We start from the raw sequence: 55783 nt of genomic DNA, 5'->3' as shown, positions 1-55783 counted from the left end.
GGATGACCGTGCTGTTGCAGTTCGAAAGCGTGCGCTGGACCTTGTGGCTGGGCGGTTCGGCGCTGCTGGTGTGGTTTGCGGTGAAGATGCTGCTGGCCGCGTGGCGCGGCGGGCACATGGAGGCGCGGGCAGACGTGGTGGTGGAGTCCGGTTGGCGCGAGTTTTTGCGTGGGATCTTTTTGGCCATGTCGTCACCCACCGCGATTTTGTGGTTCGCGGCTGTCGGTGGGGTGCTGATTTCACGCTCCGGCGGTGGCAGTTTGCTGGATGCCGGGTTGTTCCTTAGCGGCTTTTTTGCTGCTGGGTTGGTCTGGTGTCTGAGCCTGTGTGGTATTGCCAGCCATGGCGGGCGCTTGCTTGGCGACCGGCTGCTGACCTGGTCGTACCTGTTGTCGGCGGCGATCTTCTGCTATTTCGCGGTTTATGTGATTGTTTCGGGGTATCGTGAATTTATTCTCGCCAGTTCGGCAGTGTAGGCAGGGGTGCATGCCTATTTAAGGGCTGCCATGTATATGCCTGCATTGACCGCAGTGCGCTGCGACCCTTATGCAAAAGCCTTTTACGAGTCGCTGATCAGCAGGGGCAAGAAGAAAATGCAGGCTATTGCTGCTGTCATGCGCAAGTACCTGACTGGCATCTGGGCGTGCATGCACGGGGATGAGCCATTTCATACGGCCAAGCTTTTCAGCTCTGAACACCTCAGAAAAGCTTGACCGCTAACAGAGTATCTACATTTGTTTCGGGCCAGTTATTCCTGAGGCATTGGCGCGCGGCCCCTTGGTGCCCGTCTCAATATCGCGTCGGACCAACAAGGCGGTCGCGCGCAAATGCCACAGGCCTCACTGGCCCGAAACAGATGTGGGAGCGGGCTTGCCCCGCGAAGCGCCGCGCGGGCGGCGCTCGATCTCATGGGCGCTACACAACTCCAGGCATGCACCTGCCGGCCCAACCCTCTCTTTCCGGCAACAAAAATAATTTCACACCCTGTCGATTCCCCCAGCTCCCGTTCGACCAGAGTTGAAGGCCCAGCCCAAATCTGTGCCAAAACCTCAAACGATCGGAGCACCCCGATGAGCACCTCAGCCGAAAACGAAATCCGCCAACTGATCGACCGCTGGATGCAAGCCGTGCGCGACCGCGACATCCAGGCCATCACCGCCCCCTATGCCGACGACATCGTCGCCTTCGATGCCATCAAGGCACTGCAATTCAAAGGCAAAGCCACCTACCAGGCCCACTGGGAAATGTGCATGGGCTTTTGCACCGGCCCGATGGTCTTCGAACTGGCCGAACTCACCGTGTACGCCGACGGCGACCTGGGCCTGGCCCATTGGCTGAACCGCTGCGGCCCGTCCGATGACGAGAGCCAGTGTGGCTTCATGCGCGTCACGGTCGGCTATCGCCGCCAAGGCGGGCAATGGCAGGTGATCCACGAACACTGGTCGGCACCCTTCGACATGGAAACCCAGAAAGCCCTGTTCGATCTCAAGCCCTGAGCCGATATCGCCAAACGCACTGTGCCAATGCCCTGGAGGCGACCATGAAATACCTGTGCCTGGTCTATTGTGACGAAGGGCTGCTGCACAGCCTGCCCGACAGCCCGGAAGACGCCGAGTGCATGGCGTACGCCGAATCCCTGCAGGGCGGCGGGCGCATGCTCGCGGCCGAGGCGCTGAAGTCGGTGCAGACCGCCACCACGGTGCGTGTGCGCAATGGGCAGATGAGCCTCACCGATGGCCCGTTCGCCGAGACCAAGGAGCAACTGGCCGGCTTCTATCTGGTGGATGCCCGCGACCTCAACGAGGCGCTGAACATCGCCAAGGGCATCCCCGCCGCCAGGGTCGGCAGTGTGGAAGTGCGGCCTGTGCGCGAACTGCAACCCTGACAATAACGGAGAACAACCAGCATGAGCCTTGCACACCCTGCGCAAGCGCAGCACGAGTTGTCCATCAGCCGCCTGATCGACGCACCACCGGCCAAGGTGTTCCGCGCCTGGACCGAGCCCCAGTGGCTGATGCAATGGTGGGGGCCACATGGCATGACCACCCCCGAATGCGAAATGCAGCTGTGGGTCGGTGGCCTGTTCCGTACGTTGATGCGCGCCCCGGACGGTACCGAGTACCCAACCCAGGGCGTGTTCCTGGAGATCGCCGCGCCCCGGCGGTTGGTGTTCACCGACGCTTTCGGGCCAGGGTGGGTGCCTTCAAACAAAGCCTTCATGACCGCCGTGGTGACCTTCGACGAAGAACACGGCAAAACCCGATACACCGCCCGCGCCTGGCACTGGAGCGCCGCCGACAGCCGTGCCCATGAAGAAATGGGGTTTCACCAGGGCTGGGGAGAAAGCCTGGACCGCCTGGTGGAGGTGGTGACCCAGCGGATGCCGGACTGATGGTGACGCTGGCGCAGGTGCGCGCCGAGGTCGAGGCAGTCTACCGTCGCGATTCCCGGCGCATCCTGGCGACCTTGATTCGCCTGCTGGGGGATTTCGACCTGGCCGAGGAGGCCATGCACGATGCGTTCTTCATTGCCGTCGAGCGCTGGCAGCGTGATGGCATCCCCGACAACCCGCGGGCGTGGCTGGTTTCGACCGGCCGTTTCAAGGCCATCGACGCGTTACGCCGACGTGCCCGCTTCGACCGCTCCCAGGCGGACCTGATCATGCTGCTGGAGGGCCAGGCGCAAGACCCCAGCGACGAAGAACTGCTCGGCGACGACCGTTTGCGGCTGATCTTCACCTGCTGCCACCCGGCGTTGGCCGCCGACGCCCAGGTGCCGCTGACCCTGCGCGAGGTCTGCGACCTGACCACCGAGCAGATTGCCCGAGCGTTTCTGCAAAGCCCGGCCACCATTGCCCAGCGCATCGTGCGGGCCAAGGCCAAGATCCGCGATGCCGGCATCCCCTATCAGGTGCCGGTGCTCAATGAGTTGCCCGAGCGCCTCGAGAGCGTATTGCGGGTGATCTACCTGGTGTTCAATGAAGGGTACTCGGCATCGTCCGGCGACGCCCTGCTGCAGCAAGATCTGACTGACGAGGCGATTCGCCTTGGCCGCCTGCTGGTGCAACTACTACCCGACCCGGAGGGGTTTGGCTTGCTGGCGTTGATGCTGTTGCAGGCGTCGCGCCAGCGTGCGCGTACAGACGCCGAGGGCAATCTGGTGCTGCTCGAGCAACAAGACCGCAGCCTGTGGGACCGTGAGCGTATCGAAGAAGGCTGCGCGCTGGTGCGCCACGCCCTGCGAAGCCAGGCCTATGGCGCCTACACCGTACAGGCGGCGATTGCTGCGGTGCATGCCGAGGCGGCCACGGCCGATGCGACGGACTGGGACGAAATCGTCGGGCTGTACGATGTGTTGCAACGCTACTGGCCGTCCGCGGTGGTGGCGCTAAACCGGGCGGTGGCGCTGGCCAAGCGTGATGGGCCGCAGGTGGGGCTCGCGGAGGTTGAAGCGATTCTGGCGGCGGGGGAGTTGCGCGATTATCACCTGGCCTATGCGGCAAGGGCGCAGTTGCATGCTCAGTTGGGTCATGTCGAAGAGGCACGCGCGGCCTGGCAGCAGGCACTGGCGTTGACCCGGCAGGCGCCGGAGCGACGGTATATCGAAAGCCGTCTACGCGAATTAGGGTAAGGGTATTTGCAGCCCTTTTCGCGGTGGTTCGGCGCCCCGAACCTCCGCGAAGCGGCCTGTGCTGAAATCAGCTGGCCACGAAATGCGGTGGCGATACCAGCTCGACGGTCTGCTGCTTGCGCGGCGCCAGGATTTCGGCCTCGCCTTCGACGACCAGCTCATCGTTCTGGTTGTACACATTGGTGGCGATGCGCACCTTGAACTTGGGCAGCTTCTCGAGGATTTCCAGGCGCACGGTCAGGGTGTCGCCTATTTTTACCGGCTTCTGGAAGCTCATCTTCTGGCCCAGGTAGATGGTGCCAGGCCCAGGCAGGGTGCAGGCCACTGCGGCACTGATCAGCGCGCCGCTGAACATGCCATGGGCAATGCGTTCACGGAACATGCTCTTGGCCGCAAACTCGGCATCCAGGTGCACCGGGTTGTGGTCACCGGACATCGCAGCGAACAGCTGGATGTCGCGTTCTTCCACAGACTTCTCATAGGTGGCTTTCTGGCCGACCTCAAGGGCTTCGTAAGGCGTGTTGGTGACCTGGGACATCGGGGCTTCCTTAAGCGGTGGGGCGAGGGTGCCTATCATTCACTGCGCGCAGGGCGGCCAAGGGCCAGCGCCTGTTCGAGCCAGCCGAGAATATCGGCGGTGACCTCGTCACGGTTGGTTTCGTTGAGCACTTCGTGCCGCGCTTGTGGGTAGACGCGCAGCTGTACATGCCGGTTGCCGGTCGCGCGCAGCGCGTCGGCCAGATGGGTGAGACGCTTGCCGGCACTGACCGGATCACATTCGCCGCCAATCACCAGCAATGGCAGGTTCGGATCGATCTGCGCGAGGGTACTTGCCTGGCTGATCTGCGCCAAGCCTTGCAGCAAGTCGAGCCACAGTTGGTTGCTGCAGCGAAAGCCACACAGGGGGTCATTCACGTACAGGTCCACTTCGCCAGGGTCGCGGCTAAGCCAGTCGAAGGCCGTGCGGTTAGGCTTGAAGGCCTTGTTGAACGCGCCGAACGACAGCCAGTCTATCAGCGCACTCTTGCCCAGCGGCCCCTGGCGCCACGCCTCCAGCCGGGCAATCAGCCGCGCCACCCGGTACAACGCAGCCGGCTGGAAGTTGGAGCCGCTGAGGATCGCCCCCTGCACGCTGGCGCTGTGGTGCAGCAGGTACGCCTGGGCGATGTAGCTGCCCATGCTGTGGCCAAACACGAACAACGGTGTACCGGGGTACTGCTGACCGATGTGCTGGGCGAGCAAGCCCAGGTCATTGACCACGGCATTCCAGCCATGATTGCGGGCGAACAGGCCCAGGCTGCCCAGCTCGGCGGTGCGGCCATGGCCGCGCTGGTCGGCGGCGAACAGCGCAAAGCCGGCCTCGCTCAACGCCTGGCCCAGGCGCCGGTAGCGCCCGGCGTGCTCCGCCATGCCATGGGCCAGCAACACCACGGCCTTCACCGGGGTTGTCGGCAGCCATTGGTGCACATAGAGGCTGCAATGCTCGCTGGCGGGTAGCCAGAAGGCGTCGTGGGGCATGGCCGGTCCTTTGCGCAGGGGTACGCGCACAGTGTATGCGCAACCGGCTGGATTGCAGGAAGGGCACAAATAAGATTCACAATGTTAATGGCGGAGCTTGGCGTATATGCCGCCTTCGGCTTACCTGCTAACGTCGGTTCAACGCCTGTTTGCCATTGGCGACCAGGTCAAAGGATTACATGACCCGCTACCGGTAGCAGGTCCAGGCAGAGGAACAATAATAAATGCAAGCCGACTTCTGGAATGACAAGCGCCCGGCGGGCGTGCCTTCCACCATCGATATCCATGCCTATATCTCTGTCGTCGAGGTGTTCGAACGCTCCTGCAAGCGCTTTGCCGACCGCCCGGCGTTCAGCAACCTCGGCGTCACCCTGACCTACGCGGCGCTGGAGCGCCAGTCGGCGGCCTTCGCAGCCTGGCTGCAGCACAATACCGACCTGGCCCCGGGCGATCGCATCGCCGTGCAGATGCCCAACGTGCTGCAGTACCCGATCGCCGTGTTCGGTGCGTTGCGCGCGGGCCTGATCGTGGTCAACACCAACCCGTTGTACACCGAGCGTGAAATGCGCCACCAGTTCAAGGACTCCGGCGCCCGTGCCCTGGTGTACCTGAACATGTTCGGCAAGCGCGTGCAGGAAGTGCTGCCCGATACCGGCATCGAATACCTCATCGAAGCAAAGATGGGCGACCTGTTGCCCACCGCCAAGGGCTGGCTGGTCAACACCGTGGTCGACAAAGTGAAGAAGATGGTGCCGGCCTATCAATTGCCCCAGGCGGTGTCGTTCCAGCAGGTGCTGCGTGAGGGCCGATCGCTGAGCCACAAACCGGTGCCGCTGAGCCTCGACGACATCGCCGTGTTGCAATATACCGGTGGTACCACTGGCCTGGCCAAGGGTGCCATGCTCACCCACGCCAACCTGGTAGCCAACATGCTCCAGGTGCTGGCGTGTTTCTCGCAGCACGGGCCAGACGGGCAGAAGATGATCAAGGAAGGCCAGGAGGTGATGATCGCGCCGCTGCCGCTGTACCACATCTACGCGTTTACCGCGAACTGCATGTGCATGATGGTCACAGGCAACCACAACGTGCTGATTACCAACCCACGCGACATCGCCGGTTTCGTCAAGGAGCTGGGCAAGTGGCGTTTTTCCGGCCTGCTGGGGCTCAATACCTTGTTCGTCGCGCTGATGGACCACCCAGGCTTCAGGCAACTGGACTTTTCCGCGCTGAAGGTCACCAACTCTGGCGGCACCGCGCTGGTCAAGGCCACCGCCGAGCGCTGGGAGAGCCTCACGGGCTGCCGTATCGTCGAAGGCTACGGCCTGACCGAGACGTCGCCGGTAGCCAGCACCAACCCCTATGGCCAGCTGGCGCGCCTGGGCACGGTAGGCATCCCGGTGGCAGGCACGGCGTTCAAGGTTATCGACGACGAGGGCAACGAGCTGCCGCTGGGCGAGCGGGGCGAGCTGTGCATCAAGGGCCCGCAGGTGATGAAGGGCTACTGGCAACAACCCGAGGCCACGGCGCAGACCCTGGACGCCCAGGGCTGGCTGAAGACCGGCGACATCGCGGTGATCGACCCCGATGGTTTCACCCGTATCGTCGACCGCAAGAAAGACATGATCATCGTCTCGGGCTTCAACGTGTACCCCAACGAGATCGAGGACGTGATCATGGCCCATCCGCAAGTCGCCAGTTGCGCCGCCATCGGCGTACCCGACGAGCGCTCCGGCGAGGCGGTGAAACTGTTCGTGGTGCCGCGTGATGGCGGGGTCAGCGTGGATGAGCTCAAGGCTTACTGCAAGGCCAACTTCACCGGTTACAAGGTGCCCAAGCACATTGTGCTGCGCGACTCGCTGCCGATGACACCGGTGGGCAAGATTCTGCGGCGCGAGCTGCGTGACATTGCCTGACAAGGCTGCAAATACGCCTCTAGAGCGGGCCTTTCGGCCCGTTTTGCGACATTTTGGATAATTACTCTAAAAATGACCTGTATTGTTCATTGAGTCATTTTTGTGACCGTAAGGCCTGTTTTGGCCTCTAGGCGACCCCTGGCAAAGCTGTTACTCTCGGGCCGCTTTCAGATGATCCGGTTTGCAATGAGCCGTCATCACATATCAATAATAAGCGCATCGACGCGTGAATCGAACTTCGCTGTTGCTGAAGGAGTGGGCTTCCATGATCGAACATTTTTGGAAGGATAAATACCCAGCCGGGATTACGGCGGAAATCAATCCTGACGAATTCCCCAATATCCAGGCGGTACTCAAGCAATCCTGCCAACGCTTTGCCGACAAACCGGCCTTTAGCAACCTGGGCAAGACTATCACCTATGGCGAACTGTATGCGCTGTCGGGGGCATTTGCCGCCTGGCTGCAGCAGCACACCGACCTGAAACCGGGTGATCGCATTGCCGTGCAACTGCCCAATGTCCTGCAATACCCGGTAGCGGTATTCGGTGCCATGCGTGCAGGGCTGATCGTGGTCAACACCAACCCGCTGTACACCGCGCGGGAGCTGGAGCACCAGTTCAACGACTCCGGCGCCAAGGCGCTGGTGTGCCTGGCCAACATGGCCCACCTGGCTGAAAAAGTGCTGCCCAAGACTCAGGTCAAGCATGTCATCGTCACCGAAGTGGCCGACCTGCTGCCGCCGCTCAAGCGCCTGCTGATCAACAGTGTCATCAAGTACGTGAAGAAGATGGTGCCGGCCTACAACTTGCCGCGTGCCGTGCGCTTCAACGACGCCCTGGCACTGGGCAAGGGCCAGCCGGTCACCGAAGCCAACCCGCAAGCCAGCGACGTCGCGGTGCTGCAATACACTGGCGGTACCACGGGCGTGGCCAAGGGCGCGATGCTGAGCCACCGCAACCTGGTGGCCAACATGCTGCAGTGCCGGGCGCTGATGGGCTCGAACCTGCATGAAGGTTGCGAGATCCTGATCACGCCGCTGCCGCTGTACCACATCTACGCCTTCACCTTCCATTGCATGGCGATGATGCTGATCGGCAACCACAACGTGCTCATCAGCAACCCGCGTGATTTGCCGGCGATGGTCAAAGAGCTGGGCAAGTGGAAATTCAGCGGCTTCGTCGGCCTCAACACCTTGTTCGTCGCCCTGTGCAACAACGAGGGGTTCCGCGCCCTGGACTTCTCGGCGCTGAAAATCACCTTGTCTGGCGGCATGGCCCTGCAACTGAGCGTGGCCGAGCGCTGGAAGGCCGTGACCGGGTGCGCCATCTGCGAAGGTTACGGCATGACCGAAACCAGCCCGGTGGCTGCGGTCAACCCGTCCGAGGCCAACCAGGTCGGTACCATCGGTATCCCGGTGCCCTCGACGCTGTGCAAGGTTATCGACGACAGTGGCAATGAACTGCCGCTGGGCGAGGTGGGTGAACTGTGCATCAAGGGCCCGCAAGTGATGAAGGGCTACTGGCAGCGCGAGGACGCCACCGCCGAGATCCTCGACAGCCAAGGCTGGCTCAAGACCGGTGACATCGCGTTGATTCAGCCGGACGGTTACATGCGCATCGTCGACCGCAAGAAGGACATGATCCTGGTCTCGGGTTTCAACGTGTACCCCAACGAGCTGGAAGACGTGCTCGCCGGCTTGCCCGGTGTGCTGCAGTGCGCGGCCATTGGTGTGCCGGACGAGAAGTCGGGTGAAGTGATCAAGATGTTCATCGTGGTCAAACCGGGCATGACCGTGACCAAGGAGCAGGTGATGGAGCACATGCGTGCCAACGTCACCGGTTACAAGGTGCCGCGCTACATCGAGTTCCGCGATACGTTGCCGACCACCAACGTGGGCAAGATCCTGCGCCGTGAATTGCGTGACGAAGAGCTGAAGAAGCAGGGCCTCAAAAAGATCGCCTAACCCACGCAGCGATCGATGTAGGAGCGGCCTTGCGTCGCGAAAGGGCCGCAAAGCGGCCCCGACAATCTATGCGGCGAAGCTGAAACTATGCGGCGAAGCTGAAATCTAGGGCCGCTACGCGCCCCTTTCGCGACGCAAGGCCGCTCCTACACCAGCACGCGCGTCGATCAGCGCAGTTTCTCAAGCATCTGGTAGTACCACATTCCCGCCGCCAACAGCGGATTCCCCAGCAGTTCCCCCATTGGCACCCGCACATGCTTGCACTGGGCAAAGGTATCGAACTTCTCCAGAGTCCCGGTCAGCGCTTCGGCCATGATCTCGCCCATGATGTGGCTGGTGGCAATGCCATGCCCGGAATAACCCTGGCAGTACCAGACATTGTCCGAGAGCTTGCCCAGTTGCGGGATGCGATTGACCACGATACCCATGGCGCAGCTCCACTGGAACTCGATCGGTACCCCTTTGAGCGCCGGGAAGGTGCGCTCGATGCACGGGCGCAGCTCTGCTTCGATATCGCGTGAATCGCGCCCGGAATAGTTGGCGCCGCCGCCAAATAGCAAACGCTTGTCGGCAGTCAGGCGGTAATAGTCGAGGACAAAGCGGCAGTCGTATACCGCCAGGTCCTGCGGGTTGATCTGCTCGGCCAGCTCGCCCAGCGGTGCGGTGGTGACGATGCCGCCCATGGCCGGAAAGATCTTGCCCTTGAGCTTGCGCTGTTCCAGCTTGTGATAGACATCGCCCGCCAGCATCACCTGGCGGGCTTCGATCCGCCCCTGGGCTGTCACTACTGCCGGGCGCGGGCCGTGGACGATGTCCAGCACCTCTGAGTTTTCAAAGATCAATGCCCCCAGGCTATGGGCGGCACGCGCCTCGCCCAGGCACAGGTTGAGCGGGTGCAGGTGCAGGTTGCGTCGGTTCTTCAATGCACCCAGGTACAGCGGGCTTTGCAGGTGCTGGGCCATGGCGTTGCGGTCGAGCATCTGCACCTGGTCGCCCATGCCGCGACGCTGGGCTTCGGCCTCGAACCCGCGCAGCTCGTTCAGGTGCGACGGTTTCATCGCCGCATGCAGGTGGCCGCGCTTGAGGTCGCAGTCGATACCGTAGCGGGCCACCCGTTGCTCGATGACCTGGTGCCCGCGCCAACGCAGGTGCCAGATGAAATCATCCACCTCGCTGCCCAGGCGGTTGCGCATCTGTGTACGCATGGCTTCGTCGCCCGACAAGCTGCCGGTCACCTGCCCGCCATTGCGCCCGCTGGCACCCCAGCCGATGCGGTTGGTTTCGACGATAGCCACTTTAAGGCCGCGCTCGGCCAACTCCACGGCAGTGGCCACGCCGGTGAACCCACCGCCGATGATCGCCACGTCTACCTGCTCGGTGCCCTTGAGGGTCGGGTACTGCGTATGGTCATTCAGGGTGGCGTTGTAATAGGACGGCGCACGTTGGGCCGGCCCCTGGTTCAGTGCTGCGTTCATGGGTGTTCCTTGTTATGAATGGGGCTCAGGCCTGGTGCAGGTACCAGCGCCAGTCCTGCTCGCTGACTTCGGCCATGAACTGGCGGTACTCGGCGCGCTTGACCTTCAGGTACACGCCGAGGAAGTCCGCGCCCAGTGCTTCGCGCGCCCAGTCCGAATGCTGCAGGGCATCCAGGGCGGTCAGCCAGTCGGTGGGCAGGTGCTCGGTGGCCTGGGCGTAGCCGTTGCCTTCAACGGGGGCGCCAGGGTCCAGCTGTTCGCGAATACCTCGGTGGCTGGCGGCGAGGATTGCCGCTGCCGCCAGGTACGGGTTGGCATCGGCGCCACAGATGCGGTGCTCCACGTGCCGGCTGTTGGCCGGGCCGCCTGGTACCCGCAGGCTGACCGTGCGGTTGTCGACCCCCCAGGTCGGCGCAAGTGGCGCGTAGCTGTTGGCCTGGAAGCGGCGGAACGAGTTGGCGTTGGGGCAGAACAACAACAGCGAATCGCGCAGGTGGCGCAGCATGCCGGCCACCGCTTGGCGCAACAGTGGCGTACCGGCCTTGTCTTCGCTGGCGAACAGGTTGTTGCCGGCGCTGTCGGCCAGGCTCAAGTGCATGTGCATGCCGGTGCCGGCCAGTTGCGCGAACGGTTTGGCCATGAAGCAGGCCTGCATGCCATGGGCATGGGCCACGCCTTTGACCAGGCGCTTGTAGCGTACGGCCTGGTCCATTGCCGCCAGGGCATCGCCGTGCTCAAGGGTGATTTCCACCTGGCCGGGTGCATACTCGGAGATCGCCGTGCGGGCCGGAATGCCCTGGGCCTTGCAAGCAGCGTAGAGGTCGGCGAGAAACGGCTCGATCTGCTCAAGCTCACGCAGGCCATACACCTGGGTGCTGCGTGGCCGGCCGCCGTCGTTGTCCAGGGCAGGCTGCGGTCGGCCCTGGGCATCACGCTTCTGGTCGAGCAGGTAGAACTCAAGCTCGCAGGCCATCACCGGGTGGTAGCCGTCAGCCTTGAGTGCATCGATGGTGCGCAGCAGCACATGGCGCGGGTCGGCAATGCTGGCCGGCAGGCCCTCGCTGGGGTGCATGCTGACCTGCACTGCGGCAGTCGGCACGCGCCGCCACGGCAGGCGTACCAGGCTGCCCTCCAGCGGGTAGGCGCGGCAGTCGATGTCGCCGACATCCCAGACCAGGCCTGAGTTTTCGACGTCATCGCCGTTGAGGGTCAGGCCCATGATGGTGCTGGGCAGCGGGCGACCGGTCTGGTACACCGCCAGCAGTTCCTCGCGGTGCAGCAGCTTGCCGCGGGGTACACCGTTGGCGTCGAGGATGAACAGTTCGATCAGCTCGATATCGGGGTTGTCGGCCAGGAACTGGCTGGCGTGTTCGGGGTTTGCAAAGTGCATGTCGGATTCGCTCATGGGCGCACATGACCGCCGCGGGCAACCGTGGGGTCAAACTGAAACGATCGGCCAGCAGCGGGCCGGGTTTGGTCAGTGATGCGTGAGCGAAGTATCCGGTGGGCGCGCGTGGCGACAGTGCCACAAGGCCCAGAACGCGAGGATGATGTGCACCAGCGGATTTTCACCGGCACGGGTCCGGGCCTTCGGGAGCGAAGGGCGGGACTGCGGGGGCACGGTGAACGGGGCAGGGATCATGCCTTTGATACTCACATGCGGCGTAAGGTTGATTAAAGCAGTGAATGGCAACCTTTACATCGGTGTCGGCTAAACATTTGCGGCGAGGTGCTGGGTGCAGGAGCCAGCAGAGAACGGGCAAATCTGCGACAATCGCGCCTCTTCAAATGCCGATCATGAAAAAGCAGGCCCACCTGCATCACTAAAAAGCCCCATGACAGATCAAGCCATCGACCAGCTCCTGAAAAACATCGACCACGCCATGATCGCCGACCGCCATCGTCTGCGTCGGCAACTGCATGAGCTGCGCAAGCGCCCCGACGAGGCCAAGCTCGCCCAGTGGGCGGAAAAGGTCCAGGCCTCCTGCGCCCAGGTCACCGCGCGCCAGCAAAGCGTGCCGACCGTGCGTTACGACGACAGCCTGCCCATTGCAGCCAAGCGTGACGAGATCAAAAAGGCGCTGGCCGAGCACCAGGTGCTGGTCATCGCCGGTGAGACCGGCTCGGGCAAGACCACCCAGTTGCCGAAGATCTGCCTTGAGCTGGGGCGTGGCAGCCATGGCCTGATTGCCCATACCCAGCCACGCCGGATTGCTGCGCGCAGCGTCGCCGCCCGTGTCGCCGAAGAACTCGGCACGCCGCTTGGTGGGCTGGTTGGTTACCAGGTGCGTTTCGAGGACCAGAGTGATTCCAACACCCTGGTCAAGCTGATGACCGACGGCATCCTGCTGGCTGAAACCCAGCACGACCGCTTTCTCGAACGCTACGACACGATCATCGTCGACGAAGCCCACGAACGCAGCCTCAACATCGACTTCCTGCTCGGCTACCTCAAGACCCTGTTGCACCGCCGCCCGGAACTGAAGCTGATCATCACCTCGGCGACCATCGACCTCGAGCGTTTCTCCAAGCACTTCGACGGTGCACCTATCATTGAAGTCTCCGGGCGCACCTTCCCGGTAGAAACCTGGTACCGCCCGCTGACCAGCGAGCAGGACGAGGAAGGCAACCAGATCGAGGATGACCTCACCGTCGACCAGGCCATCCTCGCCACCCTGGATGAACTGGCGCAACACGAGCGCAGCCAGGGCAAGGGGCCGGGTGATGTCTTGATCTTCTTGCCGGGTGAGCGGGAAATCCGCGACGCGGCCGAGATCCTGCGCAAGGCGCAACTGCGCCATACCGAGATTCTGCCGCTGTATGCACGCCTGTCGCCCGCCGAGCAGCAGCGCATTTTCCAGTCGCATACCGGGCGCCGGGTGATCCTGGCCACCAACGTTGCCGAGACCTCGCTGACGGTGCCGGGCATTCGCTACGTGATCGACACCGGCACCGCCCGCATCAGCCGCTACAGCTACCGGGCCAAGGTCCAGCGCCTGCCGATCGAGGCGGTATCCCAGGCCAGTGCCAACCAGCGTAAAGGCCGTTGCGGCCGGGTCGAGCCTGGCATCTGCGTGCGCCTGTACAGCGAAGAGGATTTCAACGGCCGGCCGGCGTTCACTGACCCGGAGATTCTGCGCACCAACCTGGCGGCGGTGATCCTGCAGATGCTGCACCTGCGCCTGGGTGCGATCGATGCGTTCCCGTTCATCGAGCCGCCGGATGGCAAGGCTATCAGCGATGGTTTCAACCTGTTGCAGGAGCTCTCGGCGGTCAACCGCGAAAACCAGTTGACCCCGCTCGGGCGGCAACTGGCGCGTTTGCCCATCGACCCACGGTTAGGCCGCATGCTGCTTGAAGGCGCCCGTCAGGGCAGCCTGCAGGAAGTGTTGATCGTCACCAGTGCGCTGTCGGTGCAAGATCCGCGCGAGCGGCCGCCGGAGCGCCAGCAGGCGGCCGACCAGGCGCATGCCCAGTGGAAGGACGTCGACTCCGACTTCGCCGCGCTGGTCAATTTGTGGCGGGGCTTCGAGGAGCAGCGCCAGGCGTTGACTGCCAGCCCGCTGCGCAACTGGTGCCGTAAGAATTTCCTCAATTACCTGCGGCTGCGCGAATGGCGTGACGCCCACCGCCAGTTGGCGCTGATCTGCCGGGACCTGCAATTGACGGTCAACAAGGAACCGTCCGATTACCAACGGATGCACAAGGCAATCCTCAGCGGCCTGCTCAGCCAGATCGGCCAGAAGACCGAGGAGGGCGATTACCAAGGTGCCCGCCAACGGCGCTTCTGGGTCCACCCGTCCTCGGGGTTGGGCCGCAAGCGTCCGCAGTGGGTGATGGCCGCCGAGCTGGTGGAAACCACCAAGCTGTATGCGCGCATGGTCGCCCGCATCGAGCCCGACTGGATCGAGCCGCTGGCGGCCCACCTGGTCAAGAAGAACCACTTCGAACCGCATTGGGAGAAGAAGCGCGGGCAGGTGGTGGCGTACGAGCAGATCACCTTGTACGGGCTGATTCTGGTTGGCCGCCGCCCGGTTCACTTCGGCCCGATCGACCCGGTGACATCGCGGGAGCTGTTCATTCGCGAGGGGCTGGTGGGCGGCGAAATCCAGTCGCGGGCCAAGTGCCTGTCGGCCAACAAGCGCCTGCTCGAACAGCTCGACGAACTTGAGGCCAAGGCCCGCCGGCGCGACATTCTGGCCGACGAAGAGACCCTCTACGCCTTCTACGAAGCGCGCCTGCCTGAGGACATCCACCAGACCGCGACCTTCGATGCCTGGTACCGCATGACCAGCCAGAAGGACGCCAACCTGCTGATCATGCGCGAGGAAGACGTGCTGGCCCGTGAGGCCAGCGAAGTCACCGCAGCGCAGTACCCGGACAGCCTGCAGGTGGGGGACTTGCGCCTGTCGTTGAGCTACCACTTCGAACCGGGCCACCCGCGCGACGGCGTGACGGTGCGGGTACCGGCACCGCTGTTGCCGAGCCTGCCGGGCGAGCGCCTGGAGTGGCTGGTGCCGGGCCTGCTCGAAGCCAAGTGCGTGGCGCTGGTGCGCAACCTGCCCAAGGCGCTGCGCAAGAATTTCGTGCCGGTGCCGGACTTCGTCAAAGCTTCGCTGGCCCGCATGACTTTCGGCCAGGGCGCGCTGCCCCAGGCGTTGGGCCAGGAGCTGCTGCGCATGACCGGTGCACGTGTTTCCGACGAGGCCTGGGCAGAATCTGTCAGCCTGGTCGAAGGCCACCTGCGGATGAACATCGAAGTGGTCGATGCCCAGGGCAAGTTCCTTGGCGAAGGCCGCGACCTGGCCGAGTTGACCGCGCGCTTCGCCGCTGCCAGCCAGGCCGCGCTGGCGGTGCCACGCAGCGAAAACGCCGAACGGCCGGTGCAGGCGAAGGCGTTCAGCGAAGTGGCGCAGACCACCCAACAGAAGATCGCCGGCCTGTCGATGACCGTGTACCCGGCGCTGGTGGAGGAAAACGGCACTGTTCGCGAAGGGCGTTTCTCGACCCAGGCCGAAGCCGAGTTCCAGCACCGCCGCGCCTTGCAGCGCCTGTTGTTGCAGCAGTTGGCAGAGCCTGCCAAGTTTTTGCGCGGCAAGCTGCCTGGGCTGACCGAACTGGGCTTGCTGTACCGCGAGCTGGGCCGTGTCGAGGCGCTGGTCGAAGACATTCTGCTGGCCAGCCTGGACAGCTGCATCCTTGAAGGCGAACAGCCGCTGCCCCGTGACGGCGCGGCCTTGGCCGGGTTGGCTGAGCGCAAGCGTGGCAGCTGGGCCGAGCATGCCGAGCGCCTGGCGCGCCTGACCCTGGAGGTGCTCAAGTTGTGGCATGGGCTGCAGAAGCGCTTCAAGGGCAAGATCGACCTGAGCCAGGCGGTGGCGCTGAACGACATCAAGCAACAATTGGCCAACCTGGTGTACCCGGGCTTCGTGCGCGAAACCCCGGGTGCCTGGTTCAAGGAGCTGCCGCGTTACCTCAAGGCCGTGGAGCTGCGCCTGGAGAAGCTGGGCTCGCAGGTGCAGAAGGATCGCGTCTGGAGCGGCGAGCTGGCCAACCTCTGGGCCCAGTACAAGACGCGCGCCGACAAGCACGCCCAGGAGGGCAAGCGCGATGAGCAACTGACGTTGTACCGCTGGTTGCTGGAAGAATACCGGGTGTCGTTGTTCGCGCAGCAGCTAGGGACGAAAGTGCCGATTTCTGACAAGCGATTGAGCAAACAGTGGAGCCAGGTGGAAGGCTAACTGCCTTGATTTGTGGCACACTTCAAGGCGTTTGGGGGCCGCATTGCGGCCCTTCGCGGGTAAACCCGCGCCCACAAGGGCGCGGCCCTCGCCTTTGAATTGGCACTAAAGTGCCATTATTCAGTCATGTTTCCAGCCAGCGCCTCGTGGCGATGGCCTTTGACCAGAGGAACGACCGTGCATAACGTCGTGATCAGCGGCACCGGCCTGTATACCCCGGCCCAGAGCATTTCCAACGAAGAACTGGTGGAGTCCTTCAATACCTGGTCGCAGCAGTTCAACCGCGACAACGCCGCCGCCATCGAGCGCGGTGAGACCGAGGCAGCGCCGCTGTCCGACGCTGCTTTCATCGAAAAGGCCTCGGGTATCAAGAGCCGCTTCGTGCTGGACAAGGCCGGCATTCTCGACCCGCAACGCATGAAACCGCGCCTGCCAGAACGCTCCAATGACGAGCCGTCGGTTCTGTGCGAAATGGCCGTGGCTGCAGCGCGCCAGGCACTGGAGCGTGCAGGCCGCACCGCTGCCGATGTCGATGGCGTGATTGTCGCCTGCTCCAACCTGCAGCGCCCGTATCCAGCCATTGCCATCGAAGTGCAAAAGGAACTGGGCATCGAGGGCTTCGCCTTCGACATGAACGTGGCCTGCTCGTCGGCCACCTTCGGCATCCAGACCGCCGCCAACAGTGTGCAACTGGGCCAGGCGCGTTCGGTGCTGATGGTCAACCCCGAGGTCTGCACCGGGCACCTGAACTTCCGCGACCGCGACAGCCACTTTATCTTCGGCGATGCCGCCACTGCGGTGCTGATCGAGCGGGCCGACCAGGCCACGTCCAGGCACCAGTTCGAGATCGTCAGCAGCAAGTTGTGGACGGGGTTCTCCAACAACATCCGCAACAACTTCGGCTTCCTCAACCGCGCGGCGGAGGAGGGTGAAGGGGCGGCAGACAAACTGTTCATCCAGGAAGGGCGCAAGGTGTTCCGTGAAGTGTGCCCGAAGGTCGCCGAGCTGATCGGTGAGCACCTGGAGGCGAACGACCTGCAGCCGAGCGACGTCAAGCGCTTCTGGCTGCACCAGGCCAACCTGAGCATGAACCACCTGATCGTCAAGAAGCTGCTGGGGCGTGAAGCCACCGAGGAAGAAGCACCGGTGATTCTGGACCGTTATGCCAACACCAGTTCGGCAGGGTCGGTGATTGCCTTCCACCTGTACCAGGATGACCTGGCCGAGGGGGCGGTGGGCGTGCTGAGCTCGTTTGGTGCGGGGTATTCGGTGGGGAGTGTGATTCTGCGCAAGCGCTAGGTTTTTTCAAGGACCTGTACCGGCCCCTTCGCGGTTTTATCCGCGAAGGGGCCGGCGCATTTCTGGCAGACGAAAAAAGGCAGGAAATGCCGGATGGGGTCGGCATTTCCCGCCTTGAGTGAAACAGAGAAGCGGTTGCTTAGAACTTGGCTTCCAGGTCGACCTGCAGCGTATCGACATCCGCATTGCTGTTCGGCAACTGCGACAGATCGGTCTTGGCCATCAGGTAAGCAGCACCCAGCGAGAAGTTCTTGTCGATTTCGTAACCGACCTTGAACTTGTGCCCGCGCGAACCGGTGAAGCCGTTGCCGAAGTCGGAGTCGGTGAACAGGCTGACCACAGCGTTGCGCTGAACATCACGGTAGTTGTAGTCCAGGCTCCAGGCGCCAACCTTGGTCTTCAGACCGGCCAGCCAGGCCTGGTCTTCACCGTCGGTGCTCTCGGTGTTTTTCACGTACTGGCCGTAGGCCGACAGCGGGATGGCGAAGCCGGTGAAGTCCAGCTGGCCGAAGCCTTCCACCAGGTTGAACTCGTTGGTGGTGTTGCCGAACGACTGCAGAATGGCCGCTTCCTTGTCGTTGTCGTAGCCATAGATGCTCGCACCCACGGTGACCTTCAGCACGTCGGCGGGGGCGAACTTGGCACCCAGCTGGCCGTGGTAGACCTGCGCGTCATGCTTGTACTGCACACCGTCGCCGTCGACGTTGTCCTTGAGGGTGTACTGGCCCGCACTGGCGAACACTTCGGCGCCGCCCAGGTCGGCCTTGTAAGTCGCTGCTACGCCTTCGGGGTTGATATCGCTGTCCCAGATGATATCGCCCATGCTCACCCATGGCTGGGGCATCTTGCCGCCGATCAGGTGCAGGTTCGGCACCGCCGTCGGGTGCCAGTCGAGGTAGGCCAGGTCGACCCACAGCGACTTCTTGTCGAAGTAGTTGTCAAGGCTCTGGTTGGTGGAGCGACGGTCGGCGCTGCTGCCGGTGGCGATGCGTACGCCGGCATCGACTTGCGGGTTGATCTCGCTGTAGAAGCCGACACGGGCACGAACGCGCTGGCGGTCCTGGTTGCCGCTGCTGCTGTTCGGCTCGTCGACGTTGACGTCTTCGTAGCGCAGGCGCACATCACCCTTGATCTGGGTCTTGGCGGCCCATGCCACTTTCTGTTCAAAGGAACTCATACGTTCGGACTGAGCTTTCTGGTCGGCCTTTTCCTTGGTCTCTTTTGCCAGATCGCCTTGCAGTTCGTTGTACTGCGCCTGGTTGATCGAGCCATTGGCGCGGAGCATTTCGAGCAACTTGGCGTCGACAGCAGCACTGGCCGGAGTACTCAGAGCCAGCATCATGCCGGTGAGGCTCACTCCGGTAAGTGTGGAAACAAGACGCATAAGGTTCTCCCTACTGAAAAAAATGGGGGAGGCTCAGCGCCCGCCCCTGTGTTGGCATGTCTTCGGAAAGGGCCTGAATAGACAGGTTCTGGGGTTCCGGAAAACAGGCGCAAGTATTGCGAGGGGGGATTACAGATTAATGTCGAATTAGTGGCACTGTTGTTAAGCCATCGGGCATGAATGAGTTGGCCGGGCGATCGTCATTTGAGTGATGGGCCCTTCTTCCGGGATACTGAGTGCCTCAAGAAAGCGAGTCGAAACCGTGACCAGCCTGTACAGCCTTGCTCATCTGCGTGATCTTCCGGCGGCCACCTGGGATGCCCTGGTGCCCGCTGGCCAGCCGTTTCTGCGCCACGCCTTCCTCACTGCGCTGGAGGACAGCGCCAGCGTTGCACCGTCGACCGGCTGGGCGGCCGAGCACTTGGTGCTGGAACGGGAAGGGCAGGTGCGCGCGGTCATGCCGGCCTACCGCAAGTGGCATTCGTTTGGCGAGTATGTGTTCGACCACGGCTGGGCCGATGCCTGTGAGCGGGCAGGCATCGCCTATTACCCCAAGTTGCTCGGCGCGGTACCGTTCAGCCCGGTCAGCGGCCCGCGCCTGCTGGCTGCCGACCCCGCCGACGGCCTGCTGGTGTTGCAAGCGCTACCCGAATACCTGGGCAAGGGCGGGCTTTCTGGTGCGCACATCAACTTCACCGACCCGGCCCTGGACCAACAGATGGCCAGCTTGCCAGGCTGGATGGAGCGCCTTGGTTGCCAGTTTCACTGGCGTAACCGCGGTTATCGAGACTTCCAGGATTTCCTCGACACACTCAGCTCGCGCAAGCGCAAGCAGATGCGCAAGGAGCGCGAACAGGTGGCCGGGCAGGGCATCGACTTCCAGTGGTACCGGGGGGAGCAACTGACGGAGGCGCAGTGGGATTTTGTCTACCTGTGCTACGCCAACACGTATGCGGTACGCAGGCGCGCCCCGTACCTGACCCGTGAATTCTTCAGCCTGCTGGCCGAGCGCATGCCCGAGGCACTGCGGGTGGTGATGGCGAGGCAGGGTGGGCGTGACGTGGCCATGGCCCTGAGCCTGGTGGGCGACGACAGCCTATATGGCCGTTACTGGGGGTGCCTGGATGAATTCGACCGGCTGCACTTCGAGACCTGCTTCTACCAGGGCATGGACTTTGCCATTGCTGAAGGCTTGCAGCGCTTTGATGCGGGGGCCCAGGGCGAGCACAAGCTGATCCGTGGGTTCGAGCCGGTGCTGACGCGGTCGTGGCATTACCTGTTGCACCCGGGGTTGCGGCGGGCGGTCGAGGGGTTCTTGTTGCAGGAGCGCGAAGGGGTGCAGGGGTATGCCGAGGAGGCGCGGGGGATGTTGCCCTACCGCAGGGATTGAAACCTGCCTCGGCTGCACCGGCCGGGCTCAATCCACCCCGACGAACCCCCCGGTCTGGTGATGCCACAACCGCGCATACAACCCTTGTTGCGCCAGCAGTTCACTGTGGCTGCCGCTTTCAACGATATGCCCCTTGTCCAGCACTACCAGGCGGTCCATCCGGGCAATGGTTGAAAGCCGGTGCGCGATAGCGATTACCGTCTTGCCTTGCATCAGGGTCTCCAGGCTTTCCTGGATCGCTGCCTCGACCTCCGAGTCCAGCGCCGAGGTGGCCTCGTCCATGATCAGGATCGGTGCATTCTTCAGCAGCACCCGCGCAATGGCGATACGTTGGCGCTGGCCGCCAGACAGCTTGACCCCACGCTCGCCCACATGGGCATCGAAGCCGGTACGCCCCTGGGCGTCGGACAGCTGTGGTATGAACTCGTCGGCGCGGGCGCGGCGCACCGCTTCGTGCAGTGCCGCTTCGCTGGCCTCGGGGCGGCCGTACAGCAAGTTGTCACGGATCGAGCGGTGCAACAGCGAGGTGTCCTGGGTGATCATGCCGATTTGTGCGCGCAGGCTGGCCTGGCTCACTTCGGCGATGTCCTGGCCATCGATCAGGATGCGCCCGCCCTGCACGTCGTACAGGCGTAGCAGCAGGTTGACCAGGGTCGATTTGCCCGCGCCTGACGGGCCGATCAGGCCAATCTTCTCGCCCGGGCGAATGTCCAGGTTGAGCCCCTCGATCACGTTGCTGGCCTTGCCGTAGTGGAAGTCCACGTCGTCGAAGTGCACCGCGCCACGGCTTACCTTCAGTGCAGGCGCATTGGGCTTGTCGGTGACGGTGACCGGCTGGGCGATGGTCTGCAGGCCGTCCTGGACCATGCCGATGTTCTCGAAGATGCCGTTGACCACCCACATGATCCAGCCCGACATGTTGACGATGCGGATCACCAGGCCGGTGGTCAGGGCGATTGCGCCCACGGTGATCAGCGACTGGCTCCACAGCCACAGCGCCAGGCCCGTGGTGCCGACCACCAGCAAGCCGTTGAGGGTGGTGATGACCACGTCCATGCTGGTGATGACGCGGGAGGCCAGCTGGGTTTTCTCGGTCTGTTCGCGGATCGCCTCGCGGGCGTACTGCTGCTCGTAGTCGGTGTGGGCGAACAGCTTCAGGGTGGCGATGTTGGTGTAGCCGTCGACGATGCGCCCCATCAGCTTGGAGCGTGCGTCGGACGAAATCACCGAGCGCGCCTTGACCCGGGGCACGAAGTAGAACAGCGCGCCGATGTAGCAGGCGATCCACGCCAGCAGCGGCAGCATCAGGCGCCAGTCGGCCTCGGCGAACAGCACCAGTGCACTGACGGCGTAGATCAGGACGTGCCACAGCGCATCCACCGCCTGTACCGCCGAATCACGCAGCGAGTTGCCGGTCTGCATGATGCGCTGGGCAATGCGCCCGGCGAAATCGCTCTGGAAGAAATTCAGGCTCTGTTTGAGCACATAGGTGTGGTTTTGCCAGCGAATCATGCTGGTCATGCCCGGGTTGATGGTCTGGTGCACCAGCAGGTCGTGCAGGCCGAAGAACAGCGGGCGTAACAGTAGCACCACCACCAGCATCCAGATCAGCTCACCGCTGTGCTCGCTGAAGAAGTTGGCATTGGGCGTGCCCTGGGCCAGGTCGATGATGCGGCTCAGGTAGCTGAACATCGCCACTTCGATCAGCGAGGCAATCAGCCCTACCACCAGCAGGGCGACAAAGCTGGGCCAGACCTGGCGCAGGTAATACAGGTAGAACGGCCACACCGTGCTCGGCGGCGCTTCGCTCGGTGCCTCACGGAAAATATCGATCAGTCTTTCGAAACGGCGGTACAGCATGGGTGACAACACTCCTGTTCGTCCGACCCTCAGGCGGTTTCACATCCCTGTGAAGCCTGCGGTCAGTCGATGCGTTTGGCGGACTTGATGTAGACCGGATCGGCCGGCACGTCGCGCATACCGTTCTTGACAGTGGTCGGTGAGTTGACGATCTGGTCGACCACTTCCATGCCTTTGGTCACCTTGCCGAACACCGCATAGCCGCGGTCACGGCCCGGGTTGAGGAAGTCGTTATCGGCCACGTTGATGAAGAACTGGCTGGTGGCCGAGTTCGGGTCCGAAGTGCGGGCCATGGACAGGGTGCCGCGGGTGTTCAGCAGGCCGTTGCTGGCCTCGTTACGGATTGGGGCCTGGGTGTCTTTCTGCGCCATCCGATCGGTAAAACCGCCGCCCTGAACCATGAAGCCCGGGATCACGCGGTGGAAGATGGTGTTGTTGTAGAAACCGCTGTCGACGTACTGGAGGAAGTTCTTGGTACTGATCGGCGCCTTTTCGGCATTCAACTCGATTTCGACCTGACCGAAGCTGGTGTCCAGCAATACGTGAGGGGTCTTGTCGGACGCCATGACGCTGGTGGCGAAGGCAACCGAGCAGGCGGTGAGCAGGAGTTTTTTCAGCATGGGCTCAAAGATCCTTGAGAGGTGGAAGCGGCTGCAAGGAACTGCAGCAGGGTCTGGTTGAAGACCTCGGGTTGATCGAGGGGCGTAGCGTGCCGGGAATCGTCGATGACTACCAGCCTGGCCTGGGGCATCAGGGCGACGTAGCGCTCTTTGAGTTGTATCGGCGTGTAATCGTGGTCGGCGGCGATCACCAGCGTGGGACAGCGGATTTGCCCGATGCGTTCCTGTACGCCCCAGTCGACGATGGCGTCGAAGCTCTTGAGGTAGGCGCGCTTGTCATTGCGTGCCCAGCGCTGGGCCATCTTCTGGCGCAGGTCGGCTTGCCCGGGCTTGGGGAATAGCCGTTCGGCCAGCCCTTTGCCAACGGTCTCGACACTGAGCAGGCGTGCCAGGCCCCAACGCTTGGCCCACCAGGCCCAGTCACTGCGGGTGCGGCGCTTGACCTCGGGGGCGCTGTTGACAATGCACAGGCTGCGCAGCCACTGCGGGTGGTCGACGGCGAACTGGAAACCGACCATGCCGCCCATCGACAGGCCGACGAAGTGCACCGGGCCGGTCTGCAAGTGTTCGAGCAAAGCCAGCAGGTCTTCGCTGAAGGTGGCGATCTGGTAGCCGTCGCGGGGCTTGTCGGAGCGGCCGTGGCCGCGGATGTCCATGGCAATCACCCGGTAGTGATGGCTCAGCAGGGGTATCTGCAGCTCCCAGTCCTGGCAGCTGGAGCCCAGGCCATGCAGCAGCACCAAGGGTTCGCCCTGGCCATATTCCTCGTAATGCAGCAAGCATCCTTCGTGTTCGAAATAGGCCATGGGCGCGGTCCTCTCAGGCTTGCGGGGGGGCTGCGAAGGGCACGTCCAGGGGCGCGGTGTCGAAGTTGCGCAGCAGGTCGATGAGAATCTGCGTGGCCGGGCCCAGGGTCTTCTCTTTGCTCGAATAAAGGTAGAACAGTGGGTGGCGGCTGCCACCCTGGTCCAACGGCAGCGCCTTGAGCACCCCCTCGCGCAGCTCCCGTTCGATCATGTGCCGGGGCAACCAGGCAAAGCCCAGGCCGCTGCTGACGAAGGTGGTGGCGGTGCCCAGGCTGCCGACGGTCCAGCGCTGCTCGGCACCCAGCCAACCGACATCGAGCGGTTGCGCGCGGCCGGAGTCGCGGATCACCACCTGCAGCTGGCTTTCCAGGTCCTGGAAGGTGATGTCCCGGCCGAGGCGGTGCAGGCTGTGTTCGGGGTGGGCAACGGCGATGAACTCCACCGCGCTCAGTTCGGCACCCAGGTAGCCGCCGATGCTGTAGCTGCTGATGGCAAGGTCGGCGATGCCTTCACGCAGCACTTCTTCGACGCCCGACAGCACCTCTTCGCGCAGACGCACCCGGCAGCCACGGCTCTGCGGCATGAATGCACTCAAGGCACGTACCAGCCGGGCGCTGGGGTAGGCGGCATCGACCACCACGCGCACTTCGGCTTCCCAGCCTTGCTCCATGTGATGGGCAAGGTCTTCGAGCTGGCTGGCCTGCTTGACCAGGTGGCGCGAACGGCGCAGCAGCACGTTGCCGGCTTCGGTGAGCACGGCCTTGCGCCCGTCGATGCGCAGCAGCGGTACACCGAGCTGCTCTTGCATGCGTGCCACGGTGTAGCTGACCGATGACTGCGAACGGTGCAGTGCCTCGGCGGCCTGGGCAAACCCCCCGTGATCGACCACTGCTTGCAGGGTTCGCCACTGATCAAGGGTTACGCGCGGCGCTTTCATGTTTCGCTCCTGTTGTCCTAAGCTGCGCTCTTCCAAGGAGAGCGCCCCATGAAGAAATGTTGTGCGGCAATACTGATGTGCCTGCCCCTCGGGGCCATGGCTTACCCCATCGATGTGGAGAAGCAGCTGGACGGGGTCAAACTCGACTACACCGCCTACGACACTGCCTACGATATTGGTGCCATCACCCTCAACAACTACGGGCAGGTACCGGCAGCCTGCAAGGTAACGTTCCGCAACGGCCCGGAAGCGCCGCGGGTGCGCCGGGTGAACGTACCGGCAGGTAAAAGCGTCGATGTAACCGCCAAGTTCAATCGCCAGATCATCAAGCTGCGGATCGGCGTGAACTGCGCGGCCGAATAAAACTGATTAATCGATTGATTGAACCCACTTTTTACGCTTTTTTATCGATAGGTCAAGCCTTAATCTCACCTCCATCGAATCGCACCCTATTTGCCGATGGAGGCACCCCATGTCCCGCGTACTGATCATCGAAAGCAGCGCCCGCCAGCAGGATTCCGTTTCCCGTCAGCTGACCCGCGACTTCATCCAGCAATGGCAGGCGGCCCACCCGGCCGACGAGATCAACGTACGTGACCTGGCCGTGAGCCCGGTGCCCCACCTGGATGCCAACCTGCTCGGTGGCTGGATGAAGCCCGAGGCGCAGCGCAGCGCCGCCGAACTGGACGCGCTGGCCCGCTCCAACGAATTGACCGATGAGCTGTTGGCGGCCGACGTGCTGGTGATGGCCGCGCCGATGTACAACTTCACCATCCCCAGCACCCTCAAGGCCTGGCTGGACCATGTACTGCGCGCCGGCATCACCTTCAAGTACACCCCGACCGGCCCGCAAGGCCTGCTGACCGGCAAGCGCGCCATCGTCCTGACTGCCCGCGGCGGTATTCATGCCGGCGCCACCAGCGACCATCAGGAACCGTACCTGCGCCAGGTGATGGCATTCATCGGCATTCACGATGTGAACTTCATCCATGCCGAGGGCCTGAACATGAGCGGCGACTTCTTCGAGAAGGGCCTCAACCAGGCCAAGGCCAAACTGGCTGCGGTGGCCTGAGCGTCAACGAATTCCCAACCCTGACACCTTGTTTGCTCCTTTGGGTGTACCTGCCCGGCCAATGGCCGGGCTTTTTTTTGGGGGGAGGTTGTGGATGCCTGGAGATTGGATTCGGGGCCACCAGGTGCCTGGCTTGGCATTTTCAGCGCCTATCAGATCGAGCGCCGCCCGCGCGGCGCATCGCGACGCAAGGCCGCTCCTACATTTGTTTCGGGCCAGTGAGACCTGTGGCATTTGCGCGCGACCGCTTTGTTAGTACGACGCGATATTTAGGCGGGCACCAAGGGGCCGCGCGCCAATACCTCAGGCATAATTGGCCCGAAACAAATGTAGGAGCGGCCTTGCGTCGCGATGCGCCGCGCGGGCGGCGCTCGATTTCCGCCCCACCTCCAAATCCAAGACAGGCAGCTAGCCGCCATCACCCTATCTCCCGACAAGCGCATAGCAGCCCCACTTCCCCAACATTCTGTGAAGAACCTATTTTACCGTGGCCAAGGCGGTCTGCTTTTAGGACCGGAACGGTCGCGCGCGCTGCCATCCCTACATTCCTCATGGTTGAACACAGCGGCCGCAACCCGCTAAGGTCGCCGCCTTGATCCACGAGAGGCAACCATGGGCTACCTGATTATCGTCGCGCTGATCCAGGCGTTTTCCTTCAGCTTGATCGGCGAGTATCTGGCCGGGCACGTCGACAGCTACTTTGCCGTGCTCGCGCGGGTGCTGCTGGCGGGCCTGGTGTTTCTGCCGCTGACCCGCTGGCGCCAGGTCGAGCCGCGCTTCATGCGCTCGATGCTGCTGATCGGCGCGCTGCAGTACGGCATCACCTATGTGTGCCTGTACCTGAGCTTTCGCGTGCTCACCGTGCCGGAAGTGCTGTTGTTCACCATCCTCACGCCGTTGCACGTCACCTTGATCGAGGACGCCTTGAACCGGCGTTTCAACCCGTGGGCGTTGCTCGCGGCGCTGGTGGCGGTGGCCGGGGCCGCGGTGATCCGCTTCGACAGCATCAGCGGCGAGTTCTTCATCGGCTTCCTGCTGCTGCAGCTGGCCAACTTCACCTATGCCGCCGGCCAGGTGCTGTACCGCCATCTGGTCGCCCGAAACCCCAGCAACCTGCCGCACTACACGCGCTTCGGCTACTTCTACCTGGGGGCCTTGATCGTGGTGTTGCCGGCGTTTGTGCTGTTCGGTAATGCCCAGCACTTGCCGAGCACCGATGTGCAATGGCTGGTGCTGTTGTTCCTCGGGCTGTGCCCTACTGCATTGGGCCTGTACTGGTGGAACAAGGGCGCGTGCCTGGTCTCCGGGGCGACACTGGCGGTGATGAACAACCTGCATGTGCCGGTGGGGCTGTTGCTCAACCTGTTGATCTGGAACCAGCACGAGCCGCTCGGGCGGCTGTTCATCGGCGGTGCAGTGATTCTGGCATCGGTGTGGCTGAGCCGGTTGGGCAGCCGTGCTCAGGTACCGCTTGGCAACAAGGCGTGAATGAACCCGCATGGCTACATCGGTATCCCCTTGTGCGTCGGCGGCCTGGGCGGTTTCTGGTTTGGGCCTGGCGGAGCCGGTGCTGCATTTTCTCGACATGCTGGCGCTGGCGACCACCCCGTGCGCGCTGATTTCACTGGGGGCGTTCCTGGCCGAGAAACGGGGCATGGGGCAAGCCAGCCCGTGGCCGTTGGTAGGCTGAAACTCGAGTAGGCGCTTGCTTGCCTGCGATGGGCCGCAAAGCGGCCCCGTCAGCCTCAAGCCTCGCTCATGTCTTCCAGACGACGCGGCACAGGTTCATTTGACAGTCGCCCCGCCAACCCCGCCCGCATGTCATTGCCGCTAGGCTGCTGGTACAAGCTCAACCCGAACTCCGGCAACACCGCCAACAGGTAATCGAAGATATCCCCCTGGATCCGCTCATACTCCGCCCACACCGTGGTCGTGGTGAAGCAGTAGATCTCCAGCGGCACGCCTTCGGCGGTGGTCTGCATCTGGCGAACCATGCAGGTCATGCCTTGATGCACGTTGGGGTGGTTCTTCAGGTAAGCCAGAGCAAAGGCGCGGAAGGTGCCGATGTTGGTCAGCTTGCGCCGGTTGGCGGACAGCTCGGCCACCGGCCCCAGGGCTTCGTTCCAGGTTTGCAGTTCCTGGCGCTTGCTGGCCAGGTAGTCGCCCAGCAGGCGCACCTGGGTGAGGCGCTGCTCTTCTTCGCGGGTGAGGAAGCGCACACCCGCGGCGTCGATGAACAGGCTGCGCTTGATGCGTCGGCCGCCCGATTGCTGCATGCCGCGGTAGTTGCGGAACGACTCGCTCATCAAGCGCCAGGTCGGGATCGAGACGATGGTCTTGTCGAAGTTCTGCACCTTCACCGTGTGCAAGGTGATGTCCACCACGTCACCGTCGGCGCCCACCTGGGGCATTTCGATCCAGTCACCCACATGCAGCATGTCGTTGCTGGTCAGTTGCACGCTGGCCACGAACGACAGCAGCGTGTCCTTGTAGACCAACAGCAGCACCGCCGACATGGCACCCAGGCCCGACAGCAGCAGCAATGGCGAGCGGTCGATCAGGGTGGCGACGATGACGATGGAGGCGAAAATCCACAGCATCATCTTGGCCAGTTGCACATAGCCCTTGATCGAGCGGGTGCGGGCGTGCTCGGTGCGGGCGTAGATGTCGAGCAGGGCATCGAGCAGGCACGACAGGGCCATAGTCATGAACAGCAGGGTGAAGGCCAGGGCGACGTTGCCGAGGAAGTGCTGCGCCGTGTCGGACAACTCCGGCACCAGTTTCAGGCCAAACTGCAGCACCAGCGACGGTGTGGTCTGGGCCAACCGGTGCAGGACTTTATTGTGGCGCAGGTCATCCAGCCATTTCAGCGCCTGTTGGCGTGCCAGCAGGCGGGTACCGTGCAGCATCAGGAAGCGCGCCAGGCGGCCGACCACCAGGGAAATCAGCAGCAGGACGGCCAGGCCAATGGCGGCGTGGAGCATGGGATGTTGGTCGAGGGTGCCCCAGAGGTCGAGGGAGTCACGCCAGATTCGTTGGATATCCATGGGGTTGTGAGCGGTCTGTATTGCCAAACGAAGCGCCATTAGAGCGCGGAAGCCGATAAAGTTGCCAAAAGAAATTCGGCTATGGCGGCAGAAAACGTTACCCTATGCAACTGAATTTCCCGCACTTGCCTGAGGTTACCTCCGTGTTTTCCCAATTCGCCCTGCACGAACGCCTGCTTAAAGCCGTGGCCGAGCTTAAATTTGTCGAGCCGACCCCGGTGCAGGCAGCGGCCATCCCCCTGGCCCTGCAAGGGCGTGACTTGCGTGTGACCGCGCAGACCGGCAGCGGCAAGACCGCGGCATTCGTCCTGCCGATGCTCAACCGCCTGGTCGACCTGAGCGGCCCACGCGTGGAAATCCGCGCGCTGATCCTGCTGCCTACGCGCGAGCTGGCGCAGCAGACCCTCAAGCAGGTGCAGCTGTTCTCCCAGTTCACCTACATCAAGGCTGGCCTGGTCACCGGCGGTGAAGATTTCAAGGAACAGGCCGCCATGCTGCGCAAGGTACCGGACGTGCTGATCGGCACCCCGGGCCGTCTGCTCGAACAGCTCAATGCCGGTAACCTGGACCTGTCCCATGTCAAGGTGATGATCCTCGACGAAGCCGACCGCATGCTCGACATGGGCTTTGCCGAAGACATGGAGCGCCTGTGCAAGGAGTGCGAGAACCGCGAGCAGACCCTGCTGTTCTCCGCCACCACCGGTGGCGCAGCACTGCGCGACATCATCGGCAAGGTGTTGAAAGACCCTGAGCACCTGATGCTCAACAGCGTCTCGCAACTGGCCGAGGGCACGCGTCAGCAGATCATCATGGCTGACCACGACCAGCACAAAGAGAAGATCGTCCAGTGGTTGCTGGAAAACGAGACCTACCAGAAGGCGATCATCTTCACCAACACCCGTGCCCTGGCAGACCGCATCTATGGTCACCTGGTGGCCAAGGACGTCAAGGTCTTCGTACTGCACGGTGAAAAGGACCAGAAAGACCGCAAGCTGGCCATCGACCGCTTCAAGCAGGGCAGCTCCAAGGTGCTGGTGGCGACCGACGTGGCGGCCCGTGGCCTGGACATCGACGGCCTTGACCTGGTGATCAACTTCGACATGCCGCGCAGTGGCGACGAGTACGTGCACCGCATTGGCCGTACCGGCCGTGCCGGGGGGGAAGGCCTGGCCATCTCGTTGATCACCCACAACGACTGGAACTTGATGTCGAGCATCGAACGCTACCTCAAGCAGCAGTTCGAGCGCCGGGTTATCAAGGAAGTCAAAGGTACCTACAACGGGCCGAAAAAGGTCAAGGCCTCGGGCAAGGCTGCCGGGACCAAGAAGAAAAAGGTCGAGAAGAAGTCGGGGGACAAGAAGGCTGCAGCCAAGCGCAAGCCAACCGCCAAGCCAAAGGCCAACGCGCCACTGGCCAGTTCCGACGGCATGGCTCCGCTGAGAAAGCGTCAGCCTGCAGCTGAGTAAATCGACTTGTGCCCTATCGTCGGCTTGCCGGCGATAGGGGCTTCACACCTCGCATCAGTCAGCTTTTTTCTCCGCTGTCTTCAGTTCCTTGATCCGTGTATCGATCAACTGGCATTTGTCGGGCAAGTCCTTGCTCGCCGTCCCCAGCTCCATCCCTTGGAGCTCATCATTGATTTCCTTGGCCTTCTGCGGGTTCTGCTCAGTGAGCTGGCTGACCAGGCCAGCCAGTTCTTCACGCTTCTGCGTGGCCTCTTCCGGTGTGCAGGCCCAGGCGGGTAGGGCGCAGAGCAGGGCGGTGGCGCAGGCAATGCTTAGCAGCGGTTTCATCCTTCTTACCTCTCGCGTTGGCTATGCGTGATGGAGGGCAGTCGATGCATCGAAGTTCAGCTTCAGCGACCGGCGGGCTCTGCAATCCGTACCTGCAGTACAACTGATGTTGTCAGTGGGCAAGATGAGGTTTGGCGGTCATGTCTATTCCCAGCGCCTTCATGACGGCAAGAAACGACTTCAACGTCGGATTACCGTGCTCGCTGAACGAGCGATAAAGTTGTTCACGTGACAAACCCGTCTCTTTCGCCAATTCGCTCATGCCTTTGGCACGTGCTACCACACCAACGGCCTTGGCCACGTAGCTGGCATCGCCCGTTTCAAGCGCATCGGACATGAACTGCGCGATGGCTTGCGGGGTGGTCAGGTAATCAGCCGCATCGAAGTCAAAAAATGTTTCAGTCATGTTGCATCCTCCAGGAGCGCAGGATTTCGTGAGCCGCTTTGATGTCCCGCCGTTGGCTGCTTTTGTGCCCGCCGCAGAGCAGAATTACCAACGTATCGCCTGATTGGTGAAAGTACACGCGGTAGCCCGGCCCATAGTGAATTCTCAATTCACTTACACCATGGCCAACTGCTGAAACGTCGCCAGGCAGGCCCTCCATCAAGCGGTTGATACGAGCAATAATCCGGATACGCGCCGTGTCGTCCCGGAGTCCATGCACCCAATGCCTGAAACTGCTGGATTCGATTTTCTTCATTGGGCGAATGTAGTTTATAAATCACACGGAGCAACGCATCAAATGGTTTCTGTTTTTTTCTGAACATGGCTCACTGTCGACAGGTCCACCCTGTGTACCCCTTCCGTCCACAGCAGGAGCCTGCCGCCATGAGCATCACCTACGACTGGGACCTGATCGAGCGCTTGCTGCATGAAGCCCAGAACAGCGCCGGTCACAGCTTCACGCCACGCCCCTATGCCGAGCAGCACGCCGCAGCGTTGGCCGCCAAAGGCCAGCCGGTTGGCGACCTTGACCACCTGAAGACCCGCGCTTGCGAGTATGAAAAGCTGCTGTTCGAGCGCGGCTTCATCGAAACCCGGCCCGCAGAAGACGGTGGCAACGGTGAAAACTTTGTCCTCACCGAGCGCGGATCACGCCTGTTGAGCCTGATCGACAGCAGCATCCCAGGCTTCGAGCACCCCCGCCAAGTGCTTGAAGAACAGGAAGACGCGCTGGATGAGGCAACCTTTGAGCAGGTGTCCTCCAAGGCGCAGATTGCTTGAGGTCGTTTTGAGGGTGGCACGGGTGGCCAAGGAAAACCGATAATCGGTAATTCTTGAAGACTGCCGAGTTGACGCCCATGCCATCGATTATCCGTAAGGCCCGCTCATGAGCGCGGCCCGGAAGAACCCCGACGCCTTTGCTTTCCAGGTCATGCTCGGGCTGTGCCTGATCTGGGGCTGCCAGCAGGTGCTGATCAAGACGGCCGCCGTCGACATTGCCCCGGTGATGCAGGCCGCCCTGCGTAACTGCATCGCTGCAGTGCTGGTGGGCCTGATGATCTGCTGGCGCGGTGGTTGGGAGCAGGTGGGCACTACCTGGCGCGCCGGGCTGTTGGCCGGCGGGCTGTTCGGCGTGGAGTTTCTGTTCATCGCCGAGGGGCTGAAGCTGACGTCGGCAGCGCACATGTCTGTCTTCCTGTATACGGCACCCGTGTTTACTGCCTTGGGCCTGCACTTCTTGCTGCCCAGCGAGCGGCTGCGACTGCTGCAGTGGTTGGGGATCTTGCTGGCGTTCGGCGGGATCGCCACGGCATTTGCCGGCGGTATGTCGTTCGAGCAGATGGACAGCCGCACCTTGCTGGGCGATGCCTTCGGTGTCGTGGCAGGGTTGGCCTGGGGCGCGACGACGGTGGTGGTGCGCTGTTCGCGGTTGTCGGAAGCGCCAGCGACCTTGACCTTGTTCTATCAGCTGGCCGTCGGTTTTGCCGGGTTGCTGCTGATTGCCTTGCTCAGTGGCCAGATCGGGGCGGTGTCGCTGACGCCGTTGGCGATTGGCAGTGTGCTGTTCCAGGGGATCGTGGTGTCGTTTGTCAGCTACCTGACCTGGTTCTGGCTATTGCGCAAATACCTGGCGTCGAACCTAGCGGTGTTTTCGTTCATCACGCCGTTGTTCGGCGTGACGTTCGGAGTGCTGCTGCTGGATGAGCCACTGAGCGTGAACTTCGTACTCGGCGCAGTGATGGTGTTGCTTGGGGTGGTGCTGGTGAGTGCCGAGCCCTGGGTAAAGCAGCAATTGCGTAAGTGGGTGGGGTGACGGTTGCACCTACACCGAGCGCGCATCCGCCGAGTGTTGGGCAGGGCAGGTGCGATGGGCTTGGGCGCCAGCCAGCACCAGCCCCCCGGCCACTGCCAGACCACTGGCAGCCAGCAGCAATGCGGGCTGCAAACTCCCCGTGTAGTGGTTGCTGACGGCCGCCAACAACGGCCCGCTCAGTTGCCCGAGCGCAAAGCACGCAGTGAGCAGCCCGGCATTACGCTGTGTCGCCTGCGGCGCCAGCTCCCGCGAACGCTGCATCACCAGCTGCATGCAGGCCAGGAACGGCGCACCGCATAGCACCACGCCCAAGGCCAGGCCAAGGCCGCCGCCCCACAAGCAAGCCAGCACGCCCAGCCCTTGCAGCCACAGGGTGGCGGTCAGCCAGGCGGAGGTCCGGCCGCCCCGGCGCAGGCTCACCAGCACCACGCCCAGCGCTGCCGCCACGCCAAACGCAGGCCAGAACAGGTCGGCCAGCCATTGTCCCTGAAACTGCTGATTGGCCATCTGTGACAAGAAAGTGGCCGGCAGGATGTAACCGACGCCGTACAAGGCATACACCAGCCCAAGGCGCCCAATACCGGCACCGTGCCTTGTACCTGGCTGCACAGTGGCCGGGATCACCGCCGGCGCCTGCGGCCGTGGCAACCAAGGCCTTACTGCCAGCAGCATTAGCAGCGCGGCGGTGGCATAGATCAGCCAGAGCGCTGCCGAACCCAGCCCCAGCACATGCGCACCCAGCGCCAACAGTCCGCTAACGGCGATACCCACCCCGGGCCCTGCGAACACCAGCGCGCCCAGGCGCTGGCGCTGGTGCGCATTGGCGACCTGCTGGCTGAGGCTGGTGATCATCACCAGTACCCAGGCGCTGGCCACGCCGGTGCCGAAACGCAGCAGCAGGTGACTCCAGAAGCCATCGGCGGCCCAAGAGGCCACGGTCAACAGCACGCACAGCCACAGCCCGCCATGCAGGCGCAGCCGAACCTGGGCAGGGGTGCGGGCGAACATGGCATCCACTGCACCCAGGAAGTAGCCCAGGTAATTGGCTGCTGCGACCAACCCAGCGGCCGTGAGGTCGAACTGGCCTTCAGCGATCAATTGCGGCAGTTGCGGGGTCAGGGCGAAGCGGCCTATGCCCATGGCCATCATCAGCGCCACGGCGCTGGCCAGCAGTTGTATGAGCGGTGACATGGAGGGACTCCTGCACGGGGTAAGCGATGGCTGGCAGGTTAAGGGGCTTTTATCTTCAATAAAATTGAATAATGATGATGAAGTTGTTCTGTTTTGGAGAATAGTATGGAGTTCAGCCAACTGCGCATCTTCCAGGCGGTTGCCGAGGAAGGCTCGGTGACCCGCGCCGCCGAGCGCTTGCATCGGGTTCCCTCGAACCTGTCGACGCGCCTGCGCCAGCTCGAAGACCAACTGGGCGTCGAGCTGTTTTTGCGCGAGCGCCAGCGCTTGCAGCTGTCACCTGCGGGCAAGGTGTTGCTGGACTACGCCAATCGCCTGTCGGCCCTGCGTGACGAGGCGATGGCGGCCGTGCAGGGTGGCCAGCCGGCCGGGGAGTTTGTGCTGGGCACCATGTACAGCACTGCAGCGACCCACCTGCCGGCCTTGCTGGCGCGTTACCACCAGGCGTACCCGGCGGTGAACCTGCAGGTGCGCGCGGCGCCCAGCGGCGAGTTGTTCGAGGGTTTGCTCAGCCATGGCCTGGATGCGGCCTTGGTGGATGGCCCGCCGAGCCTGGCCGGGCTGGATGGCGTGCCACTGTGCGAAGAACAACTGGTGTTGATCACCAGCCCTGAGCACCCGCCCGTGCACACGGCAAAAGACGTGGCAGGCAAGGCGGTGTTCACCTTCCGCCAGGGCTGCTCGTACCGCATGCGCCTTGAAGCCTGGTATGCCCACGCGCATACGCCGATGGGGCGGGTGATGGAGATCGAGTCCTACCAGAGCATGCTGGCCTGCGTCATCGCCGGCGCCGGCGTGGCGATGATGGCGCAGTCCATGCTCGACAGCCTGCCGGGGCGTGACCGGGTGCGGGTTCATCGCCTGCAGGCGCCGTTCGATCAGGCGGTGACCTGGTTGATGTGGCGCCAGGGGATGCGAGGGGCGAATTTGCAGGCGTGGATCGATCTGCAACAAAGCGAAACGATTAGCCAGTCGTCGGAATGCGGCGTTTCCCCTTGATCCGCGTCAAAATGGCCCCTATCTCTAGGAACAGATACATGCGCAATACAGGACATCGGGCTATGATCTGTATGAAACATGACTGGATTGATTGACCGTGAGGCTGACCCGTCAAAGGGGGCACTATGAAGAAACCACTGTTCAACTGGCTCCACGACTTGGCTGTCGCACTGGGGCTGATACCACCACCCTTGCAGCCGGTGCCGATCCCGACTGACGAAGAGCAGCGCAAGCGCCAGCCGCGTCGTCGCTGAAATGAAAAAGGCCGCCGCATCATGGCTGATGCGGCGGCCTTTTTGTTGCCGGGTGTTATCTAAGCGCGTATCGGCTATCAGGCCAGCTTCATCGCTGCCACCGATTTACGCGTCATCAGGCTGATCCCCACAAAGCTCACCAGGCCGATCGTCAGGCTGTAGTAGATCGGCGTGTTGGCTTCCAACCCATCCTTGAACATGAACAACAGCGCGGTGGCGAAGCCCAGCGACATGCTGGCGATTGCGCCTGCGGTGGTTGCGCGCTTCCAGAAGATCGCACCGATCAGCGGGATCAGCATGCCGCCGACCAGCAGGTTGTAGGCCAGGGTCAGGGCGTTGATCACATCGTTCACCACCAGGGCGATACCCAGCACCACCAGGCCGGTGAGCAAGGTGAACAGGCGGCTGATGCCCAGGCTCGATTGCTTGCCGCCACGCAGCTTGGGCAGCAGGTCTTCGGTCAGGGTGGTGGACGCGGCCAGCAGGCCGGCGCTGGCGGTGGACATCATGGCTGCCAGGGCCGCCGCCATCAGCAGGCCGCGGATGCCATCGGGCAGGGTGCTCTTGATCATCTCGGCAAAGGCATTGTTCGGGTTTGCCAGGTCTGGCATCAGCACGTGTGCAGCCATGCCGATCAGGGCGCAAGCCAGGCCGTACACTACGCAGTACACACCGGCGGTGGTACCGGCGCGCTGGCAGACCTTCTCGTCACGGGCGGTGAACACCCGCTGCCAGATGTCCTGGCCGATGAGGATGCCGAAGAAGTAGATCAGGAAGTAGGTGATGATGGTGTCCCAGCCGATGCTGGTCAGCTGGAAGCTCGACGCTGGCAGCTTGGCCACCAGGGTGTCCCAGCCGCCGGCCTTGTACAGGCAGACTGGCAGCAGGATGAACATCAGGCCGACGGTCTTGATCACGAACTGGACGATGTCGGTCAGGGTCAGCGACCACATGCCGCCGATGGTCGAGTACAGCACCACCACGCCACCGCCCAGCAGCAACGACATCCAGAACGGCAGTTCCAGCAGCACCTGCAGTACGGTTGCCATGGCCAGGGTCGAGGTGACGCCGATCATCAGCGCATATGCCAGCATGATCGCTGCACTGGCCTGGCGTGCCATGGGGTTGTACCGACGCTCCAGCACCTGGGTGACGGTGAAGATGCGCAGGCGCAGCAGCGGTTTGGCGAGGAACAGGTTGAGGGCGATGATGCCCAGGCCCAGCGCAGCGCACAGCCAGAAGCCCGAAATACCGTGCACATAGCCCAGGCGCACGGTGCCGACGGTGGACGCGCCGCCCAGCACGGTGGTGGCCATGGTGCCCATGTACAGGGTGGGGCCGAGGTTGCGTCCGGCCACCAGGTAGTCTTCGTGGGTTTTCGCACGCCGCATGCCATACCAGCCAAGCCCGAGCATGCCGGCGGTATAGATCATTACAACAATGATGTCCAAGGCCATTGGGAGTCTCCCGATTATCTTTATTATGGCGAGATCGACCGCCCGGGCACCTTACGGCACCTGGCGGTCTTGTCTTGTGTTGACGGGCCTCAATGGCCCTCCCTCATGGCTCCTGCCAGGGTATAGCGGGTATCGCGGTTGGCGCGGCGCAGGCCTGGTTCAGCGACGCACTACGCCGGGTAGCACGCAGAGCATTTCGAACAGCAGGTTGGCGCCGAGCAGCGAGGTGTTGCCGGTGGTGTCGTAAGGCGGGGAGACTTCGACAAGGTCACAGCCGATCAGGTCCAGGCCGTGGCAGCCGCGAATGATCTCCATCGCCTGGATCGTGGTCAAGCCCCCAATTTCCGGCGTGCCGGTGCCCGGTGCCCAGGCAGGGTCAATGCCGTCGATATCGAACGACAGGTAAACCGGGCCACCGCCGACCTTTTCGCGTACTTCGGCCATCAGCGGTTCCAGCGATTTGTGCCAGCATTCCTCGGCCTGGACTACGCGAAAGCCCTGGCGACGGCTCCAGTTGAAGTCGTCGGCGGTATAGCCTTGGGCGCGCAGGCCGATCTGTACCACGCGGTCGCAATCGAGCAGGCCTTCTTCCACGGCGCGGCGGAAGGTGGTGCCGTGGGCGATCTTCTCGCCGAACATGTGGTCGTTGACGTCGGCGTGGGCATCGATATGTACCAGGCCGATCTTGCCGTGCTTTTTATGCAGGGCACGGAGGATTGGCAGGGTGATGGTGTGGTCGCCACCCAGGGTCATCGGGATGACGTTGTGCTCGACGATCTCGTCGTAGGCTTCTTCGATGATGCGCACGGCGTCGAGCAGGTTGAAGGTGTTGATGGCCACGTCACCGATGTCGGCTACCGACAGCGAGTCGAACGGCGCAGCACCGGTGGCCATGTTGTACGGGCGGATCATCACCGATTCGGCGCGGATCTGCCGTGGGCCGAAGCGGGTGCCGGAGCGCAGGGAGGTGCCGATGTCCAGCGGCACGCCGATGAACGCGGCGTCCAGGCCGGCGGCGCTTTGCAGGTGGGGGAGGCGGAGCATGGTGGCGATGCCGCCGAAACGCGGCATTTCGTTGCCGCCCAGTGGTTGGTGGAGAGTCTTGTCCACGGTGGGCCTCATCAGTCGGTCGATTGTTGTGTTTGTTCGAACCTGTGCCGCGGCGCGCCTGTTTGCTTTGGTTGTGCCGGCGGGCAGGACATTTCGGCCGAGTTTGCGCAAGGTAGTGCCCGGGAAGAATCGCTACCGGCAAATACTTACTTCAGGAATTTCTGAACTAATGCCTGCGCAACCGGTTAGAATTGCCGCCATTAACTTTGCGGAACCGTTGCACCATGGCCTCGACCCTGCCCGATCTGAAACTGCTGCGCATCTTCGTCAGCGTGGTGCGCCACCAGGGCTTCGCCAACGCCCAGCGCGAGCTGAACCTGTCGACGTCGGCCATCAGCACCTACATGAGCCAACTGGAGGGCGGGCTGGGGATTGTCCTGTGTCACCGTGGGCGCGGCGGTTTCAGCCTGACCAGCAAAGGTGAACTGTTCCACCAGGAGAGCCTGCGCCTGCTGGCCGAGCTGGATGGCTTCGAGCAATATGCCGCGGCGCTCAAGGGCGAGCTGCGGGGCACGCTCAACCTGGGGGTGATTGACTCGACCGTGGGTGACCGCGCGTTGCCACTGGCCGAAGCCATCGGTGCCTATAGCCAGGAGCACCCGGGGGTTCACCTGCACCTGTCGGTGTCCAGCCCCTACGAGCTGCAATTGGGGGTGCAGGACAACCGCCTCGACCTGGCCATCGGGGCGTTTTCGTCGCGCATGAGTGGCCTGGTCTATCAGCCCCTGTACCGTGAGCAGCACTGGCTGTATTGCAGCAGCCGCCACCCGTTGTTCGCCGAGCGGCGCATCCCCGAGCAGGTGGTGACCCAGCAGCGCATGGTCGGGCGCGGCTACTGGAGCCAGGCAGAACTGGCCCGGCACGGCTTCAAGCACAGTGCGGCGACCGTGGAGAGCATGGAGGCGCAGCTGATTCTGATCCTGTCGGGTGCCTACATCGGCTACCTGCCAGAGCACTACGCCCAGGCATGGGTGGACAAGGGCGACCTGCGCGTCTTGTCGCCGTCTACCTTCGGCTATCAGGCGCCATTTTCGCTGATCGTTCGCCGCGGCCGTAGCCGCGAACCGTTGATTCAGACCTTCCGCGACCTGCTTAAAAGCCAACTCAACGTCGGCTGATACACAGTGTGTTCATGCATTCCGTCGGGACGGGCTCAATTCCTACAAAACTGGACCGCTAACCTGATAGCGCTCTGCTAAATATCAACTTGCGCTGATGATTTCCCCCTCTTCATCCTGCAAGGATCGCCCAAGATGCGCATGAATTTGCCCGTCACTGAGCACGAAAGAACCTTCTCCAGCGATCAACGCCTGATCTCCACGACGGACCTCAACAGCCGCATCACCTACTGCAATGACGCCTTCGTGGCGATCAGCGGGTTCACCTACGACGAACTGGTCGGCCAGCCCCACAACCTGGTGCGTCACCCCGACATGCCCCCGGCCGTCTTCGGCCACATGTGGGACACCATCAAGCAAGGCAAACCCTGGATGGGCGTGGTCAAGAACCGCGCAAAAAACGGCGATTACTATTGGGTCAGCGCCTACGTCACCCCGGTGTATGAGCAAGGGCGGGTCAGCGGCTACGAGTCGGTACGCTCGGTGCCGACGCGCGAGCAGATTCGCCGTGCCGAAGCGCTATACGCGCGCCTGCGTGCCGGCCGCTCAGCGGTGCCCTGGGCCGCGCGGCTAGGGCATCAGCTGGGCCACGGCTGGCCGCTGATTGGCGCAGGCCTGCTGTCGGCCGCAGGTTATCTGTGGTTGCCGCCGTATGCGGCGCTGGGGGTATTGATGGCCAGCCTGCTGCTGGCCTGGTACTTGATCGAACACCGGCAGAGCCAGGCCATCCGGCGTACCCTGGACGAGCACCCGAAAGCCTTCACCAGCCCGTTGGTGGCGTTGACCTACAGCGACAACCCGGGGCTGCAAGGCCAGCTGGACCTGGCCATCATCAGTGAAGAGGCGCGCTTGCAAACCGCCTTGACCCGCCTGGTGGATGCAGGAGTCGGGGTCAAGTCACGTGCGGCGCAGTCGGCCGACCTGTCAGACGCCCAGGCGCAGATGCTTGACCGCCAGCGCAGCGAAACCGACCAGTCCGCCACGGCGATCGCGCAGATGGCAGCGACCATCCAGGAGGTCACCCATAACGTGCAAAGCACCGCCCATGCCGCAGGCGATGCCGACCAGTTGGCGCAGCATGGCAGCGAGTTGGCCCAGCAGAGCCTGAAGGCGATGGGGAGCATGAGCGATGCGGTGAATGATATCGGCCAGGCAGTCAATGCACTGGCCGAGCAGACCCAGTCGATTGGCAGCGTGGTCGACACGATCACTTCGATTGCCGACCAGACCAACCTGCTGGCACTCAATGCCGCCATCGAGGCTGCGCGGGCCGGTGAGCAGGGGCGCGGGTTTGCCGTGGTGGCTGATGAGGTGCGTTCGTTGGCCCAGCGCACCCGTGCCTCGACCGAAGAGATTCATCAGATCATCGCCTCGTTGCGGGTGGGGGCAGAGCGGGCAGTGAGTACCGCCACCCGCGGCGAGCAGATTTCGCGCGACAGCGTGCACAGTGTCGAGGCGGTGCAAGTGGCGTTGGCCGGTATCGCCCAGGCGGTCAGCCGCATTACCGGCATGAGCCAGCAGATGGCGACGGCTTCGGAGCAGCAAAGTCATGTTGCCGAGGATATCAACCAGCAGATCGTGAGGATTGCACACCTGTGTGACCAGAGCGCGGGGCAGGCCAGGCAGGGTGCGCAAATCAGCCAGGACCTGGAGCGGATGGCCGAATACCTGCACAGCCTGGCTGAGCGCTTCAACCGCTGAGGCAGGGGATTTCGAACAAGCTGTGGCACACTGCGCCCGGTAAGGAGAGCCCTATGCCCAGACCCCGCTGCGAGCGCTGCCAGCGCCCGCTTGACCACTGCCTATGCCCACTGATCCCCTCGCTCGCCAGCCGCACCCGTATCGTCCTGCTGCAGCACCCCAGTGAAACCGCCCATGCCCTGAATACCGCGCGCCTGGCGGCCCTGGGGCTGAACAATGCCGAGTTGCGGGTCGGAGAGGTGTTCGATGGCCTGGATGAGCTGCTTGCCACGCCCGGTTACCGTGCCGCGTTGCTGTTCCCGGGCGATCAAGCCCAGGTGCTGACGGCTTATACCGAAGTGGATGACCAGCCGTTGCTGTTGATCGTACCCGACGGTACCTGGCGCAAGGCCCGCAAGCTGCTGTACCTGAACCCAATGCTTGCGGCATTGCCGCGGGTGACGCTGGGCGCGGTTGCGCCTTCGCGCTACCGGCTGCGCAAGGCGCCGGAGGCGGGTGCGTTGTCGACCCTGGAGGCGGTGGTCGAGGCGCTGAACGTGCTGGAGCAGCCAGTCAGCTTTGACGCGCTGCTCAAACCGTTCGACGCGCTGATCGAGGGGCAGATAAAGGCCATGGGCGCCGAGACCTTCCAGCGCAATCACGGCCCTTCATAGGCGCTCTGAGGCTTGCGCTCAGCGCATGTCAGGCAGCCTGGCTTCGGTCTTCACCTCATTGCTGGCAATGGCTTCCGGCGGCAGCGAGATACGTTGCTTGCTCAGCAGTTCACCCATGGTGGCCAGTACCCGGTACATCGAGAACTCCTCGGTGTAGCGCACTTCGGTGTAACGGCGGTCGGCGTTGTACAGCTCGTTCTCACTGTCGAGCACGTCGAGCAGGGTACGCTGGCCAAGGCCGAACTGGTCCTGGTAGGCAGCACGCACACGTTTGGTGGTCTCGGCGTATTCACGCGCGGTCGGGGTCTGCTTGCGCGCGTTGTTCATGGCGTTCCAGGCCAGGCTCAGGTTCTCGGTCAGCTCGCGCAGGGCGTTGTTGCGAATGTCCAGTGCCTGGTTGATCTTGTGGGCATCGGACTGCAGGCGGGCCTTGTCGCTGCCGCCGCGGAACACGTTGTAGTTGAGCTCGACACCGGCCTGCCAGTCGTTGTTGCTGTGGCCTTTCTCGCCGCCGAGGTTGTTGTTGGCGCCGGTGGCCAGTATCGCGTCCAGGCGTGGGTAGAAGGTCGACTTGGCCACTTCATACTGCTGCTCGGCAGCATTGACGTCGGCCTGGGCAGACTTGATGTACGGGTTGTTCTGGCGCATGCCTTCACGGGCATCGTCGAGGGTGCCGGGGATCTCCACCTTGATCGATTGCGGCCCCTCCAGTTCATCGGGCTGTCGGCCGATGACGCTGAAGAAGTTGGCCTCGGCATCGGCCAGGTCGACTTCGGCGGTGTCCAGGTTGTTTTCTGCCAGTGCACGACGGGCGCGGGACTGATCGAGGTCGGCGGTGCTGCCGACGCCGCGCTCGGTGCGCAGGCCGATCTGGTCGTTGACCCGCAGGTGCGCTTGCAGGTTGTTCTTGGCCAGCGTCACCAGCTCACGGCGCTTGAGTACTTCCAGGTACACCTCTACCGCGCGCAGGGCAACATCCTGGGCGACGGCCTGGGTGTAGTAGGCGCGCGAGGTGGCGACCGCCTCGGTGCGGCCTACTTCGTTCGAAGTGTTGAAGCCGTCGAACAGCATCTGGCGCAGGCGCAGTTCCGACTGGGTGTAGCTGAGGGTGGCCTTGTCGTGGCTGCGCGTACCGTCGGCATTGGTGCCGCGGGTGTTGAGGTTGTCCGAACGCTGGCGGCCATAACCTGCAACCAGGTCCACGGAAGGGTAGTAGCCGCCACGCGCGAATTTCACGTCTTCATCAGCGGACAGCTTGCTGTTGCGGTTGGAGCTGATCTGCGGATGGTAATCCACGGCGCTCTGGACAGCCTCGGTAATCGACATCGCCTGTACGTTGGCACACGCCATGGCCAACAGTAATGCACTGGTGATGGGGTTCAAAACGCGCATGGGTACCTCTCCCTGATCCTAAAATAAGTCCTGCTTGTCGCCAAAAAAATGACGATATAGTTATCCTGCAAATCGTGTCAGGTTTTTAACAACAGAGCTAAGAACATTCAATCAAAGTCGTAAGAAGATTTTCTCATAACAATTACTGTTATTTGACTTATGTGGTCTAAGAGGGGCTGGGCGCTGATCCATAACAGCGAAATTGAAAGCTGCTGAAAGTCTCGTTTTTCAAGGTTTACAGAGAGTTCCAGAACTTTTGTAGCTAAAAAAATGCCTGGATAGGCGAAATAGATATTTGGCGACAAAAAATTGACTATCTGTGCTTTTCGACAGCCACGGCGCGCCCTGCGAGGGTGCCTTTACTGGCGCGCCGCGTTCAGCGTGGTCTGTGCAGGGTCTTCTGCTTGAGGATATACAGGCTCACCAGTACCGCACTGGTGAGCATGAAGGCGCGTGCCCAGAACAGCGGTACCAGGTAGCACGACAGGCCGATGCTGGCCCACATCAGGCCGATAGCGTAGACCTTGCCTTTGAGGGGGATGCCTTCGCCACTGAGGTAATCGCGGATCCACGGCCCGAGCTTCGGGTGATGGACCAGCCAGTGATGAAAGCGCGGCGAGCTGCGGGCAAAGCAGGCTGCCGCCAGTAGCAGAAAAGGGGTGGTGGGCAACACCGGCAGGAATATCCCCAGCACCCCCAGCGCGACGCTGAGCCAGCCGATGGCCAGCAGCAGGTAGCGCACAACCGACTCAGTGGTGGCGTGGCTTGAGCAGCGCCGGCTTCTCGTCAGGGGCGTGCAGCAGCAGGAACAGCGCGCTCAGTGCCTCTGGGATCTGCACGATCATGTCGTCCTGCAGGTTGGCATTGCTGGCGATGTCGGCAAACTCTGGCTGTTCGTCGAACAGGCCCGAACCGACCATGATTGGCAGCAGCATCTCGCTGACTTCTTCCTCGGCGCTCTCGAACCAGGCCTCTTCACGCAGGAACACGCCCTCCATGAAGCCGATGCACCAGCCGCGCAGGTCGGAATCGTCCGGCTCGTCGGTCAGGTCCAGGTCGCATGGCAGGTCGAACTCCTCGTCGCTGGCCAGTTGGCGGGCGATGTGAGCTTTGAGCGCCACCAGGGTCGCTTCGATCTCGGTGCGCTGGGCATCGCTGGCGTAGTGCGGCTCTTCGGCGAACAGGGCGTCGATCCACTCGCGCTCGGGAACGTCCTCGGCATTGATCGAAAGTGCCGTGAGGTAGCCGTGGGCGGCGACGTAGTCCAGCGCTTCTTCGTGCAGCTCGTCGGCGTCGAGGAAGGCTTGCAGGCGGGTGAGTTGCTCGGCGAAGGACATTACAGGGCTACCTTGGGGAATAAACGATAACGAATTCTAGCATCTTGCGGCGAAAGCAGGGCAAAGGGAACGTCTGTCACCGCAGCCTCCTGCGGGGGTTGGCACTGGGGTATAATCCGCGATTTTTCATCCAGGGCGGGCTGTTGCGGCCGTCTGGCAAAAACCGCTTACGCATTCGGCGTGTGCGGGGCGGGTTTTTCGTCCAGCCTGTATCCAGGATGGTACGGCGATTTGTGGAGTTGCACATGCTCGAACAGGCTCAGCGCGTTCTCAAGGATATCTTCGGCTACGACAGTTTCCGTGGGCGCCAGGCAGCAATCATCGAATGCGTGGCCAACGGCGGCGATGCGCTGGTACTGATGCCCACCGGCGGCGGCAAGTCGCTGTGTTTCCAGGTGCCTGGGCTGTTGCGCCCCGGCCTCACGGTGGTGGTTTCGCCGCTGATCGCGCTGATGGACGACCAGGTCGCCACGCTCGATGAGCTTGGGGTGGCTGCGGCCGCGCTGAACTCCACCCTGAACGCCGAGCAGCAACGTGAGCTGGCCGGGCGCATGCGCCGCGGTGAGCTGAAGATGCTGTACCTGGCACCCGAGCGCCTGGTGCAGCCGCGCATGCTCGATTTCTTGCGCGAGCTGGACGTCTCGCTGTTCGCCATCGACGAGGCCCACTGCGTGTCGCAATGGGGCCATGACTTCCGCCCGGAATACCTGCAACTGGGCCAGTTGGCCGAGCTGTTCCCGCATGTGCCGCGCATCGCCCTGACCGCCACCGCCGACATGCGCACCCGCGAAGAGATCGTCCAGCGCCTGCACCTGCAGGGCGCCGAGCGTTTCCTTTCCAGTTTCGACCGGCCGAACATCTTCTACCGCATCGTGCCCAAGGAAGCGCCGCGCAAGCAGCTGATGGCCTTCCTCGGCGAGCGTCGTGGCAACGCAGGCATCGTCTACTGCCTGTCGCGCAAGAAGGTCGACGAGACCGCTGCTTTTCTCTGCGATCAAGGCTTCCCTGCGCTGCCTTACCACGCCGGCCTGGCGGCCGAGACGCGGTCTGCCAACCAGCACCGCTTCCTCAACGAGGAAGGGCTGATCATGGTCGCCACCATCGCCTTCGGCATGGGCATCGACAAGCCCAACGTGCGCTTTGTCGCCCACCTCGACCTGCCCAAGTCGCTCGAGGCCTACTACCAGGAAACCGGCCGTGCCGGCCGTGACGGCTTGCCGTCCGATGCCTGGATGGCCTACGGCCTGCAGGACATGGTGATGCTCAAGCAGATGTTGCAGAACTCTGAAGGCGACGAGCGCCACAAGCGCATCGAGCAGCACAAGCTCGATGCCATGCTGGCCCTGTGTGAAGAAACCCGCTGCCGCCGCCAGTCGCTGCTGGCCTACTTTGACGAAACCCTGGAGCAGCCCTGCGGGCATTGCGACAACTGCATCGACCAGGTACAGACCTGGGACGCCACGGAGCCGGCTCGCCAGGCGCTGTCAGCGGTGTTCCGTACCGGTCAGCGCTATGGGGTCGGGCACCTGGTCGATGTGTTGCTGGGCAAGGACACCGAGAAGGTGCGCAATTTCGGCCACGAGAAGCTTTCGGTGTTCGGCGTCGGCAAGTCGCTGGCCGAAGCCGAGTGGCGCTCGTTGTTCCGCCAGTTGGTCGCGCGCGGCCTGGTGGATATCGACCTGGAAGGCTACGGCGGCTTGCGCCTCTCCGACAGCTGCCGGCCGCTGCTGCGCGGCGAGGTGAACCTGCAACTGCGCCGTGACCTCAAGCCGCAGACGGTGGCCAAGAGCGCCTCTGGCGGCGGCAGCCCGGCCAGCCAGTTGGTGCGTGCCGAAGAGCGCGAACTGTGGGAAGCGCTGCGTACCCTGCGGCGCAAGCTGGCCGAGGAGCACAGCGTGCCGCCTTACGTCATCTTCCCCGATTCGACGCTGCTCGAGATGCTACGCAGCCAGCCGGCCAGCCTCAGCGACATGGCTCAGGTCAGCGGCGTGGGCGCGCGCAAGCTTGAGCGCTATGGCCAGGCGTTCCTTGAGGTGCTCAACAACAGCGGTGGCACTGACGAGGCACCGAAAGTGGTGTTGGACCTGCGTCACGAGCTGGTCAGCCTGGCACGCGCGGGGATGACCCCGGCGCAGATCGCCGGGCAACTCAATTGCAGTGAAAAGAACGTCTATAGCCTGCTGGCCGAGGCGCTCGGCCGCCAGGAACTGAGCCTTGATCAAGCCATCGACCTGCCAGAAGACTTGCTGGCGGAGGTGCAGGACGCCTTCCTTGACGGGGAGGGCGAACTGCCGCCGGTATCGACCATCGCGCCGCTGTTCGGGTCGCGTATACCTGAAGGTGTGCTGTATTGCGTGCGCGCCGCGTTGGCGGCGGAGTTCGAGCTCTGAGCGCGACAAGGTTCGAGGCCAGACCCGCCAACTGCTGACCTTTGTCATGTTTTTTGACGATTATCGGACACTGGCAAGGGCCCGAGCCTTGCCACGTGGTCCGGGTCATGGTTAGCTGCCTAATAATTAGATCTATCCAATGAGTTGCTTATGCCCCTGACCGACAACCAACACCGCTTCGGCATGCAGCTGGCCCAGATGTCCCGGGGTTGGCGTGCCGAGCTGGATCGCCGCCTGGCCGGGCTCAACCTGTCCCAGGCGCGCTGGCTGGTGTTGCTGCACCTGGCCCGTTTCGAGGAGGCCCCCACTCAGCGTGAATTGGCCCAGAGCGTTGGGGTCGAAGGCCCGACCTTGGCACGCTTGCTCGACAGCCTCGAGGCGCAGGGCCTGGTGCGGCGCCAAGCGGTGCTTGAAGACCGGCGGGCGAAGAAAATCCTGCTATGCCCACCGGCCAAGCCGCTGATCGAACAGATCGAGACCATTGCCAATGCATTGCGGCTTGAGCTGTTCACCGGCGTGGATGAAGCGGACCTGGAGGTGTGCATGCGCGTGCATGCGAAAATCCTCGGCAACCTCGAAAAGCCCTGATTTTTGGGGGCCGCACAGCGGCCCCACGTTTCAGAACGTATGCCCCAGGTTCAGATACACCGCCTGCTCATGTGCGCTGTTGGCCCCGTAGCTCAGGTTCAGCGGCCCCAGCGGCGTCTCCATCCCCAGGAAGATGCTCGCTGCATTGATATAGCCGCTGTCAAATTCGTTGTCGTTGTTCCACGCCCGGCCACGCTCCAGCGACCCGCCGATATACAGCGGGAAGTCCAGTGGCACGTAGGCCCGCGGGGTCAGGCGGCGGTAGTAGACCATGCGCAGCAAGCTGACGTTTTGCCCCGACACCGAGTCCTGGCGGAACCCTGACAGCTCCCGTGCGCCGCCCATCACGAAGCTCGACGGCACCACCTCCGTTTCATCCAGCGTGCGCCCGTAGCGCCCGCCCAGCACCCAGGTGTTCGGGCCACTGCTGATGGCCTTGTCCAGGCTGAACAGCCACTGGCGATAGTCCTCGTCGGAATCGAGCGATTTGTCGTACTTGCGCAAGGTCAGGCCGATGTCTTCGCCACTGTGCGGGAAGTACACGTTGTCGAGGGTGTCGAACGAGTACTTGAGCTCGTAGAAGCCTTCATTGAAGCTGACCTTGGGCAGGTCCTGGTCGCCGATGCGCACTTCGGCTTCGCCCCAGGCCTTGCCCGCACCCAGTCGTACCTCGCCGTAGGTGCCGATCTGCCGGCCCACATTCAGGCCGAAACCGTAGCGCTCCAGGCGGTACTCGGCGACCGGGTCGTTGTCCAGGGTCGCCTCGATGTTGCGCGAGCCCACGTCCAGGTAGGGGGCAATGAAGAAGCGCGAGCCTACGTCCAGCGGTTGGTAGAACTCGCTGTAGAGCTCCTGTTGGTCGCCGATCTGCGCGCGGGTCAGCCATTCGGCGCCCAGGCTGTTGATGCCGTTGACCCGGTAGCTGGCGCCGAGGTTGAAGGCGCTGTCGCCGCGCAGGTCGTCCGACAGGTTAAGCCCCAGGCGCAGGTAGTCGGTGCCGCCGCGTCTGCCACGGGCATTGATCACCAGCGTGTTGTCGGCGCCCTTGTGCACCACACGGTATTGCACCCGGTCAAAGTAGTCCAGGCCATACAGCGTGCCCATGTCGGTCTGCAGGCGGTCCAGCTCAAGCGGCGCATTGATCGGCTGGCGGATATAGGAGCGGATCACGTCGTCGTTGACCTTGGAGTCGTTCTCTACCCTGATGGCGGTAATCACCGGGGTGCGTTGGTGCGGCGAGCGGGCAATGGCCAGGCTGCTGTCACCTTCGGGCTGGCGCAACGCCGCCAGACGCGGGTCGAGCAGGCGCGTGGCACGGTAGCCGGCTTCGATCATTTCGCGGGCCCGGCCGAAGTCGGTCACGCCAAACGCGGCCAGCGGTGGCTGCACCAGGATGTCATCACGGTTCAGGCTGGCCAGCTGCTCTTCGGAGTTGCGCCGGGTCATCAGGGTAATCGACTGGTTCAGCACATCGACCACCGTGGCCAGTTGCTTGCGGTCACGCAGTGGCGTGCCGATGTCGACCACGATGGCCAGGTCCACCCCCATGTCGCGGGCCACGTCCAGCGGAATGTTGTCGACCATGCCGCCATCCACCAACAGCCGGCCATCCAGCTCGACCGGGGCGAACACGGCAGGGATCGACATGCTGGCGCGGATCACCTGGGGCAGGTGGCCGCGGCGGAACACCACCTTTTCGCCACTGGCGATGTCGGTAGCCACCGCACGGAAAGGGATCGGCAGCTTGTCGAAGTCGCGGGTGTCGGCGGTGTGGGCCAGTTTGCTTTCAAGCAGCAGTGACAGGTTCTGGCCCTGAATCACGCCCAGGGGCAAGCCCAGGCTGCCGTCGTCGCGAAAGCTCAGCTTCTGCTTGACCAGAAAGTCGCGGTCGTCCTGCTTGCGCCGGAAGGGGATGTCCTTGCGCGGGGGCGCGTCGGACAGCGCCTGCTGCCAATCCAGGGTGGTGGCCAGCTTTTCCAGTTCTTCGACACTGTAGCCGGAGGCGTACAGCCCGCCGATCACCGCGCCCATGCTGGTGCCGGCGATGGCGTCGATGCGCACGCCCTGTTCCTCCAGGGCCTTGAGCACGCCGATATGGGCCAGGCCACGGGCCGCGCCGCCAGACAGCACCAAGCCGACCTTGGGCCGAGCCTGTTCGGCGGCATGTGCCGTAATAGCAACGAATATCGACAACAAACAGAACAGCAAACGGCGCATCGTGAGTCTCAAACCGTGGGCGAAAGACCGCTAGTATAAGCGGCCCCTTACCTGGAGATGCTTCACCATGGCCATCAGCAAGCCGGAAATCGTCATCATTTATTGCACCCAGTGCCAGTGGTTGCTGCGCGCCGCCTGGTTGGCCCAGGAGCTGCTCAGTACCTTTGCCGACGACCTCGGCCGGGTGGCGCTGGAGCCTGGCACCGGTGGCATCTTCCGCATCACCTGCAATGGTGTGCTGATCTGGGAGCGCAAGGCCGACGGTGGGTTCCCGGAGGCCAAGGTGCTCAAGCAGCGGGTACGTGACCAGATCGACCCGCAGCGCGACTTGGGCCACAACGACCGCTGATTACGTACCCTCTGCCAAAGGCCGGGGCTTGGCGGGTTGTTCGGCAGCCAGGCGGCTGGACAGCACAATGGCGAAAATGATCAGCGCGCCCCCCAGCAGCATGCGCACAGTAGGGGTCTCGGCGAACACCGCCCAGGCCACGGCGATGCCATACACCGGCTCCATACCGAACACCACGGCGGCGGTACGCGCCTTGATCACGGCCAGGCTGGCGACGAACAAGCTGTGGGCCACGCCGGTGCAGAAGATGCCGAGCAGGGCGATCCACACCCAGTCCATCGGCGTCACCGCCGCCAGCCCCGACGCTGCGAACGGCAACAGGCAGAGGCTGACCACCAGGTTCTGCCACAGCGCTGCCTGCACTGCTGGCAAGCGCCCGGAGCCGGCGCGGTTGGTCAGCGACAGCAGCGAGAACAGCAGCCCCGACAGCATTGCCCAAAGCAGGCCCCCGGTGGCCTGGCTGGCCAGGTCGAATGCCGGGGTGACCAGCACCAGGCCGATGCACACCAGCACGACCAGCACGGCTTCGTTGCGGCGGATGCGTTCGCGGAACAGCACCCCTTCAAGGATCACGGTAAAGGCCGGGAAGCTGGTAAAGCCCAGGGTGGCGATGGCTACACCGCCGACCTTGACGGCAATGAAGAAGCTGACCCAGTGACCCGCCAGCAGTACCCCGCCCAGCAGCAAGCGGCGCACATCCGGGCCTGTCAGCCGGTGCCAGCCTTTGCGGGCGAACTGGGCGAACAGCGCCAGGGCGATGACGGCGAAGGCCGCGCGGCCGAAGACGATGATCGCCGGGCTGGCGCTGGCGGCCAGTTTGCCAAACACCCCGGTGAGGCCGAAAAACAGCGCGCCGATGTGCAGGGCGCCTAGGGCAGTGCGGTGGTTCATGGTGGGTCCTTGAGCAAGAGCAGGTCAGCACTGGCCCTTCGCGGGGCAAGCCCGCTCCCACAAGTATTGCATCACCCTCAGGATCAATGCTGTATGTGTGGGAGCGGGCTTGCCCCGCGAAAGGGCCAGTGCAGGCACAGTGTAAGTCCTCAGGCCAATACGATCTGTCGCGCGCCTAGCGTCCGTTGTCGCCAGACGCTCGCCGCAAGGCTAGCGGTGTACAGCCAAACGCCCGTAGCATCGCCGCCGAAAACGCACTCTGCGAGCTGTACCCCACCTGCGCCGCAATCTCGCCCAACGGCAGCAAGGTCCGCTCCACCAGCTGCCGCGCCTTGAGCAGGCGCCGCTGGCGAATGTAGTCCATCGGCGTCATCGCGCATTCGGCGATGAAGCGCGCATGCAGCCGCGCAGTGGACAGGCCGGCCAGGCGCGCCAGGTCGGCCACCTGCAAGGGGTGGGCGGCATGTTGCTCGATATGCGCATCGAAGGCGGCATAAGGCAGGCGCTGGCTGGGCCGGATGCTTGCGGCTGCCGCGGGGTTGAGGCTGGCCAACAGCAGCGCCGCGCCTTGCCGGGCAATCAGCGGGTCGTCGATGGGGCTGGTCGCCAGCCAGTCGACCAACTGCTGCTGGCGGCTATCCAGGCCCAAGGCAGCGGGGCGATCGAGCAGGCGACGGCTGGCATCGGCATGCTCGCCCAGCTGTTCACGCAACCAGTGCTCCCCGGGCACATCCAGCACCAGGCAATCGCTGCCAGCATCGCTGGCGCAGGTGTGATGTGCGCCTGCCGGCACCACCATCAGGCCCTGGCGATCAACCCGTGCCCCGTGGCCCTGGACCTCGAAGTGCAAGCGTCCAGCCAAGCCGAACACCAGTTGCGGATGTTCGTGGCTGTGGGTAATCAGGTTGTTCCGGTAACGGCGCAGCGAGAGAATCGGGCCGGTGGTCATGGGGGCGTCCTCGCAGGGCAGGTGCGCATTGTGCCTCATTCACGGCAGGCCATCACGGGTAACCGTTTTGCCACTGCACTGTCATCTGCACCTGCCAGGCTCCAGCAAACTGCGCCGGAGCCCGCCCATGACCCATGCCGAACTCTCCCGTCCCTCGCGCAAGCAGCGCGTGCGCACCTTATGGATATCCGATGTACATCTGGGCACCCGTGACTGCCAGGCCGAGTATCTGTCGCGGTTTCTCAAGGGCTACCAGGCCGACCGCATCTACCTGGTGGGCGATATCATCGATGGCTGGAAGCTGCGCGGCGGCATCTATTGGCCGCAGGCCCACACCAACGTGATCCGACGCCTGTTGACCATGAGCAAGCGGGGCACCGAGGTGATTTATGTCACCGGCAACCATGACGAATTCCTGCGCCGCTATTCCAAGCTGATGCTGGGCAATATCCAGTGGGTGGACGAGGCCGAGCACCTGACTGCCGATGGCCGACGCCTGCTGGTGATCCATGGCGACCAGTTCGATGTGATTACCCGCTACCACCGCTGGCTGGCGTTTCTGGGGGACCGCGCGTATGAGTTCACCCTGGTGCTCAACCGTTGGCTCAACCATTGGCGTGCCCGTTACGGCTATGGCTACTGGTCGTTGTCGGCCTACCTCAAGCACAAGGTCAAGGGCGCGGTGAACTTCATCAGTGACTTCGAGGCTGCCATTGCCCATGAGTGCACCCGCAGAGGCTTTCACGGGGTGGTTTGCGGGCATATTCATCATGCCGAAATGCGCAAGGTGGGGGAGGTCGAGTACCTCAATTGCGGGGATTGGGTGGAGTCGTGCACGGCGTTGATCGAGCACTGGGATGGCAGCATCGAATTGTATCGGCTGGCGGATGTGCAGGCGCAGAGCGCGCAGAAGGTGGCGACGGTGCGCGAATCGGCGTGAGGCTTGAGCGGCATGGGGCGCGCAATGCGGCCCCGGCGATTTACAGGCTGATCTTGCCCAGCAGAATATCGCGGAACATGGCGAAATCCCCCATCAGGCTATAGAACGGGTAGGTAAACGTCGCCGGCCGGTTCTTCTCGAAAAAGAAATGCCCGACCCAGGCAAACCCATAGCCGAACAGCGGCACGGCCAGCAGCAGCAACCATTTGCCGCTGCCGATGGTGTACGCCAGCAGGGCAATTACCAGGCTCGTCCCGACAAAGTGCAGGCGGCGGCACGTGGGGTTGCTGTGCTCGCCCAGGTAGTAGGGGTAGAACTCGGCAAAACTGCGAAACTGCGCTGTGCGGGTCATGGCAGTGCTCCGGGATTAATACTTGTGGATAAGATGCACGGCGTGGAGCCTGAATCGAGTCTAGAGTCATTGGCGGGGCCTACCAGTGACAATAGGCGCCAATTGAGTATCCTTGGGGTTCACCGCAGGAGCGGTCAGCATAAGAAGCCTGTCATGAGTGAAAGAACCACGTCAGCCAGCTGGGCATCAGGGATCGTCAAGGCACTCGAGCTGGAAGGGCTCGACTGCCCGGCCATGTTCAAGCAGCTAGGGCTGGACTTCGCTGCCCTCGATGACCCCGACGCGCGTTTCCCCCAGGACGCCATGACCCGGCTCTGGCAGCTGGCGGTAGAGCTGTCGGGCAACGAAGCCATCGGCCTGAACATGGCGCGGGTGGTGCGCCCGGCGTCGTTCCATGTGGTGGGCTATGCGTTGATGTCCAGCCGCACCCTGGCCGAAGGTTTCGAGCGGCTGGTGCGGTACCAGCGCATCATTGCCGAAAGTTCCGACCTCAGCTTTCGCCTTGGCCCAGAGGGCTATTCGCTGGTTCTGACCGTGCATGGCGACCATCTGCCGCCAACCCGGCACAGCGCCGAAGCGTCGTTGGCGTGTGCGCTGGCGTTGTGCACCTGGCTCAGCGGGCGTGATATTCAGCCACGACGTGTGCTGGTTCAGGGGCCGCAGCCCAAGAACGTCGAACCTTACAAGGTGGCGTTCCACTCACCGCTGGTGTTCGACGCACCGCACGATGCACTGGTGTTCGAGCGTGCCGACATGGAGGCGCCGCTGCCGACTGCCAACGAGGCGATGGCGGTGCTGCATGACCGTTTTGCCGGTGAGTACCTGGCGCGCTTCTCGGAAAGCCGGGTCACCCACAGGGTCCGCCAGGTGCTGTGCCGCATATTGCCCCAGGGCGAGCCCAAGCGCGAAACCCTGGCCCAGGCCCTGCACCTGTCTCAACGTACCTTGCAGCGGCGCCTGCAAGAAGAAGGTACCAGCTTCCAGACCTTGCTCGACGATACCCGGCGTGAGCTGGCCGAGCAGTACCTCGCCCAGCCGGGCATGACCTTGCTGGAAACCGCCTACCTGTTGGGCTTTGCCGACCCGAGTAATTTCTACCGGGCGTTCCGTCGCTGGTTCGATGCCACACCCAGCGAGTACCGCGCCCGTCTGGGCGCGGAGCCTGAGGGGCTCAGTGACGCCAGAACGCCGGCATGCACAACACTAGCACCGTGATGATCTCCAGGCGGCCCAGCAGCATGCCGCCGGCGAGGATCCACTTGGCGGCGTCCGGCAACGTGGCATAGTTGCCGGCCGGGCCGATCACTTCGCCCAGCCCCGGGCCTACGCCCGACACCGTGCCGGCAGCACCGGTCAGTGCGGTCATCCAGTCCACGCCCAGCAGCGACAGCAGCAACGCCATCACGCAGATGGTGATCGCGAAGAAGAACGAGAAGGTCAGGATCGAACGCACGATTTCTTCGTCGAGGCGGTGCCCGTTGTACTTCTGCTTGATCACTGCGCGCGGGTGGATCAATTGGTTGAGGCTGGCCTTGAGCAGGATGTAGGCGACCTGGAAGCGGAAAATCTTGATACCGCCTGCGGTCGAGCCAGAGCAGCCGCCGATGAAGCCCAGGTAAAAGAACAGCATCAGCGAGAAATTGCCCCACAGGCTGTAGTCGCCCAGGGCGAAGCCGGTGGTGGTCACCACCGAGGTCACGTTCAGCGCCACGTGGCGCAAGGCATCCAGCCAGTGCAGGTTGGTGGTGGCCCAGTACCAGGAGCCCAGCACCAGCCAGGTGACCACCAGCATGCCGAGCAACCCCTGAACCTGCTGGTCGCGGAGCAACGCCCTGCGGTTGCCGCGCAGGGTTGCCACGTACAGGGTGAAGGGCAGGCTGCCGAGGATCATGACCACCACCGCGACCCAGTGCACGGCAGGGATATCCCATTTTGCCAGCGACTGGTCGGAGGTCGAGAACCCGCCGGTGGAAATCGCCGACATGGCGTGGTTGATGGCATCGAACGGCCGCATGCCGGCCCACCAGAAGGCCAGCGCGCCGAGCACGGAGAAGCCGACGTACACGCCGACGATCGACTTGGCCACCATGTGCGAACGGGGCATGACCTTTTCGGAACGGTCCGAGGACTCGGTCTGGAACAGGCGCATGCCACCAATGCGCAGCAGCGGCAAAATCGCGACCGCCATGGCGATGAAGCCGATGCCGCCGAGCCAGTGCAGCATCGAGCGCCACATCAAGATCCCCGGCGACATGCTGTCCAGGCCGCTGAGCACCGTGGCGCCGGTGGCGGTGATGCCGGACATGCTCTCGAAGAAGGCGTCGGTGTAGCTGATGTGCTGGGTCAGCAGGAACGGCAGGGCGGCGAACACGCACACTACCAGCCAGCTGCTGACAGTCAGCAGGTACATGTCGCGCGGGCGCAGGTGCACATGCTCGGGGCGGCCCTGTACGACCATGAGCAGGCCGGCGATGAACGTGATCAGGCTGGACCAGAGGAACGACGGCATGTCGCCGGTGCGCTCGAAGATCACCAGGGTGGCCATGGGCACGACCATGCTGACGGCCAGGGTGATCAGAAAGATGCCGATGATGAAACCAATGATCCTTAAGGTCGGCAACGCCATGTGATCTGCTCTGACTCGAAACGGAAGGGCGCCATTCTACCTATGGGTCTGGTGATGTAAACGCTAGAATGGCCGCACATTCACCTGCCAGGAGGGTAGCCGATGGAGGCTCTCGACGCATTGCTCAACCGTGTTTCCGTGCCACGTCTGACCGACCCCGCGCCCAATGATGCCCAGCGCGAGGCGTTGTTCCAGGCCGCATTGCGTGCACCGGACCATGGCCAGCTGCGCCCGTGGCGGTTTCTGACCATCGAAGGCCAGGGCCGCGAGAAGCTCGGCGAGTTGTTCGCCGAAGCGGTGCAGAACAAGGGCGATGCCAGCCAGGCAGCGCTGGACAAGGCTCGCGCCATGCCGCTGCGTGCGCCGTTGCTGATCGTGGTGATCGCCAAGCTGCAGGACCACTTCAAGGTGCCCAAGTCCGAGCAGCGCCTGGCGGCGGGGTGTGCGGCCCATGGCATTCTGATCGCGGCGCATGCCCAGGGGGTTGGCGCGGTGTGGCGTACCGGTGACATGGCCTTTGACGCGCATGTGCACAAGGGGCTGGGGTTGGCCGAGAGCGAGGA

52 protein-coding genes and 1 pseudogene (2 of these 53 only partly in view) are annotated in these 55783 nt (G+C 63.1%); 29 read left to right on the top strand and 24 right to left on the bottom strand.

Features of this window, described 5'->3' with window-relative positions:
• From CKW22_RS03710 to CKW22_RS03685, 6 genes are all read left to right on the top strand, one after another.
• A protein-coding gene (locus CKW22_RS03710; RefSeq protein WP_033699695.1) for a LysE family translocator crosses the window boundary here: on the top strand, positions 1-476 show its 3' portion. Its footprint begins 169 nt before the window's first position; 476 of the gene's 645 nt are visible here — the last part of the coding sequence; the start codon falls outside the window, past its left edge; the stop codon is at positions 474-476.
• A 36-nt stretch (positions 477-512) separates the two neighbouring features.
• Positions 513-713 carry a hypothetical protein gene (locus CKW22_RS03705; protein WP_371856382.1) on the top strand — a complete coding sequence of 67 codons (201 nt, stop codon included), beginning with the start codon at positions 513-515 and terminating at the stop codon, positions 711-713.
• Positions 714-1070: 357 nt separating this feature from the next.
• Complete coding sequence (locus tag CKW22_RS03700) at positions 1071-1496, top strand: nuclear transport factor 2 family protein (RefSeq protein WP_047583801.1); 426 nt, start codon at positions 1071-1073, stop codon at positions 1494-1496.
• A 44-nt stretch (positions 1497-1540) separates the two neighbouring features.
• On the top strand, positions 1541-1885 hold the full coding sequence (locus CKW22_RS03695) for a YciI family protein (RefSeq protein WP_033699692.1): 345 nt from the start codon (positions 1541-1543) through the stop codon (positions 1883-1885).
• 21 nt (positions 1886-1906) lie between these two features.
• The gene (locus CKW22_RS03690) at positions 1907-2392 is read left to right on the top strand and encodes an SRPBCC family protein (RefSeq protein WP_047583802.1); all 486 of its coding nucleotides are present in this window, start codon (positions 1907-1909) and stop codon (positions 2390-2392) included.
• Positions 2392-3630, top strand: coding sequence for an RNA polymerase sigma factor (locus tag CKW22_RS03685; protein ID WP_095063763.1), 1239 nt, complete (start codon positions 2392-2394; stop codon positions 3628-3630). The genes CKW22_RS03690 and CKW22_RS03685 overlap by 1 nt, the downstream gene beginning before the upstream one ends.
• A gap of 67 nt (positions 3631-3697) precedes the next feature.
• On the opposite strand, the gene CKW22_RS03680 is transcribed toward CKW22_RS03685, so the two are convergent.
• Both CKW22_RS03680 and CKW22_RS03675 read right to left on the bottom strand, forming a co-directional pair.
• A complete protein-coding gene (locus CKW22_RS03680) occupies positions 3698-4168 on the bottom strand; it encodes a MaoC family dehydratase (protein ID WP_033699686.1) in 471 nt (156 codons plus the stop codon).
• A gap of 35 nt (positions 4169-4203) precedes the next feature.
• Positions 4204-5148, bottom strand: a complete 945-nt coding sequence (locus CKW22_RS03675) for an alpha/beta hydrolase (protein ID WP_033699684.1) — start codon at positions 5146-5148, stop codon at positions 4204-4206.
• A gap of 224 nt (positions 5149-5372) precedes the next feature.
• Here CKW22_RS03675 and fadD2 point away from each other — a divergent pair, with 224 nt between their 5' ends.
• Together fadD2 and fadD1 are read left to right on the top strand one after the other, a co-directional pair.
• Entirely contained in the window at positions 5373-7061 is a 1689-nt protein-coding gene (gene fadD2, locus CKW22_RS03670) for a long-chain-fatty-acid--CoA ligase FadD2 (RefSeq protein WP_095063762.1), read from the top strand.
• 265 nt (positions 7062-7326) lie between these two features.
• Complete coding sequence (fadD1, locus tag CKW22_RS03665) at positions 7327-9024, top strand: long-chain-fatty-acid--CoA ligase FadD1 (RefSeq protein WP_033699681.1); 1698 nt, start codon at positions 7327-7329, stop codon at positions 9022-9024.
• A 167-nt stretch (positions 9025-9191) separates the two neighbouring features.
• Here fadD1 and CKW22_RS03660 read toward each other — a convergent pair whose 3' ends face one another.
• Together CKW22_RS03660 and CKW22_RS03655 are read right to left on the bottom strand one after the other, a co-directional pair.
• Positions 9192-10499, bottom strand: coding sequence for an FAD-binding oxidoreductase (locus CKW22_RS03660; protein WP_033699680.1), 1308 nt, complete (start codon positions 10497-10499; stop codon positions 9192-9194).
• A 25-nt stretch (positions 10500-10524) separates the two neighbouring features.
• Complete coding sequence (locus tag CKW22_RS03655; RefSeq protein ID WP_033700192.1) at positions 10525-11889, bottom strand: glutamine synthetase family protein; 1365 nt, start codon at positions 11887-11889, stop codon at positions 10525-10527.
• 445 nt (positions 11890-12334) lie between these two features.
• Between CKW22_RS03655 and hrpA the strand changes: the two genes are divergently transcribed.
• Together hrpA and CKW22_RS03640 are read left to right on the top strand one after the other, a co-directional pair.
• Positions 12335-16240 carry an ATP-dependent RNA helicase HrpA gene (gene hrpA, locus CKW22_RS03645; RefSeq protein WP_033699679.1) on the top strand — a complete coding sequence of 1302 codons (3906 nt, stop codon included), beginning with the start codon at positions 12335-12337 and terminating at the stop codon, positions 16238-16240.
• Between the two features lie 177 nt (positions 16241-16417).
• Entirely contained in the window at positions 16418-17539 is a 1122-nt protein-coding gene (locus CKW22_RS03640) for a beta-ketoacyl-ACP synthase III (RefSeq protein WP_095063761.1), read from the top strand.
• 139 nt (positions 17540-17678) lie between these two features.
• Here CKW22_RS03640 and CKW22_RS03635 read toward each other — a convergent pair whose 3' ends face one another.
• A complete protein-coding gene (locus tag CKW22_RS03635) occupies positions 17679-18923 on the bottom strand; it encodes a putative porin (RefSeq protein WP_047583807.1) in 1245 nt (414 codons plus the stop codon).
• Between the two features lie 262 nt (positions 18924-19185).
• On the opposite strand from CKW22_RS03635, the gene CKW22_RS03630 reads away from it, so the two are divergent.
• Positions 19186-20313, top strand: a complete 1128-nt coding sequence (locus CKW22_RS03630) for a GNAT family N-acetyltransferase (RefSeq protein ID WP_033699673.1) — start codon at positions 19186-19188, stop codon at positions 20311-20313.
• A gap of 27 nt (positions 20314-20340) precedes the next feature.
• Here the strand turns inward: CKW22_RS03630 and CKW22_RS03625 are convergent, their stop codons facing one another.
• The 4 genes from CKW22_RS03625 to CKW22_RS03610 form a co-directional block, all read right to left on the bottom strand.
• Entirely contained in the window at positions 20341-22173 is a 1833-nt protein-coding gene (locus CKW22_RS03625; RefSeq protein WP_033699671.1) for an ABC transporter ATP-binding protein, read from the bottom strand.
• 62 nt (positions 22174-22235) lie between these two features.
• The gene (locus CKW22_RS03620) at positions 22236-22793 is read right to left on the bottom strand and encodes a peptidylprolyl isomerase (protein ID WP_033699669.1); all 558 of its coding nucleotides are present in this window, start codon (positions 22791-22793) and stop codon (positions 22236-22238) included.
• On the bottom strand, positions 22787-23599 hold the full coding sequence (locus CKW22_RS03615) for an alpha/beta fold hydrolase (protein ID WP_047583808.1): 813 nt from the start codon (positions 23597-23599) through the stop codon (positions 22787-22789). The genes CKW22_RS03620 and CKW22_RS03615 overlap by 7 nt, the downstream gene beginning before the upstream one ends.
• 13 nt (positions 23600-23612) lie before the next feature.
• Positions 23613-24536, bottom strand: coding sequence for a LysR family transcriptional regulator (locus CKW22_RS03610; RefSeq protein WP_033699665.1), 924 nt, complete (start codon positions 24534-24536; stop codon positions 23613-23615).
• Positions 24537-24584: 48 nt separating this feature from the next.
• Here CKW22_RS03610 and CKW22_RS03605 point away from each other — a divergent pair, with 48 nt between their 5' ends.
• The 4 genes and pseudogenes from CKW22_RS03605 to CKW22_RS03590 all read left to right on the top strand — a co-directional run.
• Positions 24585-24899, top strand: a complete 315-nt coding sequence (locus CKW22_RS03605) for a hypothetical protein (RefSeq protein ID WP_033699663.1) — start codon at positions 24585-24587, stop codon at positions 24897-24899.
• Between the two features lie 109 nt (positions 24900-25008).
• On the top strand, positions 25009-25608 hold the full coding sequence (locus CKW22_RS03600; RefSeq protein ID WP_033699661.1) for an FMN-dependent NADH-azoreductase: 600 nt from the start codon (positions 25009-25011) through the stop codon (positions 25606-25608).
• Positions 25609-26220: 612 nt separating this feature from the next.
• Complete coding sequence (locus CKW22_RS03595; RefSeq protein WP_033699658.1) at positions 26221-27096, top strand: carboxylate/amino acid/amine transporter; 876 nt, start codon at positions 26221-26223, stop codon at positions 27094-27096.
• A 22-nt stretch (positions 27097-27118) separates the two neighbouring features.
• Positions 27119-27295, top strand: a pseudogene (locus CKW22_RS03590) (AEC family transporter); the annotation flags it as partial.
• A gap of 58 nt (positions 27296-27353) precedes the next feature.
• Here the strand turns inward: CKW22_RS03590 and CKW22_RS03585 are convergent.
• Entirely contained in the window at positions 27354-28655 is a 1302-nt protein-coding gene (locus CKW22_RS03585; RefSeq protein WP_033699654.1) for a mechanosensitive ion channel family protein, read from the bottom strand.
• A gap of 104 nt (positions 28656-28759) precedes the next feature.
• Between CKW22_RS03585 and CKW22_RS03580 the strand changes: the two genes are divergently transcribed.
• Positions 28760-30121 carry a DEAD/DEAH box helicase gene (locus CKW22_RS03580; RefSeq protein ID WP_033699652.1) on the top strand — a complete coding sequence of 454 codons (1362 nt, stop codon included), beginning with the start codon at positions 28760-28762 and terminating at the stop codon, positions 30119-30121.
• A gap of 54 nt (positions 30122-30175) precedes the next feature.
• Here the strand turns inward: CKW22_RS03580 and CKW22_RS03575 are convergent, their stop codons facing one another.
• The 3 genes from CKW22_RS03575 to CKW22_RS03565 all read right to left on the bottom strand — a co-directional run bounded on the left by CKW22_RS03575 (position 30176) and on the right by CKW22_RS03565 (position 31149).
• Positions 30176-30448, bottom strand: a complete 273-nt coding sequence (locus tag CKW22_RS03575) for a hypothetical protein (protein WP_033699650.1) — start codon at positions 30446-30448, stop codon at positions 30176-30178.
• Positions 30449-30560: 112 nt separating this feature from the next.
• Positions 30561-30854, bottom strand: coding sequence for an addiction module antidote protein (locus CKW22_RS03570; RefSeq protein ID WP_095063760.1), 294 nt, complete (start codon positions 30852-30854; stop codon positions 30561-30563).
• A complete protein-coding gene (locus CKW22_RS03565) occupies positions 30847-31149 on the bottom strand; it encodes a type II toxin-antitoxin system RelE/ParE family toxin (protein WP_095063759.1) in 303 nt (100 codons plus the stop codon). The genes CKW22_RS03570 and CKW22_RS03565 overlap by 8 nt, the downstream gene beginning before the upstream one ends.
• A 128-nt stretch (positions 31150-31277) precedes the next feature.
• Between CKW22_RS03565 and CKW22_RS03560 the strand changes: the two genes are divergently transcribed.
• Both CKW22_RS03560 and CKW22_RS03555 read left to right on the top strand, forming a co-directional pair.
• A complete protein-coding gene (locus CKW22_RS03560) occupies positions 31278-31673 on the top strand; it encodes a transcriptional regulator (protein WP_033699644.1) in 396 nt (131 codons plus the stop codon).
• A gap of 106 nt (positions 31674-31779) precedes the next feature.
• Entirely contained in the window at positions 31780-32706 is a 927-nt protein-coding gene (locus CKW22_RS03555; RefSeq protein ID WP_033699642.1) for a DMT family transporter, read from the top strand.
• 9 nt (positions 32707-32715) lie between these two features.
• On the opposite strand, the gene CKW22_RS03550 is transcribed toward CKW22_RS03555, so the two are convergent.
• Positions 32716-33897 carry an MFS transporter gene (locus CKW22_RS03550; protein ID WP_047583464.1) on the bottom strand — a complete coding sequence of 394 codons (1182 nt, stop codon included), beginning with the start codon at positions 33895-33897 and terminating at the stop codon, positions 32716-32718.
• A 105-nt stretch (positions 33898-34002) separates the two neighbouring features.
• Here CKW22_RS03550 and CKW22_RS03545 point away from each other — a divergent pair, with 105 nt between their 5' ends.
• Together CKW22_RS03545 and CKW22_RS27755 are read left to right on the top strand one after the other, a co-directional pair.
• Positions 34003-34896, top strand: coding sequence for a LysR family transcriptional regulator (locus CKW22_RS03545; protein WP_033699637.1), 894 nt, complete (start codon positions 34003-34005; stop codon positions 34894-34896).
• Between the two features lie 125 nt (positions 34897-35021).
• Positions 35022-35150, top strand: a complete 129-nt coding sequence (locus CKW22_RS27755; RefSeq protein ID WP_256214945.1) for a PA1414 family protein — start codon at positions 35022-35024, stop codon at positions 35148-35150.
• Between the two features lie 77 nt (positions 35151-35227).
• Here the strand turns inward: CKW22_RS27755 and CKW22_RS03540 are convergent, their stop codons facing one another.
• A complete protein-coding gene (locus tag CKW22_RS03540; protein WP_033699635.1) occupies positions 35228-36607 on the bottom strand; it encodes a sodium:solute symporter in 1380 nt (459 codons plus the stop codon).
• Positions 36608-36766: 159 nt separating this feature from the next.
• Positions 36767-37717 (bottom strand): agmatinase, encoded by a 951-nt coding sequence (speB, locus tag CKW22_RS03535; RefSeq protein ID WP_027593127.1) that lies wholly within the window; start codon positions 37715-37717, stop codon positions 36767-36769.
• Between the two features lie 224 nt (positions 37718-37941).
• Between speB and CKW22_RS03530 the strand changes: the two genes are divergently transcribed.
• The 3 genes from CKW22_RS03530 to CKW22_RS03520 all read left to right on the top strand — a co-directional run bounded on the left by CKW22_RS03530 (position 37942) and on the right by CKW22_RS03520 (position 41189).
• Positions 37942-38835: a LysR family transcriptional regulator gene (locus tag CKW22_RS03530; protein WP_033699632.1), complete on the top strand. Its 894-nt coding sequence runs from the start codon at positions 37942-37944 to the stop codon at positions 38833-38835.
• 135 nt (positions 38836-38970) lie between these two features.
• Positions 38971-40536 carry a PAS domain-containing methyl-accepting chemotaxis protein gene (locus CKW22_RS03525; protein WP_095063758.1) on the top strand — a complete coding sequence of 522 codons (1566 nt, stop codon included), beginning with the start codon at positions 38971-38973 and terminating at the stop codon, positions 40534-40536.
• 53 nt (positions 40537-40589) lie between these two features.
• Positions 40590-41189, top strand: coding sequence for a tRNA-uridine aminocarboxypropyltransferase (locus CKW22_RS03520; protein ID WP_033699628.1), 600 nt, complete (start codon positions 40590-40592; stop codon positions 41187-41189).
• A gap of 18 nt (positions 41190-41207) precedes the next feature.
• Here the strand turns inward: CKW22_RS03520 and CKW22_RS03515 are convergent, their stop codons facing one another.
• The 3 genes from CKW22_RS03515 to CKW22_RS03505 all read right to left on the bottom strand — a co-directional run bounded on the left by CKW22_RS03515 (position 41208) and on the right by CKW22_RS03505 (position 43918).
• Positions 41208-42581, bottom strand: a complete 1374-nt coding sequence (locus CKW22_RS03515; protein ID WP_033699626.1) for a TolC family outer membrane protein — start codon at positions 42579-42581, stop codon at positions 41208-41210.
• 376 nt (positions 42582-42957) lie between these two features.
• A complete protein-coding gene (locus CKW22_RS03510) occupies positions 42958-43323 on the bottom strand; it encodes a YbaN family protein (RefSeq protein ID WP_033699624.1) in 366 nt (121 codons plus the stop codon).
• A gap of 7 nt (positions 43324-43330) precedes the next feature.
• Positions 43331-43918 carry a YecA family protein gene (locus CKW22_RS03505; RefSeq protein ID WP_033699623.1) on the bottom strand — a complete coding sequence of 196 codons (588 nt, stop codon included), beginning with the start codon at positions 43916-43918 and terminating at the stop codon, positions 43331-43333.
• 245 nt (positions 43919-44163) lie between these two features.
• Between CKW22_RS03505 and recQ the strand changes: the two genes are divergently transcribed.
• Both recQ and CKW22_RS03490 read left to right on the top strand, forming a co-directional pair.
• Positions 44164-46308 (top strand): DNA helicase RecQ, encoded by a 2145-nt coding sequence (recQ, locus tag CKW22_RS03495; protein ID WP_033699621.1) that lies wholly within the window; start codon positions 44164-44166, stop codon positions 46306-46308.
• Positions 46309-46458: 150 nt separating this feature from the next.
• A complete protein-coding gene (locus CKW22_RS03490) occupies positions 46459-46896 on the top strand; it encodes a MarR family transcriptional regulator (protein ID WP_033699619.1) in 438 nt (145 codons plus the stop codon).
• Positions 46897-46926: 30 nt separating this feature from the next.
• Here the strand turns inward: CKW22_RS03490 and CKW22_RS03485 are convergent, their stop codons facing one another.
• Positions 46927-49113 carry a patatin-like phospholipase family protein gene (locus CKW22_RS03485; protein ID WP_095063757.1) on the bottom strand — a complete coding sequence of 729 codons (2187 nt, stop codon included), beginning with the start codon at positions 49111-49113 and terminating at the stop codon, positions 46927-46929.
• Between the two features lie 67 nt (positions 49114-49180).
• Between CKW22_RS03485 and CKW22_RS03480 the strand changes: the two genes are divergently transcribed.
• The gene (locus CKW22_RS03480) at positions 49181-49462 is read left to right on the top strand and encodes a SelT/SelW/SelH family protein (RefSeq protein WP_033699616.1); all 282 of its coding nucleotides are present in this window, start codon (positions 49181-49183) and stop codon (positions 49460-49462) included.
• Here the strand turns inward: CKW22_RS03480 and CKW22_RS03475 are convergent, their stop codons facing one another.
• Both CKW22_RS03475 and CKW22_RS03470 read right to left on the bottom strand, forming a co-directional pair.
• Positions 49463-50353 (bottom strand): DMT family transporter, encoded by an 891-nt coding sequence (locus tag CKW22_RS03475; protein ID WP_095063756.1) that lies wholly within the window; start codon positions 50351-50353, stop codon positions 49463-49465.
• 175 nt (positions 50354-50528) lie between these two features.
• On the bottom strand, positions 50529-51302 hold the full coding sequence (locus CKW22_RS03470; RefSeq protein WP_095063755.1) for an AraC family transcriptional regulator: 774 nt from the start codon (positions 51300-51302) through the stop codon (positions 50529-50531).
• A 127-nt stretch (positions 51303-51429) separates the two neighbouring features.
• Between CKW22_RS03470 and CKW22_RS03465 the strand changes: the two genes are divergently transcribed.
• Positions 51430-52242: a UDP-2,3-diacylglucosamine diphosphatase gene (locus CKW22_RS03465; RefSeq protein WP_095063754.1), complete on the top strand. Its 813-nt coding sequence runs from the start codon at positions 51430-51432 to the stop codon at positions 52240-52242.
• Positions 52243-52282: 40 nt separating this feature from the next.
• Here CKW22_RS03465 and CKW22_RS03460 read toward each other — a convergent pair whose 3' ends face one another.
• Positions 52283-52594 carry a DUF962 domain-containing protein gene (locus tag CKW22_RS03460; RefSeq protein ID WP_033699608.1) on the bottom strand — a complete coding sequence of 104 codons (312 nt, stop codon included), beginning with the start codon at positions 52592-52594 and terminating at the stop codon, positions 52283-52285.
• 153 nt (positions 52595-52747) lie between these two features.
• Here CKW22_RS03460 and CKW22_RS03455 point away from each other — a divergent pair, with 153 nt between their 5' ends.
• Complete coding sequence (locus CKW22_RS03455; protein ID WP_047583458.1) at positions 52748-53809, top strand: AraC family transcriptional regulator; 1062 nt, start codon at positions 52748-52750, stop codon at positions 53807-53809.
• On the opposite strand, the gene CKW22_RS03450 is transcribed toward CKW22_RS03455, so the two are convergent.
• Positions 53766-55220, bottom strand: a complete 1455-nt coding sequence (locus CKW22_RS03450; RefSeq protein WP_033699604.1) for a TrkH family potassium uptake protein — start codon at positions 55218-55220, stop codon at positions 53766-53768. The two genes, CKW22_RS03455 and CKW22_RS03450, sit on opposite strands and share 44 nt — an antisense overlap.
• 102 nt (positions 55221-55322) lie before the next feature.
• On the opposite strand from CKW22_RS03450, the gene CKW22_RS03445 reads away from it, so the two are divergent.
• Positions 55323-55783, top strand: partial view of an NAD(P)H nitroreductase gene (locus CKW22_RS03445; protein WP_033699602.1) — the 5' portion only. Its footprint extends 97 nt past the window's final position; 461 of the gene's 558 nt are visible here — the first part of the coding sequence; the start codon lies at positions 55323-55325; its stop codon lies off the right edge, out of view.

The sequence above is a fragment of the Pseudomonas sp. Irchel s3f19 genome (assembly GCF_900187555.1).
Lineage (GTDB): Bacteria > Pseudomonadota > Gammaproteobacteria > Pseudomonadales > Pseudomonadaceae > Aquipseudomonas > Aquipseudomonas capeferrum.
Note: the sequence above shows the minus strand (reverse complement) of the source record. Positions and strands in the feature narration are given on the sequence as shown.

Excerpts from the sequence above, each read along its gene's own strand:
- CKW22_RS03705 (WP_371856382.1), top strand. The coding sequence starts at position 513 with ATGCCTGCATTGACCGCAGTGCGCTGCGACCCTTATGCAAAAGCCTTT.
- CKW22_RS03700 (WP_047583801.1), top strand. The coding sequence starts at position 1,071 with ATGAGCACCTCAGCCGAAAACGAAATCCGCCAACTGATCGACCGCTGG.
- CKW22_RS03695 (WP_033699692.1), top strand. The coding sequence starts at position 1,541 with ATGAAATACCTGTGCCTGGTCTATTGTGACGAAGGGCTGCTGCACAGC.
- CKW22_RS03690 (WP_047583802.1), top strand. The coding sequence starts at position 1,907 with ATGAGCCTTGCACACCCTGCGCAAGCGCAGCACGAGTTGTCCATCAGC.
- CKW22_RS03685 (WP_095063763.1), top strand. The coding sequence starts at position 2,392 with ATGGTGACGCTGGCGCAGGTGCGCGCCGAGGTCGAGGCAGTCTACCGT.
- CKW22_RS03680 (WP_033699686.1), bottom strand. The coding sequence starts at position 4,168 with ATGTCCCAGGTCACCAACACGCCTTACGAAGCCCTTGAGGTCGGCCAG.
- CKW22_RS03675 (WP_033699684.1), bottom strand. The coding sequence starts at position 5,148 with ATGCCCCACGACGCCTTCTGGCTACCCGCCAGCGAGCATTGCAGCCTC.
- fadD2 (WP_095063762.1), top strand. The coding sequence starts at position 5,373 with ATGCAAGCCGACTTCTGGAATGACAAGCGCCCGGCGGGCGTGCCTTCC.
- fadD1 (WP_033699681.1), top strand. The coding sequence starts at position 7,327 with ATGATCGAACATTTTTGGAAGGATAAATACCCAGCCGGGATTACGGCG.
- CKW22_RS03660 (WP_033699680.1), bottom strand. The coding sequence starts at position 10,499 with ATGAACGCAGCACTGAACCAGGGGCCGGCCCAACGTGCGCCGTCCTAT.
- CKW22_RS03655 (WP_033700192.1), bottom strand. The coding sequence starts at position 11,889 with ATGCACTTTGCAAACCCCGAACACGCCAGCCAGTTCCTGGCCGACAAC.
- hrpA (WP_033699679.1), top strand. The coding sequence starts at position 12,335 with ATGACAGATCAAGCCATCGACCAGCTCCTGAAAAACATCGACCACGCC.
- CKW22_RS03635 (WP_047583807.1), bottom strand. The coding sequence starts at position 18,923 with ATGCGTCTTGTTTCCACACTTACCGGAGTGAGCCTCACCGGCATGATG.
- CKW22_RS03625 (WP_033699671.1), bottom strand. The coding sequence starts at position 22,173 with ATGCTGTACCGCCGTTTCGAAAGACTGATCGATATTTTCCGTGAGGCA.
- CKW22_RS03620 (WP_033699669.1), bottom strand. The coding sequence starts at position 22,793 with ATGCTGAAAAAACTCCTGCTCACCGCCTGCTCGGTTGCCTTCGCCACC.
- CKW22_RS03615 (WP_047583808.1), bottom strand. The coding sequence starts at position 23,599 with ATGGCCTATTTCGAACACGAAGGATGCTTGCTGCATTACGAGGAATAT.
- CKW22_RS03610 (WP_033699665.1), bottom strand. The coding sequence starts at position 24,536 with ATGAAAGCGCCGCGCGTAACCCTTGATCAGTGGCGAACCCTGCAAGCA.
- CKW22_RS03605 (WP_033699663.1), top strand. The coding sequence starts at position 24,585 with ATGAAGAAATGTTGTGCGGCAATACTGATGTGCCTGCCCCTCGGGGCC.
- CKW22_RS03600 (WP_033699661.1), top strand. The coding sequence starts at position 25,009 with ATGTCCCGCGTACTGATCATCGAAAGCAGCGCCCGCCAGCAGGATTCC.
- CKW22_RS03595 (WP_033699658.1), top strand. The coding sequence starts at position 26,221 with ATGGGCTACCTGATTATCGTCGCGCTGATCCAGGCGTTTTCCTTCAGC.
- CKW22_RS03585 (WP_033699654.1), bottom strand. The coding sequence starts at position 28,655 with ATGGATATCCAACGAATCTGGCGTGACTCCCTCGACCTCTGGGGCACC.
- CKW22_RS03580 (WP_033699652.1), top strand. The coding sequence starts at position 28,760 with ATGCAACTGAATTTCCCGCACTTGCCTGAGGTTACCTCCGTGTTTTCC.
- CKW22_RS03575 (WP_033699650.1), bottom strand. The coding sequence starts at position 30,448 with ATGAAACCGCTGCTAAGCATTGCCTGCGCCACCGCCCTGCTCTGCGCC.
- CKW22_RS03570 (WP_095063760.1), bottom strand. The coding sequence starts at position 30,854 with ATGACTGAAACATTTTTTGACTTCGATGCGGCTGATTACCTGACCACC.
- CKW22_RS03565 (WP_095063759.1), bottom strand. The coding sequence starts at position 31,149 with ATGAAGAAAATCGAATCCAGCAGTTTCAGGCATTGGGTGCATGGACTC.
- CKW22_RS03560 (WP_033699644.1), top strand. The coding sequence starts at position 31,278 with ATGAGCATCACCTACGACTGGGACCTGATCGAGCGCTTGCTGCATGAA.
- CKW22_RS03555 (WP_033699642.1), top strand. The coding sequence starts at position 31,780 with ATGAGCGCGGCCCGGAAGAACCCCGACGCCTTTGCTTTCCAGGTCATG.
- CKW22_RS03550 (WP_047583464.1), bottom strand. The coding sequence starts at position 33,897 with ATGTCACCGCTCATACAACTGCTGGCCAGCGCCGTGGCGCTGATGATG.
- CKW22_RS03545 (WP_033699637.1), top strand. The coding sequence starts at position 34,003 with ATGGAGTTCAGCCAACTGCGCATCTTCCAGGCGGTTGCCGAGGAAGGC.
- CKW22_RS27755 (WP_256214945.1), top strand. The coding sequence starts at position 35,022 with ATGAAGAAACCACTGTTCAACTGGCTCCACGACTTGGCTGTCGCACTG.
- CKW22_RS03540 (WP_033699635.1), bottom strand. The coding sequence starts at position 36,607 with ATGGCCTTGGACATCATTGTTGTAATGATCTATACCGCCGGCATGCTC.
- CKW22_RS03530 (WP_033699632.1), top strand. The coding sequence starts at position 37,942 with ATGGCCTCGACCCTGCCCGATCTGAAACTGCTGCGCATCTTCGTCAGC.
- CKW22_RS03525 (WP_095063758.1), top strand. The coding sequence starts at position 38,971 with ATGCGCATGAATTTGCCCGTCACTGAGCACGAAAGAACCTTCTCCAGC.
- CKW22_RS03520 (WP_033699628.1), top strand. The coding sequence starts at position 40,590 with ATGCCCAGACCCCGCTGCGAGCGCTGCCAGCGCCCGCTTGACCACTGC.
- CKW22_RS03515 (WP_033699626.1), bottom strand. The coding sequence starts at position 42,581 with ATGCGCGTTTTGAACCCCATCACCAGTGCATTACTGTTGGCCATGGCG.
- CKW22_RS03505 (WP_033699623.1), bottom strand. The coding sequence starts at position 43,918 with ATGTCCTTCGCCGAGCAACTCACCCGCCTGCAAGCCTTCCTCGACGCC.
- recQ (WP_033699621.1), top strand. The coding sequence starts at position 44,164 with ATGCTCGAACAGGCTCAGCGCGTTCTCAAGGATATCTTCGGCTACGAC.
- CKW22_RS03490 (WP_033699619.1), top strand. The coding sequence starts at position 46,459 with ATGCCCCTGACCGACAACCAACACCGCTTCGGCATGCAGCTGGCCCAG.
- CKW22_RS03485 (WP_095063757.1), bottom strand. The coding sequence starts at position 49,113 with ATGCGCCGTTTGCTGTTCTGTTTGTTGTCGATATTCGTTGCTATTACG.
- CKW22_RS03480 (WP_033699616.1), top strand. The coding sequence starts at position 49,181 with ATGGCCATCAGCAAGCCGGAAATCGTCATCATTTATTGCACCCAGTGC.
- CKW22_RS03475 (WP_095063756.1), bottom strand. The coding sequence starts at position 50,353 with ATGAACCACCGCACTGCCCTAGGCGCCCTGCACATCGGCGCGCTGTTT.
- CKW22_RS03470 (WP_095063755.1), bottom strand. The coding sequence starts at position 51,302 with ATGACCACCGGCCCGATTCTCTCGCTGCGCCGTTACCGGAACAACCTG.
- CKW22_RS03465 (WP_095063754.1), top strand. The coding sequence starts at position 51,430 with ATGACCCATGCCGAACTCTCCCGTCCCTCGCGCAAGCAGCGCGTGCGC.
- CKW22_RS03460 (WP_033699608.1), bottom strand. The coding sequence starts at position 52,594 with ATGACCCGCACAGCGCAGTTTCGCAGTTTTGCCGAGTTCTACCCCTAC.
- CKW22_RS03455 (WP_047583458.1), top strand. The coding sequence starts at position 52,748 with ATGAGTGAAAGAACCACGTCAGCCAGCTGGGCATCAGGGATCGTCAAG.
- CKW22_RS03450 (WP_033699604.1), bottom strand. The coding sequence starts at position 55,220 with ATGGCGTTGCCGACCTTAAGGATCATTGGTTTCATCATCGGCATCTTT.